General features: G+C 68.8%; 50 protein-coding genes and 1 tRNA gene (1 of these 51 only partly in view). 32 read left to right on the top strand and 19 right to left on the bottom strand.

Translation table 11 applies throughout. The annotated features are described in order from the left end of the window. The first annotated feature begins 230 nt into the window (after positions 1 to 230). From FX134_RS04980 to FX134_RS04935, 10 genes are all read left to right on the top strand, one after another. The gene (locus FX134_RS04980; protein WP_080798500.1) at positions 231 to 1,100 is read left to right on the top strand and encodes a fumarate hydratase; all 870 of its coding nucleotides are present in this window, start codon (positions 231 to 233) and stop codon (positions 1,098 to 1,100) included. Then, positions 1,097 to 1,744, top strand: coding sequence for a FumA C-terminus/TtdB family hydratase beta subunit (locus FX134_RS04975; RefSeq protein ID WP_080798495.1), 648 nt, complete (start codon positions 1,097 to 1,099; stop codon positions 1,742 to 1,744). Before FX134_RS04980 ends, FX134_RS04975 begins: the two co-directional genes overlap by 4 nt. A 40-nt stretch (positions 1,745 to 1,784) precedes the next feature. Next, on the top strand, positions 1,785 to 2,516 hold the full coding sequence (gene tmk / locus FX134_RS04970) for a dTMP kinase (RefSeq protein WP_232050844.1): 732 nt from the start codon (positions 1,785 to 1,787) through the stop codon (positions 2,514 to 2,516). 4 nt (positions 2,517 to 2,520) lie between these two features. Further along, on the top strand, positions 2,521 to 3,690 hold the full coding sequence (locus FX134_RS04965) for a DNA polymerase III subunit (RefSeq protein ID WP_080798487.1): 1,170 nt from the start codon (positions 2,521 to 2,523) through the stop codon (positions 3,688 to 3,690). A gap of 22 nt (positions 3,691 to 3,712) precedes the next feature. After that, positions 3,713 to 5,239 carry a PSP1 domain-containing protein gene (locus tag FX134_RS04960; protein ID WP_080798485.1) on the top strand — a complete coding sequence of 509 codons (1,527 nt, stop codon included), beginning with the start codon at positions 3,713 to 3,715 and terminating at the stop codon, positions 5,237 to 5,239. A 4-nt stretch (positions 5,240 to 5,243) separates the two neighbouring features. Continuing rightward, a complete protein-coding gene (locus FX134_RS04955; protein ID WP_080798481.1) occupies positions 5,244 to 6,701 on the top strand; it encodes a nicotinate phosphoribosyltransferase in 1,458 nt (485 codons plus the stop codon). A 70-nt stretch (positions 6,702 to 6,771) separates the two neighbouring features. Continuing rightward, positions 6,772 to 7,674 (top strand): DegV family protein, encoded by a 903-nt coding sequence (locus tag FX134_RS04950; RefSeq protein ID WP_080798478.1) that lies wholly within the window; start codon positions 6,772 to 6,774, stop codon positions 7,672 to 7,674. A gap of 62 nt (positions 7,675 to 7,736) precedes the next feature. Beyond that, positions 7,737 to 8,666, top strand: coding sequence for a DegV family protein (locus FX134_RS04945; protein WP_080798475.1), 930 nt, complete (start codon positions 7,737 to 7,739; stop codon positions 8,664 to 8,666). A gap of 27 nt (positions 8,667 to 8,693) precedes the next feature. Then, complete coding sequence (locus tag FX134_RS04940; protein ID WP_080798471.1) at positions 8,694 to 9,659, top strand: NAD(P)-binding domain-containing protein; 966 nt, start codon at positions 8,694 to 8,696, stop codon at positions 9,657 to 9,659. Continuing rightward, entirely contained in the window at positions 9,656 to 10,729 is a 1,074-nt protein-coding gene (locus tag FX134_RS04935; protein WP_080798468.1) for a radical SAM protein, read from the top strand. Before FX134_RS04940 ends, FX134_RS04935 begins: the two co-directional genes overlap by 4 nt. Before the next feature lie 447 nt (positions 10,730 to 11,176). Here FX134_RS04935 and FX134_RS04930 read toward each other — a convergent pair whose 3' ends face one another. Both FX134_RS04930 and FX134_RS04925 read right to left on the bottom strand, forming a co-directional pair. Further along, a complete protein-coding gene (locus FX134_RS04930; RefSeq protein WP_087881533.1) occupies positions 11,177 to 11,971 on the bottom strand; it encodes a TIGR03915 family putative DNA repair protein in 795 nt (264 codons plus the stop codon). Continuing rightward, positions 11,968 to 13,419: a putative DNA modification/repair radical SAM protein gene (locus FX134_RS04925; protein WP_080798465.1), complete on the bottom strand. Its 1,452-nt coding sequence runs from the start codon at positions 13,417 to 13,419 to the stop codon at positions 11,968 to 11,970. The genes FX134_RS04930 and FX134_RS04925 overlap by 4 nt, the downstream gene beginning before the upstream one ends. 311 nt (positions 13,420 to 13,730) lie before the next feature. On the opposite strand from FX134_RS04925, the gene FX134_RS04920 reads away from it, so the two are divergent. After that, positions 13,731 to 14,150 (top strand): hypothetical protein, encoded by a 420-nt coding sequence (locus tag FX134_RS04920; protein WP_080798462.1) that lies wholly within the window; start codon positions 13,731 to 13,733, stop codon positions 14,148 to 14,150. 296 nt (positions 14,151 to 14,446) lie between these two features. On the opposite strand, the gene FX134_RS04915 is transcribed toward FX134_RS04920, so the two are convergent. Continuing rightward, a complete protein-coding gene (locus FX134_RS04915) occupies positions 14,447 to 15,673 on the bottom strand; it encodes a putative ABC transporter permease (RefSeq protein ID WP_080798459.1) in 1,227 nt (408 codons plus the stop codon). A gap of 312 nt (positions 15,674 to 15,985) precedes the next feature. Continuing rightward, positions 15,986 to 16,249, bottom strand: a complete 264-nt coding sequence (locus FX134_RS04910; RefSeq protein ID WP_080798455.1) for a hypothetical protein — start codon at positions 16,247 to 16,249, stop codon at positions 15,986 to 15,988. Between the two features lie 195 nt (positions 16,250 to 16,444). Here FX134_RS04910 and FX134_RS04905 point away from each other — a divergent pair. Beyond that, positions 16,445 to 16,519: transfer RNA gene (locus FX134_RS04905), tRNA-Thr, on the top strand. 64 nt (positions 16,520 to 16,583) lie between these two features. Beyond that, positions 16,584 to 16,970, top strand: a complete 387-nt coding sequence (gene crcB, locus FX134_RS04900; protein ID WP_080798452.1) for a fluoride efflux transporter CrcB — start codon at positions 16,584 to 16,586, stop codon at positions 16,968 to 16,970. On the opposite strand, the gene FX134_RS04895 is transcribed toward crcB, so the two are convergent. Continuing rightward, on the bottom strand, positions 16,933 to 17,277 hold the full coding sequence (locus FX134_RS04895) for a hypothetical protein (RefSeq protein ID WP_080798449.1): 345 nt from the start codon (positions 17,275 to 17,277) through the stop codon (positions 16,933 to 16,935). The two genes, crcB and FX134_RS04895, sit on opposite strands and share 38 nt — an antisense overlap. 304 nt (positions 17,278 to 17,581) lie before the next feature. Here FX134_RS04895 and FX134_RS04890 point away from each other — a divergent pair, with 304 nt between their 5' ends. The 13 genes from FX134_RS04890 (at position 17,582) to FX134_RS04830 (ending at position 32,969) form a co-directional block, all read left to right on the top strand. Beyond that, positions 17,582 to 18,790: an IS110 family RNA-guided transposase gene (locus FX134_RS04890; RefSeq protein WP_080798446.1), complete on the top strand. Its 1,209-nt coding sequence runs from the start codon at positions 17,582 to 17,584 to the stop codon at positions 18,788 to 18,790. 357 nt (positions 18,791 to 19,147) lie between these two features. Continuing rightward, positions 19,148 to 19,846 (top strand): lantibiotic protection ABC transporter ATP-binding protein, encoded by a 699-nt coding sequence (locus tag FX134_RS04885; protein ID WP_080798443.1) that lies wholly within the window; start codon positions 19,148 to 19,150, stop codon positions 19,844 to 19,846. Next, the gene (locus tag FX134_RS04880; protein ID WP_087881532.1) at positions 19,846 to 20,619 is read left to right on the top strand and encodes an ABC-2 family transporter permease; all 774 of its coding nucleotides are present in this window, start codon (positions 19,846 to 19,848) and stop codon (positions 20,617 to 20,619) included. The genes FX134_RS04885 and FX134_RS04880 overlap by 1 nt, the downstream gene beginning before the upstream one ends. Further along, positions 20,592 to 21,446 carry an ABC-2 family transporter permease gene (locus FX134_RS04875; protein ID WP_232050843.1) on the top strand — a complete coding sequence of 285 codons (855 nt, stop codon included), beginning with the start codon at positions 20,592 to 20,594 and terminating at the stop codon, positions 21,444 to 21,446. Before FX134_RS04880 ends, FX134_RS04875 begins: the two co-directional genes overlap by 28 nt. 129 nt (positions 21,447 to 21,575) lie before the next feature. Next, positions 21,576 to 22,238: a response regulator transcription factor gene (locus FX134_RS04870; RefSeq protein ID WP_080798436.1), complete on the top strand. Its 663-nt coding sequence runs from the start codon at positions 21,576 to 21,578 to the stop codon at positions 22,236 to 22,238. Continuing rightward, positions 22,226 to 23,653, top strand: a complete 1,428-nt coding sequence (locus FX134_RS04865; RefSeq protein WP_080798433.1) for a HAMP domain-containing sensor histidine kinase — start codon at positions 22,226 to 22,228, stop codon at positions 23,651 to 23,653. The genes FX134_RS04870 and FX134_RS04865 overlap by 13 nt, the downstream gene beginning before the upstream one ends. A gap of 98 nt (positions 23,654 to 23,751) precedes the next feature. Beyond that, a complete protein-coding gene (locus FX134_RS04860; protein ID WP_080798430.1) occupies positions 23,752 to 24,867 on the top strand; it encodes a helix-turn-helix domain-containing protein in 1,116 nt (371 codons plus the stop codon). Further along, entirely contained in the window at positions 24,864 to 25,526 is a 663-nt protein-coding gene (locus FX134_RS04855) for an ABC transporter ATP-binding protein (protein ID WP_080798427.1), read from the top strand. The genes FX134_RS04860 and FX134_RS04855 overlap by 4 nt, the downstream gene beginning before the upstream one ends. Continuing rightward, entirely contained in the window at positions 25,519 to 27,027 is a 1,509-nt protein-coding gene (locus tag FX134_RS04850) for a hypothetical protein (RefSeq protein ID WP_080798419.1), read from the top strand. The genes FX134_RS04855 and FX134_RS04850 overlap by 8 nt, the downstream gene beginning before the upstream one ends. 289 nt (positions 27,028 to 27,316) lie before the next feature. Continuing rightward, positions 27,317 to 29,794: an excinuclease ABC subunit UvrA gene (locus tag FX134_RS04845; protein ID WP_080798417.1), complete on the top strand. Its 2,478-nt coding sequence runs from the start codon at positions 27,317 to 27,319 to the stop codon at positions 29,792 to 29,794. A gap of 394 nt (positions 29,795 to 30,188) precedes the next feature. Then, positions 30,189 to 31,526 (top strand): Y-family DNA polymerase, encoded by a 1,338-nt coding sequence (locus FX134_RS04840; RefSeq protein WP_080803752.1) that lies wholly within the window; start codon positions 30,189 to 30,191, stop codon positions 31,524 to 31,526. 61 nt (positions 31,527 to 31,587) lie between these two features. Continuing rightward, positions 31,588 to 31,875: an outer dense fiber protein 1 gene (locus FX134_RS04835; protein WP_080798414.1), complete on the top strand. Its 288-nt coding sequence runs from the start codon at positions 31,588 to 31,590 to the stop codon at positions 31,873 to 31,875. Between the two features lie 419 nt (positions 31,876 to 32,294). Next, positions 32,295 to 32,969: a pentapeptide repeat-containing protein gene (locus FX134_RS04830; protein ID WP_080798411.1), complete on the top strand. Its 675-nt coding sequence runs from the start codon at positions 32,295 to 32,297 to the stop codon at positions 32,967 to 32,969. A 176-nt stretch (positions 32,970 to 33,145) separates the two neighbouring features. Here FX134_RS04830 and FX134_RS04825 read toward each other — a convergent pair whose 3' ends face one another. Both FX134_RS04825 and ahcY read right to left on the bottom strand, forming a co-directional pair. Then, a complete protein-coding gene (locus FX134_RS04825) occupies positions 33,146 to 33,346 on the bottom strand; it encodes a hypothetical protein (RefSeq protein WP_143412137.1) in 201 nt (66 codons plus the stop codon). Positions 33,347 to 33,450: 104 nt separating this feature from the next. Then, the gene (ahcY, locus tag FX134_RS04820) at positions 33,451 to 34,716 is read right to left on the bottom strand and encodes an adenosylhomocysteinase (RefSeq protein WP_080798405.1); all 1,266 of its coding nucleotides are present in this window, start codon (positions 34,714 to 34,716) and stop codon (positions 33,451 to 33,453) included. Between the two features lie 470 nt (positions 34,717 to 35,186). Between ahcY and FX134_RS04815 the strand changes: the two genes are divergently transcribed. Next, on the top strand, positions 35,187 to 36,515 hold the full coding sequence (locus FX134_RS04815) for a glycosyltransferase family 2 protein (RefSeq protein ID WP_080798402.1): 1,329 nt from the start codon (positions 35,187 to 35,189) through the stop codon (positions 36,513 to 36,515). 100 nt (positions 36,516 to 36,615) lie between these two features. Here FX134_RS04815 and FX134_RS04810 read toward each other — a convergent pair whose 3' ends face one another. Together FX134_RS04810 and FX134_RS04805 are read right to left on the bottom strand one after the other, a co-directional pair. Next, a complete protein-coding gene (locus FX134_RS04810; protein ID WP_080798399.1) occupies positions 36,616 to 37,605 on the bottom strand; it encodes a type IV toxin-antitoxin system AbiEi family antitoxin domain-containing protein in 990 nt (329 codons plus the stop codon). Between the two features lie 111 nt (positions 37,606 to 37,716). Continuing rightward, complete coding sequence (locus tag FX134_RS04805) at positions 37,717 to 38,523, bottom strand: ComF family protein (protein ID WP_232050842.1); 807 nt, start codon at positions 38,521 to 38,523, stop codon at positions 37,717 to 37,719. Between the two features lie 589 nt (positions 38,524 to 39,112). On the opposite strand from FX134_RS04805, the gene FX134_RS04800 reads away from it, so the two are divergent. The 3 genes from FX134_RS04800 to larC all read left to right on the top strand — a co-directional run bounded on the left by FX134_RS04800 (position 39,113) and on the right by larC (position 41,661). Then, positions 39,113 to 40,102 carry a substrate-binding periplasmic protein gene (locus FX134_RS04800; RefSeq protein WP_080798395.1) on the top strand — a complete coding sequence of 330 codons (990 nt, stop codon included), beginning with the start codon at positions 39,113 to 39,115 and terminating at the stop codon, positions 40,100 to 40,102. A 132-nt stretch (positions 40,103 to 40,234) separates the two neighbouring features. Then, on the top strand, positions 40,235 to 41,110 hold the full coding sequence (gene larB / locus FX134_RS04795; RefSeq protein WP_080798392.1) for a nickel pincer cofactor biosynthesis protein LarB: 876 nt from the start codon (positions 40,235 to 40,237) through the stop codon (positions 41,108 to 41,110). Continuing rightward, positions 41,107 to 41,661 carry a nickel pincer cofactor biosynthesis protein LarC gene (larC, locus tag FX134_RS04790; RefSeq protein WP_080798389.1) on the top strand — a complete coding sequence of 185 codons (555 nt, stop codon included), beginning with the start codon at positions 41,107 to 41,109 and terminating at the stop codon, positions 41,659 to 41,661. The genes larB and larC overlap by 4 nt, the downstream gene beginning before the upstream one ends. 169 nt (positions 41,662 to 41,830) lie before the next feature. Here larC and FX134_RS04785 read toward each other — a convergent pair whose 3' ends face one another. Both FX134_RS04785 and FX134_RS04780 read right to left on the bottom strand, forming a co-directional pair. Further along, positions 41,831 to 42,760 (bottom strand): SufB/SufD family protein, encoded by a 930-nt coding sequence (locus FX134_RS04785; protein WP_080798385.1) that lies wholly within the window; start codon positions 42,758 to 42,760, stop codon positions 41,831 to 41,833. 69 nt (positions 42,761 to 42,829) lie between these two features. Continuing rightward, positions 42,830 to 43,606, bottom strand: coding sequence for an ABC transporter ATP-binding protein (locus FX134_RS04780; RefSeq protein ID WP_080798379.1), 777 nt, complete (start codon positions 43,604 to 43,606; stop codon positions 42,830 to 42,832). Between the two features lie 359 nt (positions 43,607 to 43,965). On the opposite strand from FX134_RS04780, the gene FX134_RS04775 reads away from it, so the two are divergent. Together FX134_RS04775 and FX134_RS04770 are read left to right on the top strand one after the other, a co-directional pair. Next, positions 43,966 to 44,250: a prevent-host-death family protein gene (locus FX134_RS04775; RefSeq protein ID WP_080798376.1), complete on the top strand. Its 285-nt coding sequence runs from the start codon at positions 43,966 to 43,968 to the stop codon at positions 44,248 to 44,250. Beyond that, entirely contained in the window at positions 44,240 to 44,560 is a 321-nt protein-coding gene (locus FX134_RS04770) for a type II toxin-antitoxin system RelE family toxin (protein WP_080798372.1), read from the top strand. Before FX134_RS04775 ends, FX134_RS04770 begins: the two co-directional genes overlap by 11 nt. Before the next feature lie 54 nt (positions 44,561 to 44,614). Here the strand turns inward: FX134_RS04770 and FX134_RS04765 are convergent, their stop codons facing one another. The 8 genes from FX134_RS04765 to FX134_RS04730 form a co-directional block, all read right to left on the bottom strand. Further along, entirely contained in the window at positions 44,615 to 47,623 is a 3,009-nt protein-coding gene (locus FX134_RS04765; RefSeq protein WP_080798369.1) for an insulinase family protein, read from the bottom strand. A 550-nt stretch (positions 47,624 to 48,173) separates the two neighbouring features. Continuing rightward, a complete protein-coding gene (locus FX134_RS04760) occupies positions 48,174 to 49,217 on the bottom strand; it encodes an ABC transporter ATP-binding protein (RefSeq protein WP_080798364.1) in 1,044 nt (347 codons plus the stop codon). Further along, the gene (locus tag FX134_RS04755) at positions 49,214 to 50,341 is read right to left on the bottom strand and encodes an ABC transporter ATP-binding protein (protein WP_080798362.1); all 1,128 of its coding nucleotides are present in this window, start codon (positions 50,339 to 50,341) and stop codon (positions 49,214 to 49,216) included. The genes FX134_RS04760 and FX134_RS04755 overlap by 4 nt, the downstream gene beginning before the upstream one ends. A 4-nt stretch (positions 50,342 to 50,345) precedes the next feature. Beyond that, positions 50,346 to 51,284, bottom strand: coding sequence for a nickel transporter permease (gene nikC, locus FX134_RS04750; RefSeq protein WP_172623390.1), 939 nt, complete (start codon positions 51,282 to 51,284; stop codon positions 50,346 to 50,348). Between the two features lie 5 nt (positions 51,285 to 51,289). After that, positions 51,290 to 52,309 (bottom strand): ABC transporter permease, encoded by a 1,020-nt coding sequence (locus FX134_RS04745; protein WP_080798357.1) that lies wholly within the window; start codon positions 52,307 to 52,309, stop codon positions 51,290 to 51,292. A 146-nt stretch (positions 52,310 to 52,455) separates the two neighbouring features. Beyond that, positions 52,456 to 54,084, bottom strand: a complete 1,629-nt coding sequence (locus tag FX134_RS04740) for an ABC transporter substrate-binding protein (RefSeq protein ID WP_080798354.1) — start codon at positions 54,082 to 54,084, stop codon at positions 52,456 to 52,458. 268 nt (positions 54,085 to 54,352) lie between these two features. After that, positions 54,353 to 56,182, bottom strand: a complete 1,830-nt coding sequence (locus FX134_RS04735; protein ID WP_080798350.1) for a LuxR C-terminal-related transcriptional regulator — start codon at positions 56,180 to 56,182, stop codon at positions 54,353 to 54,355. Between the two features lie 17 nt (positions 56,183 to 56,199). Then, a protein-coding gene (locus tag FX134_RS04730; RefSeq protein WP_080798346.1) for a hypothetical protein crosses the window boundary here: on the bottom strand, positions 56,200 to 56,400 show its final stretch. Its footprint extends 453 nt past the window's final position; only the last 201 of its 654 coding nucleotides appear in the window; its start codon lies beyond the right edge, outside the window; the stop codon is at positions 56,200 to 56,202.

The following is a 56,400-nucleotide window of genomic DNA, read 5'->3' as shown; positions in this document are numbered from 1 at the left end:
CAAGATCGACGCCTGTGCGAGGTGTTTGCTGCGACTAACTCGGTGGGGTGGCGGCCGGAGCTTTTGCGACCTGGGGAAACGCTGCGGGACGTTTCTCGTAAGCGAGTGAGCCGCGGCTAACAGCTCGCACAGGCGCAAATCTCGTGCATTCCGTGCAAGCCGGGGCTCTCGCGGCCTCGGCGCGGCATCCCGGGCGGCGGATCGGGCGGGTTGCGGTATAATCCTCCCTTATGGAAACCATCGTCACGAAATCACAGGTCGCAGACGCCGTCTACGCGGCCATCCCGAGGCTGGCGTGCGAGTTGCCGGCCGACATAGAGGCGGGCCTCGCTGCGGCGCTCGCGCGCGAGGACAGCCCGCGCGGACGCGCCGTGCTCGAGCAGCTGGTGGAGAACGCGGCCGTCGCGCGCGAGGACCGCGTGCCCCTGTGCCAGGACACCGGCACCGTGTGGGTCAGCTTGGAGATCGGCCCCGGCGTGCTCGTGGCCGGCGACGTGTTCGCGGAGGTAAACGCCGCGGTGGCCCGCGCCTACGACGAGGCGCGCCTGCGCATGTCGGTGGTGCGCGACGCCATTCTGGACCGCGCGAACACGAACGACAACACGCCCGCGTTCTGCGACCTCCACCCCGTCGACGAGCTGGGCGCAGCACGGCTCCACGTCATGTTGAAGGGCGGCGGCTCGGATAACGCGAGCCGTGTGGCCATGCTCGTGCCGGGCGCCGGCAAGCAGGGTATCGTGGACGAGCTTATGCGCTGCGTGCGCGAGAAGGGCGCGAACGCCTGCCCGCCGCTCGTGGTGGGCGTCGGCATCGGAGGCACGTTCGACAAGGTGGCGGGCCTCGCGAAGCGCGCGCTCATGCGTCCGGTGGACCAGCCGGCGGCCGACCCGCGCGTGCGCGCGCTCGAGGAGGAGCTGCTCGCGGCCGTGAACGCCACGGGCGTGGGCCCCGGCGGCCTCGGCGGCGCCACGACGGCGCTCGCCGTGCGCGTGGCCACGGCGCCCTGCCACATCGCCGCGCTGCCGCTCGCCATCAACATGGGATGCTCCGCCATGCGCCGCTGCACCATCGATCTCGCGGCGGAAAGGGGCGCGCGATGACGGAAAGCGTCGACGGCCTGACGGCCCGCGCGGGATCCTTCGACTGCGCTCCCTCCGGTCGCTCCGCTCAGGATGACAAAGGGGGCGCTCCCTCCGGTCGCTCCGCTCAGGATGACAGGCGCCGCCTTGCGCTGCCGCTCGACCGCGCGCAGCTCGCCGACCTGCGGGCCGGCGACGCGTGCCTGCTCACGGGGCCGCTCTACACGCTGCGCGACGCGGGACACGTGCGGCTCATGGCCGAGCTCGAGCAAGCCGGCGGCGCGCTGCCCTACGGCCTCGACGGCCAGGCCATCTTCTACGCGGGCCCCACGCCCGCGGCGGCCGGCCGCCCGTTCGGCGCGGTCGGGCCCACCACGGCCAGCCGCATGGACTTCGCCGCCCCGGCGCTGCACCGCGCGGGCATCGTCGCCACGGTGGGCAAGGGCCGCCGCAGCCAGGCGGTGCGCGATGCCTGCCGCGAGACGGGTTCCGTTTATTTCGTGGCATGCGGCGGCGCTGCGGCGTATCTGGCGAAGTGCGTGGCATCATCGGAGACGGTGGCGTACGCCGACCTCGGCACCGAGGCGCTGCGCCGCATCGAGGTCGTGGACTTCCCGGTGTTCGTGGGCGTGGACGCGCTCGGCGACGACGTGTACGACCTCTGACGCGATGCGTTCCCCAGCGAGAAGGATCGAAGAGACTCACGTGGCACAGCAGTTGGCAAACACATCCGATGCCGCACCTGGCATCTTCATCACGTTCGAAGGCGGCGAGGGCGCCGGCAAGACGACGCACATCCGCTTCCTGTCCGAGGCGCTGCGCGCGCATGGCCGCGAGGTGGTGAGCCTGCGCGAGCCCGGCGGCACCGAGATCGGCGAGCAGCTGCGCGCCGTCGTGCTCGACCCGCGCAACACCGCCATGTCCGACGAGGCCGAGCTGCTCATCTACGAGGCGGCGCGCGCCCAGATCGTCTCGGAGGTGGTGTCCCCCGCGCTCGAACGCGGCGCGGTGGTGCTGTGCGACCGCTTCACGGACTCCACGGTGGCCTACCAGGGCTGCGGGCGCGGCCTGTCGCGCGCGTTCATCGACCGCGCGAACGAGTTCGCCTGCCAGGGCGTGCGGCCCGACCGCACCATCCTGCTCATGACCGGCGGCGACGCGAGCACGGGGCTCGCCCGCGCCACGCATCGCGGCGCCGACCGCCTCGAGCGCGAGGGCGAGGAGTTCCATGCGCGCGTGAACGACGCCTTCCTGTCCATCGCCCGCGACGAGCCCTCCCGCGTGCGCGTCGTCGTCTCGGACGACCGCAAGTCGCGCACGGCGGCGGCGGTGTTCGCCGAGCTCGCGGACCTCTTCCCGTGGATGGCCGGCCTCGCCCAGGCCGACCCCGCCTTCTTCGAGCGCCTCGACGTGAAGCGCTCCCAGGTGGAGGCGTAAGCCCGTGGCCGATGCGTTCGAGAACATCCTCGGCCAGCCGAAGGTGCGCGAGTTCCTGCGCGCCACGGTGGCGCAGGACAAGGTGAGCCACGCCTACCTGTTCACCGGCCCGGCCGGGTCGAACAAGACGCTCGCCGCCTACGCGTTCGCCCAGGCCGTCATGTGCCCGAAGGGGGCGAAGGGCCCGCGCGGCGGCAACTGCGGCGCGTGCGACGCCTGCCGGCGCATCATGCGCAGGAAGCACCCCGACGTGCGCTACTTCGCGCCGGAGGGGGCGGGCGGCTATCTGGTGGAGCAGATCCGCGACATCGTGGCCGACACCGCCTTCGCGCCCATCCAGGCGAAGAAGAAGGTGTACATCCTCGACCGCGTGGACCTCTTGGGCACCCAGGCGGCCAACGCCTTCCTCAAGACACTCGAGGAGCCGCCGGCCGACGTGGTGCTCATCCTGCTCGGCCGCACGCGCGAGAGCGTGCTGCCCACCATCGTCTCGCGCTGCCAGGTGGTGCCGTTTCGCTCCATACCGGCCAGCGAGGCGGCGGGCATCATCGCGCAGAACTCGGGCGCGTCGCTCGAGCAGGCGCGCATGGCGCTCGCGGCGTGCGACGGCTCGCTCACGCGCGCGGTGGAGTTCCTCAAGTCCAACGAGCGCCGCGCGTTCCGCACCCGCGTGCTCGAGGTGCTGGGCTGCCTGCGCACGGCCGACGACTGGGATCTCGTGGGCTATGCCGGCGAGCTCGCGGTGCTGGCCAAGGCGCCGCTCGACGTGGTGCGCGCCGAGCAGGAGCAGGAGCTCGCGGAGAACGCGGACTTCCTGGCGAAGTCGGCCATCCGCCAGATCGAGGCGCGCAACAAGCGCCAGCTCACCGCCAAGACGTTCGAGTCGCTGCGCCAGCTCACGGCCATCGTGCGCTCGTGGCTGCGCGACGTGATGGCCGTGTGCGCCGAGACGCCCGAGCTGGTGATCAACGTGGATGCGCGCGGGAAGGTGGACGAGGCCGCCGCTGCCGCCGACGAGGCGCGCGCCGCCGCCGCGCTCTCCGCCGTGCGCCGCTGCGACGAGGCGATCTCGTATAATGTATCCCCGGAGACGTGCCTTGACGCGCTTCTGTTCGAAGTGCGCGACCTGCTGTACGAAACGACGAGCCCCGCGCGCGTGCGCGGGTCGAGATAGATGAGATAGGAGGGGGTGTCCGATGGTTCGGATAGCGCCCGTGAACCTGCATTACAATCCCAAGACCCTCTGGTTCGACGCCGGGGATCTCGACATCGAGCCGGGCGACGGCCTCGTGCTGTCAACGGCCCGCGGCACCGAGTTCGGCCGTGCGGCCGGCGCGGTGTTCGAGGCCGACGAGAGCCGGGTGCGGAAGCTCAAGACCCCGCTCAAGCCCGTGAAGCGCGTCGCGACCGACGAGGACGAGGCCCAGGCGGCCGAGATGGAGCGCAAGGGCGCCGAGGCGCTGCCCGTGTTCAAGGAGATGGCGGCCGAGGCGGGCTCCGACATGCACCCGGTGTCGGTGGAGTACCTGCTCGACGGCGACAAGGCCGTGTTCTACTTCGAGGCCGAGGAGCGCGTGGACTTCCGCGACCTCGTGCGCAAGCTGGCCTCGCGGTTCCATGTGCGCATCGACATGCGCCAGATCGGCGTGCGCGACGAGGCGCGCATGGTGGGCGGCCTCGGGCATTGCGGCCAGGAGCTGTGCTGCAAGCGCCTGGGAGGGGAGTTCTGCCCGGTGTCCATCCGCATGGCCAAGGAGCAGGACCTCTCGCTCAACCCGCAGAAGATCTCGGGCGTGTGCGGGCGGCTCATGTGCTGCCTGCGCTACGAGTTCGACGCGTACAAGGACTTCAAGAGCCGCGCGCCCAAGCAGAACTCGCAGGTGGAGACGCCGGCGGGCACGGCGAAGGTGGTGGATTTGGACGTGCCGCGCGAGATCGTGTCGCTCAAGGTGGAGGGCGAGAAGCCGGTGCGCGTTCCGCTGGCGGACTTCGACCCGCCCGAGGAGGGCTCCAACCGCCCCAAGCGCGTGGGCGAGGAGGCCTGGGAGGCCGCCAACGAGCAGGCCGTGATCGGCGTGGCGGGCGAGAGCTCCATCTTCGCCACCTCGCAGCTGACCGGCTCGGACAAGCTGGCCGACCCCACGGCCGTGCGCCGCACGGGCCGCGGCGGCCAGAAGGCGCGCGGCGCCAACGGGGGCGGCGGCAACGGCGGCGCGGGCCGCAACGGGCGCGGCGGCGGGTCGGGCTCCGGCAAGCAGGCCGACGCGCAGGCCTCGAGCGGGCGCAAGCCGCGCCGACGCCGCTCCACGAAGGTGGGGGGCGAGGGCGCTCCCGCCGAGGGCGGCGAAGCGCCGCAGAAGCGCAGGCAGAAGCAGTCCCAGGACGCGGGATCCGGCCAGAAGAACGGCCAGGGCGCGCAGAAGAAGCGCCAGGGCGGCGGCTCGGGCGGCAAGAAGCAGGGCGCGCGCGGCGGCGACGGGCAGAAGCGCCAGGGCGCGGCTCCCAAGCAGAAGCAGGGCGGGCCGCGGCCCGGCCAGAAGTCGTCGGGCCTGCGCCAAGGCCAGGGCCAGGGCCAGGAGGGCGCGCAGCCCCGCGCCGAGCGCGAGCGCGCGGGCTCGGGCTCGGGAGACGGCGGCGGGCATCGCCGGGCGCGGCGGCGCAGCCACAAGGCGGGCGGCGCGGGCGAGGGCGGCGCCGCGAACGGCGCGAACGAAGGAGCGTGATCGCATGAAGCTCGACTACGAGCTGCTCACCGACCTGTACCAGCTCACGATGGCGCAGGGCTACTGGGAGACGGGCCAGCGCGAGACGCAGGCCTGTTTCCACATGTACTTCCGCGACTACCCGTTCAAGGGCGGCTACGCCATCGCCTGCGGCATGGCCCAGCTCGCCGAGCTCGTGGAGTCGTTCGCGTTCTCGGAGGACGACCTGTCCTACCTGGCCTCCCTCGACGCGCCGGGCGGCGGCCCTCTGTTCAAGCCCGCCTTCCTCGACTACCTGCGCGATTTCCGCCTCGACGTGGACATCGACGCGGTGGCCGAGGGCACGGTGGTGTTCCCCCACGAGCCGCTCGTGCGGGTGGTGGGCCCCATCATGGACTGCCAGCTCATCGAGACGGCGCTTCTGAACTGCGTGAACTTCGAGACGCTCATCGCCACGAAGGCCGCCCGCGTGTGCCTGGCCGCCCAATCGCCGGTGGCCGAGTTCGGGCTGCGCCGGGCCCAGGGCGCGGCCGGCGGCCTGTGGGCGAGCCGCGCGGCCATCGTGGGGGGCTGCACCTCCACGTCCAACGTGCTGGCGGGCAAGCTCTACGGCATCCCCGTGTCGGGCACGCACGCGCACTCGTGGGTGATGTCGTTCCCCGACGAGCTCACGGCGTTTCGCGCCTACGCCGAGGCGTTCCCGAAGAACTGCGTGCTGCTCGTGGACACCTACGACGTGAACGAGGGCATCAGAAACGCCATCACCGTGGGCCTCGAGATGCGCGAGCGCGGCGAGCGCCTCTCCGGCATCCGCATCGACTCGGGCGACCTGTCGTGGCTGGCCAAGATGGCGCGGAGCATGCTCGACGAGGCGGGGCTCTCCGACTGCGGCATCGTGCTCTCCAACGACCTGGACGAGTTCACCATCCAGTCCATCCGCGACGAGGGCGCCAAGGTGGACTCGTGGGGCGTGGGCACGAAGCTGGCCTGCGCCTACGACCAGCCCACCTTAGGCGGCGTGTACAAGCTCTCCGCCACGCGCGCGCCGGGGGAGCAGGAGTGGACCGACCGGCTCAAGATATCCGAGTCGGCCGCCAAGCTCACCACGCCGGGCGTGCTCGACGTGCGCCGCTACTTCTACTGCGGCAACGGGCGGCTGGCCGGCGACATGGTGTTCGACGTGAACGCGGGCGCAGGCTCGCGCGAGGTCATCGTGGACCCCTCCGACGACCTGCGGCAGAAGAACCTCGCGGGCCTGTGCTCCGAGACGCTGCTCAAGCCGCTCGCGCGCGGGGGCACCACGGTGCTCGAGCCCGAGCTGCGCGACGCGCTGGCCGCCCGGGAGCGGGCGCGGGCCGGCTTGGAGACGCTCGACGAGAGCCAGAAGCGCATGTTCAACGCGCACACCTACCCGGTGGGCCTCGAGTACGGGCTGTTCGAGCGCCGCCGCGACCTGGTGCTGCGGCTGCGGGGCATCGAGTAGGGTCATGCAGGGGCCGCGCTGCGGCCGAAGAGGACGGGCGCGAGCGCCCGAGGAGATGAGGAAGGACGTCATGGTCAGGATAATCACCGATTCGGTGGCATCCATCCCCGCGGACGAGGCGCGGGAGGCGGGCATCGACATCGTCACGCTGTTCGTGAACCGCGACGGCGTGGAGCACGCCGATGCCGAGATGGACCTCGACGCGTTCTACGCCGACATCTACGACATGGTCGACGACATCCCCACCTCGAGCCAGCCGTCCCAGCTCACGCTCGAGCAGGCGTTCGAGGAGGCGGCGAAGGCCGGCGACGAGGTGCTCGGCATCTTCATCTCCACCGGGCTCTCGGGCACCTTCGACGGGGCCGTGCGCGCCGCGCGGGCCGTGAAGGCGCGCAACATCGGCTTCTCGTACGTCATCGTGGACTCAAGCTCGTGCGGCTACGACGAGGCGTGGCCCGTGTTCGACGCCGTGGAGGCGCGCGACGCCGGCGAGGGCCTCGAGGGCTGCGCCGCCGCCGCGCTTTCGGGCATCGAGCGCACGCGCTTCCTGTTCACGCCCGAGACGCTCACGTTCCTGCAGAAGGGCGGGCGCATCGGAAACGCCGCCGCGCTTCTGGGCAACCTCATCCAGCTCTCGCCCGTGCTCACCGTCACCGACGGCGCGGCCACCACGCTCGCAAAGGTGCGCACGCGCAAGAAGGCCCTCGACAGGATCGTCGCCACGTTCAAGGCCGACATCGAGGAGCATGGCCTCAAGCGCGTGGTGGTGCACTACATAGGCGACAAGGCGCCGGCCGTCGCCTGGGCCCGCGACGTGATCGAGCCCTTGATCGGGCGCTCGGTGAAGGTGCTGCCGGTGAGCCCCGTCATCGGGCTGCACGTGGGGCCGGCCGTCGGCATCGCCTACGAGTGCGCGAGCGCCGTGGCGGGCAAGCTGACCGGCCCGGTGCGCTCGCGCGCCTGCACGTCCTGACCATGCCGCCCCACGGCGGCGCGCACGACCGAAGCAACCCCGTCCAAGGAGAGAGAACAGCCATGCCGCATCCTTGCAACCTCATCATCGACTCGTGCTGCGACCTTCCCTTCGAGGTGGTCGACCGCGAGGGCGTCGAGCTCGTCGAGTTCCCCTACATCATGAGCGACGGGGAGCATGCCGACGACCTGTACCAGGCCTCGTCGGCGCACGACTTCTACCAGGCCATGCGCACGGGCGAGGAGCCCACCACCGCGCAGGTGCCCATGCACGTGTACCGCGACGTGTTCGAGCGCGCCATCAAGAGCGGCGTGCCCACGGTGGCCCTGAGCTTCTCGAGCGGGCTGTCCGGCAGCTTCGACGCGGCCGCGCTCGTGCACGAGCAGCTCCTGGCCGAGCATCCGGACGCCGAGCTCTACCTGGTGGACACGCGCCTGGCCTCCGTGGCCGAGGCGCTGCTGGTGTACGAGGCCATCCGCCAGCGCGACAACGGCATGACGGCGCGGGAGCTGGCGCTGTGGGCCGAGGAGGCGCGCTTCTTCGTGGACGCCGAGTTCATGGTGGACGACCTCGAGGCGCTGCGGCGCGGCGGGCGCATCCCCAGCTCGGTGGCCTACGCCGGTTCCAAGCTGGACGTGAAGCCCCTGCTCACCATCGGGATCGACGGCAAGCTCACGCTGGCGGGCGTCGCGCGCGGCCGCAAGAAGGGCATCCGGCAGCTGGCCGAGTACTATCACAAGCGCGCGGCGAAGGAGGGCCCCGGCAAGCACGTGGTCATCGGCAACGCCGACTGCGAGAAGGACGCCGACCGCCTGAAGGAGGCGCTCGCCAAGATCGACGACGGCATCCTGTTTCTGGAGAGCAGCATCGGGCCGGTGATCGGCAGCCATGTGGGGCCGGGCATGATAGCGGTGGTGTTCTGGGGCAATGACAAGCGCGAGGAGCTGTCGGTGGCCGACCGCATCGCGAAGCGCGTCAAGGGCGCGGAATAAGACGGGCACGACGGAGAGGGAGCTGGCATGGCAAAGGCGTTCGCATACGTGGGCAACGAGACGGTGGGCTCGATGGTGGAGGAGCGGCTGGGGGCGCTCGGCTACGTGCGCACCGGTGACGTGGGCAGCGCCTCGGCGGTGCTGAGCTACTGCACGTCGCAGACCGCGCTCGAGGACGCGTACTTCGACGAGGACGGCCTGGTGCAGGCGGCGCGCAAAGGCACGCTGCTCATCGATCTGTCGCCGTCCACCCCCAGCTTCGCGCGGGAGCTGAACGCCGTGGCCGTGGTGAGCGACCTCGTGTCGGTGGAGGCGCCCCTCGTGGTGGTGGACATCGCCCGCGCCGACGCCTTCGACCGCGGCAACCTCGTGTGCCTCGCGGCCGGCGACGAGGATGCCCTCGAGAGCGCCCGGCCGGTGCTGGAGGCCCTCGCGGGAGAGGTGCAGGATACGGGCGGGTCCGGATCGGCCCAGCTCGCGCGCGCGGCGTACACGCTGCAGGCCACGGCGCAGGTGGCGTCGGCCGTCGAGGCGGACGCGCTGTACCGCGCGGTGCGGCGCTCAGCGTCGGCCTTCGGGCAGGATGTTGAGCGGGTGGGCGCGGCCACGCCCACGGCGGAGCGCGTGCTCGACGCCGTGAAGGGCGGCCGCTTCGACGGCGACTACACGGTGGAGATGTTCATGGCCGAACTCTCCGCCGCGCTCACGGCGGCCGACGACGTGGACCTCATCCTGCCGCAGGCCGAGGCGTGCCTGCATCTGCTCGAGCTTCTGGCCGTCATCGGCGGCTCGGACAAGGCGCCCTCCGCGCTCGCCCTCGTGTACGGCGAGGAGGCCGTCTGCGCCGAGCAGGGGCTCGACTGGACGCGCGCCGAGGAGGCCTACGGCGAGGCGGACGAGGGGTTCGACGACTACGACTTCGACGAACACGACGGCCACGACCACGGCGGCTATTCCGACTACCCGGGCTACGGCGCCTACTCGGTCAATTGAGAAACCGTCATCCTGAGCGGAGCGCGCAGCAGACGTCCTTTTGTCATCCTGAGCGGAGCGCGCAGCAGACGTCCTTTTGTCATCCTGAGCGGAGCGCGCAGCAGACGTCCTTTTGTCATCCTGAGCGAGCGAAGCGAGTCGAAGGATCCCGCGCGGCGTCAGCGAACGGCCTCCCGGCCGTCTGCGACCTCTGCCCGCGCGCCTGCGGGGCCGACCGCGCGGCGGGGGAGCGCGGCGCGTGCGGCGCCGACGGGCGGCTCGTCGTGGCGCGCGCGGCGCTGCATTTCTGGGAGGAGCCACCCATCAGCGGCTCGCGCGGCAGCGGCACCGTGTTCTTCGCCTTCTGCCCGCTGCGCTGCGTCTACTGCCAGAACGCGGTGATCGCCGCAGGCGAGGCGGGCGCTGAGGTGTCCGTGGAGCGGCTGGCCGAGATGTTCTTGGAGCTTCAGGCGCAGGGCGCGCTCAACGTGAACCTCGTGACGCCGACGCACTACGCGCCCGAGGCGCGCGCGGCCGTGGCGCTGGCGCGGCGTCAGGGGCTCGCGCTGCCGGTAGTGTGGAACACGTCGGGCTACGAGTCGGTAGAGGCGGTGCGCGCGAACGCGGGCACGGTGGACGTGTACCTCACCGATTTCAAGTACGCCGACGCGGGCCTGGCCGCGCGCTACTCGCATGCGCCCGACTATCCCGAGGTGGCGCTCGCCGCGCTTGCGGCCATGGTCGAGGAGGCGGGGGAGCCCGCGTTCGACGAGGTGGACGGCGAGCCGCGCCTCGTGCGCGGCGTCGTGGTGCGCCACCTCATGCTGCCCGGCGCGCTCGAGGACTCCAAGCGCGTCGTGCGCCTCGTGCACGAGCGCTTCGGCGGCGCGGTGCTGCTGTCGCTCATGAACCAGTACACGCCCGTGCGCGCCTTCCCCGACTCTCCCGAGCTCGAGCGCCGCGTTTCGTACGAGGACTACGGGCGCCTCCTCGACTACGCCGACGAGTTGGGCATCGAGGACTACTTCTGGCAAGAGGGCGGCGCCGCCGAGGAAAGCTTCATCCCGCCCTTCGACCTCACCGGGGTGTAGAGGGCGCGCGACGTCGTCCTGAGCGGAGCGGCCGGCGCGCTCCCCTTTGTCATCCTGAGCGAGCGAAGCGAGTCGAAGGATCCCGTGCGGCGACAGCTGTAGCGCTTCCTGCTACCGCCAAACGGGGCCCAACGAGCACGCCTCGCTCGCTCAGGATGACACTGTGCACGCAAAAGCAGGCTGTCGGACGCGAAAAACCTCGACGTGAAAGGGTAAACGGGGTGAAAAGGCTCGTTGGAGCTTCCTGGCGCGGCGGCCTCACCACGTTTTCCCAGGTCGCGGGAAATCGGTTCTCGAGCGGCTCGTCAAAATTCTTTCACGTCGAGGATTTTCGTGCTCGAGCGGCTGGATTCGCGTGCAATACGGTGTCTGCGCGGCGATCTTCGGCCGAAACACACGCCACAGCGTCCTGAAGCGTGTGTTTCGGCCGAAGATCGCCGGGCGCGCTCAGCGGGCGAGGTCAGTGCCGGGGATGCGCTCCTGCATCTCGACGATGTTCTTCCAGAGGCGCTTGGGCATGAACTGGCGGCGCAGCTCCGGGTTGTAGCGGGCCTCCACGGCCACGGTGTCGTAGAAGCGCTTCCAGGCCGCCTGCATGAGCCTCTCCTCGCTCGCGCGGTCGGGCAGGACGACCTCGGAGGACGGCACGAGGTACCAGCCGTCGCCGTCGTAGACGCCCGCGATGGCGTGGACCTCGTCGTAGATGATGAAGGGCTGGGTGTTGAAGCGGCCGCTGAACCAGTCCATGACGAGCGGCACCACCGCCGCGCTCGGGTTGCACTGCGCGAACCACACGCCGTTCTCCATATGCTCGAAGCGTAGGAACTGGAGCATGCGGTGGCGCTCGTTCATCACCGAGCGCGCGAGGCGCTGCACGGGCCCGACGGCCGGGTGGGCGAGGTCGCCGAGCACGTTGCGCTTGGCCGCCATGGCGTGGCGCACGAAGCGGTACACGGCCGTGCCCGCCTTCGGGTCGTCCGCGAGCGAGGCGCGCAGCGCGGCCTCGAAGGAGGCCCGCCCGCAGGTGCGCCGGATGCCGCGCTCGACGCGCCGGGCCAGCTCGTCGTCGGCGTCGATGTAGCGCACGATCTGGCCGAGCCGGGGCTGCAAGCAGGCCTCGCGCACGACGTCGAGCGGGTCCTCATGCAGCTCGTAGGCCTTGAACACGGCGGTGAAGAGGCCCTCGGGCGTGCCGTCGTAGCAGTACGCCGCGTCGGCCAGGGGCTCCTCCGGCGAGATCACGCCGGGACCTCGGTCGGCGTCTCGAGCGCGCGCTGCCAGCCGAACGCCCCGTCCGCCTGCGGGGCCGCCGCTTCCGCTTCCCCGAGCCGCGCCGCGCGCTCGCGCCCGCCGGCGATGCGCGCCTTCTCGGGCGTCTCCACGCTTTCGAACAGGCTCATCTGGCCCGGGATGGCCTTGTCGGCGCGCCGCCCGTGCGACCCGCCCTTGATGGGGGCGGCCAGCTGCGCGCGCAGCCCCTCGCGCGTGAAGTCGGCGCCGCGCCCCGCGTACGTGCCCGCGCACGTGATGAAGAAGCGCGCCCGCTTGTAGGCGATGCCGAGCTTGCGCAGCTCAGGCTCGCGCAGGCACGTGGTGCGCCGCGCGCGCACGATGAGGTTGGCCCCGCGCACGCCGATGCCGGGCACGCGCAGCAGCGCCTCGAGCGGCGCGGTGTTCACCTCCACGGGGAAGAAGTCCAGGTTGTTGACAGCCCAGTTGGCCTTCGGGTCGAGGTCGGGGTCGAGGAAGGGGTGCTCCTCGTCGATGATCTCGGTCACGTCGAAGCGGTAGAAGCGCAGCAGCCAGTCGGCCTGGTAGAGCCGATGCTCGCGGTTGAGCTGGATGGCGTCGGCGCTCGGCAGGCGCGCGTCGTCGTTCACGGGCGTGTAGGCGCTGAAGAACACGCGCTTGAGCGACAGCGTGCGGTAGAGCGCCGCGGACAGGTTGAGTATCTGGAAGTCGCTCTCGGGCGTGGCCCCCACGATCATCTGGGTGGACTGGCCGGCCGGCACGAAGGCGCGCTCCTTGCGCTTGGGCGCGACCTGCTTCATGTACGTGGTGTTCTTGCGCACGAGCGCGCGGGTGTCCTTGTCCACCGCGATGTTGTCGCGGATCTGGCGCATGGGGGCGATGATGCGCTGCTTGTCCTTCTCGGGCGCGAGCAGCGCGAGGCTCTTCTGCGAAGGCAGCTCCATGTTCACGCTCATGCGGTCGGCCAGATGCCCCAGCCTGTCGATCAGCTCCGGCGAGGTGCCGGGCACGGCCTTCGCGTGGATGTAGCCGCGAAATCCGTGCTCCTCGCGCAGGATGGCGAGCGTCTGGATCATGAGCTCGGTGGTGTAGTCGGGGTTTCTGATGACGCCCGAGCTGAGGAAGAGCCCCTCGATGTAGTTGCGCCGGTAGAACGCGATGGTGAGGTCGGCCAGCTCGCGCGGCTTGAACGCGGCGCGCGGCACCTCGTTGGAGGCGCGGTTCACGCAGTAGGCGCAGTCGTAGACGCACACGTTGGTCATGAGCACCTTGAGAAGCGTGATGCAGCGTCCGTCGGCCGAGAAGCTGTGGCAGCAGCCGGCGGCCATCGTGTTGCCGAGCTTGCCCTTCCGCGCGTCGCGGTCGATGCCCGACGAGGTGCAGGCCACGTCGTACTTCGCCGCGTCGGCGAGAACCTCCAGCTTGTCGATCAGCTCCATACGCGCGCCCGTTCCCCAGATCAAATGTTCGCGAGAATATCCGTTCGCCTATCATACGCGCACGGGTGTTCGCCGTCAAGGCCGTGCGCGGGGGAATCGCGGAAAGCCCGCCGCCCGTCTGCTCCGGCGTGTTTCAAACGACGTTTGAAACAGCGCGGCAAGCCGACTGATAATCGAGGTCAGGGATATACTTTCGCCAGCGCGAAGGGCTCGCGCAACGCGCAACGCGCGTTTCAGCGGCGGGAAGCGTGTCGCGTCACAGGATAGGGGGACGCGCCAGGCCTCGCGCCATCGGCAGAAAGGGGAGGACCGTGTCCGGTTCCCAGAAAACGCTGAAGATCATCTCCATCATCCTGATCGCGTGGGCTATCCTCGTCATCCTTATGGGCGCGTTCGTGGCGGCGGGGTCGGCCGTCCCGGGCATGTCGAGCGAGAGCATCGACGTGGGCGGCACCGTCATAGACATGGCCACCGCCGCCATGGCCCTGGGCATCGGCACCGTCGTGGGCGGCGTCATCAACCTGATCATCGGCCTGCTGGGCCTGCGCGGCGCCAAGAACCCGCGCAAGATCGGCCTGTTCTTCGTGCTGTGCATCATCGGACTCGTGCTGGGCGTCGTGGGGCTCGTGATGGGCGTCATGCAGGGCACGTTCCAGTGGCAGTCGCTGGTGAGCCTTGTCATCGTGGCCGTGTGCACCTACCTGGCGGCCGAGATCAAGAAGCAGGCGTAAGACGAACTGTCCCAAAAGGGGCCTGACCCCTTTTGGGACATCAGGCCCCTTCTAAGTCGGTCGCGCAGCCACCGTCAATATATGAGCGGGAGCATCATGGACAAAATCAACCCTCGGGACTGATTTTTCGTTCGGTGCTCTTGGCTCAGCTTCTCGCCACCTGGAGTTTCTCCGCGGCAAGGCGAGATCGGTGCGAAAAAATCAGTCCCGAAGGCCGATTTTGTCCACGTGGGTTGCGCGCCGGGATCCGGCGATGGCAGGGACGTGCAGCGGCGGGGAGCCCCGCGTTCTCCCCGCTAGCTCGTGCGGGTGGCGTTGGCGGGGTCGATGGACATGCTCTGGAAGCGCTCCTCCATGTACTGGTTGTCGAAGTGGCGGTCGAAGAACTCCTCCACGGCCGTCTCGGAGGGCTTGCCCGCCATGCGCTGGTACCAGCAGTCGAGCGACAGCAGCGTCATGGCGCCGTCGAGGATCATGAGGGCCGCGCACACCGTGGTCACGCCGTAGCGCCAGTTCCACGGGATGAGGTTCACCAGCTTCAGCATCCACGGCAAAAGGAGCTTGATCCACACCACGCCCAGAAGCCCCCACATGGCCATGAACATGCCGTTGGTGCGCCCGTCGATGGACAGGAACGTGCCCGTGTAATCCCAGGCCACGATGCCGAACGCGAACTGCATGAACCAGCTGGTGGCGTACTCGAACGCCCCGCCGATGACGGCGCTCACCAGAAAGATGAGGACGACGTTCTTCTTGTGGAAGCGGTTGAGCGCCACGGTCATGAGCACCGCGCCGAACCCGTAGATGGGCGAGAACGGCCCGAACAGCATGCCGGCGCGGTCCTGGTAGTGGCCGGGCTCCACCCACACGAAGTGGTACACCGTCTCGATGATGAGGCCCAGCACGCAGCACACCACGAAGATCCAGAAGATGTTGAAGAAGTTGAGCGCGATGTAGCCGCGGCCCGTCTCGTCGCGGCCGAGCGTGCCGTCCTCGGCCTGCTCGCGCGCCTCCATGTCGCGGAGCTTGCGCTGCAGCTCGCGCTCCTCGGACAGCGACGGGTCCACGTAGCTCTGCAGCGCGATGAGCACCACGAGCACGACGGCGTAGGGGATGAGGTCGGGCGTGAGTCCGCCGAGCATCATGTCGCAGAGCGCCACGAGGATGACGAGCACGATCATGACGTCGGCGAGCAGCGCCGCGCGCCGGCGCTTGTCGCGCAGCAGGCGCACGCCGAGGACGGCGAACAGGGCGGCCAGCGCGGTCATGAGCGCCGATTGCGCCACGAAGATGACGATGGTGGCCGTGGACAGGTCGCCGGTGAGGTTGCCCGAGCGGATGACGAGCACCATGCCCACCACGACGAGCGCGAGCACGACGGCGACGGCCGCGCCGCTCACCATGCACAGCACGCCGAAGACCTTGAGGGGGATGGGGATCTTGCGCTTGATCGGGGACTCCCGCTCCAACGGGGAGTCGGCGGAATCGTCGGCTTCAGGACGGGCGGGGTCGTGCTTGCTCATGCGAAGTCTCTCCTCGTGCGTGTCGGCAACCGTGTCAGACGCCAGTATATCGCTTCGAAGGGGAGCGGCGGCGTCGACGGCCCCAATTCATCGGTAGCGCGCAGAATCGGACGGCTGCGCAAGGGACCACTTGTGACGGTTTTGCGCCAGGGAAGGGCGCTGCCCCGGCGCATCGTCCCAGGTCGTAGAAATTCCGCCGCGAAAAAACTGTTCGGAGGGGACGAAAAAGCCGCCGAACCCCGTTGAAACCCGCGCAAAACCGTCACAACTTGCATCCTCCGGCGAGATTTTGCGCAGGACGGCGCGCTGCGCTCAGGATTGCATCTTATCGTCGGGCACGACCTCTTCCACGAACCAGCGGGGGTTCTCGAAGAACAGGTACTTCTCGCGGCCGTTCACGGTCACGAGGTAGCGGATGCCGGTGCCGCCCACGCGCGCCGACGCGCGGCGGATGGAGTCGATCACGCGGTCGATCTCGAACGTGCGCCCGTCGCGCCAGACGATGGAGAGCGGCGTGACGCGCCCGTCCACGTCGACGCGGGCGTTCACCTCCACATATGTCTTGCGGTAAGCCATGGCCCAAAGAAAACCACGCCGCAGGGCCTCGCGCAACCCTGCGGCGCAGGATGTGGCCGGACCGCTACGGCCTCGTTGCCGCTTCGGCCTCGTCGGAGCCGAAGGCGCTGTGAGCTGGGCGTGGACGCGGGGTTTCCGCGCTTCACGAACGGGCCGCGTTGTCGTACAATACGCTGGCGCGTTCTTTTCGCGCATGCCAGCGTGGCGCAACGGTAGCGCAGCAGTTTTGTAAACTGCGGGTTGCAGGTTCGAATCCTGTCGCTGGCTCCATCGATCACCGGGCCGGACGCCCCCTGGGGCTTCCGGCCTTTCTACAGGCGAGGGGGGCTTGGGTATGGCGGCGCTTTTGCTGGTGGGCGCGGGCGGGTTCATCGGCGCCGTGGCGCGCTACCTCCTGGGCCTCGTGCCCTACGGGGGCGACTTCCCCCTCATGACCTTCGTCGTGAACTTCGTGGGCGCGGTGGCCATCGGCGCCGTCGTCGAGGCGGCCAATGGGGAGGGCGCGATCCCACCCGAGGCGGCGCTCTTCCTGAAGACGGGCGTGTGCGGGGGCTTCACCACGTTCTCCACGTTCTCGCTCGAGACGCTCACGCTCTTCGAGGAGGGTCGGCACGCCATGGCCGCGCTCTACGCCGGCGGCAGCCTGGCGGCGTGCGTGCTCGGCGTGGCCGCGGGGCGGCTGCTCATGCGCGGCGCGCTGTCGGGTCTGCGCGCGAGCTGAGCACGGCGCGCTTGAAGCCGGCGGCGTCGTCGGGGCTCACGCACAGCCAGCGCACGGAGCGCTTCCCGCCGGTGATCGTGGCGGTCTCCACCGGGCGTGCGAACTCGATCCAGCAGGGCTGAGCGCCCATCGCGGCCATGTTCAGACGCTCGGCCTTAGGGACGCCCGCGTCGCACTCGGCGGCGCCCGCGCTTGCCACGGCGGTAAGCGGGATGCGCTCGCAGAAGTACGATCCCCAGCGCACGACGAGCTCGCGCTCGCCCACGAGCAGGGGATTCAGCACGCTCGCGCGCGCGTCGCCCGCCATGAACGCGACCGCGTAGACGGAGCGCGTCAGCGCGGAGTCGAAGGATTCTACGGGGATTTTTCTCTATAATCCTGCCCCGGGAGGGCGAAGGGCCCTCCCGGCCGGCTCTCCCGGATCCGGACATGGCTCAGATCGAAGGTGCTTCTCTTGCTAGGGCTTCGGGATCATGCCACCGGATCCGCGGGCTTGCGCTTATCGCTGATAGGTTGTTGCTGCCGCACGCGCGGCGTTCGTAGAATCCTGCTGGAGCGGAGCCTAGGAGCCTTCAAGCCGGCTCGGTTCTCGCTTTCAGGAGGTGGTGCGCATGGATGCCCGGGATATGGACTACGAGGTCTTCTGCGGCATCGACGTGGGCAAGTCGGGGCACTTCGCGGTGAGCTTCAGGCGCGATTCCCTCGAGCCCGAGATGAGGAGGGCGATCGCTGCGGACGAGGCTGATATCAGGCGCGCGCTCGCCGACGCGTCGGGCGGCTCGCGCATGCTCGTGGTGGTCGACCAGCCCGGCGGCTTCGGGGAGCTTCCCGTGGCGGTGGCGCGCGACATGGGCTTCGACGCCGCCTTCATATCGCCCAAGGACTTCCACGACCTCGCCGTGCTCTACTCGGAGGGGAAGAGCGATGCGGCCGACGCGCTCGTGATAGCCGACGCGCCGCGCAGGCACCCGAGGCTCGTCCGCCTCGTCGCCGAGCGCGAGGAGGCCCTTTCGGGGCTTCGAGTCCTCCCCCGCGCCCGCGCCGACGCGGTGCGCGAGCGCACCCGCGCCTACAACCGCCTCCACGACTGCCTGGAGAGGGTGTGCCCGCCGCTCGAGGAGCTCTTCGCGGGCGACGCCCTCCACACCTCGCTCGCTCGCGCCGTCATCGCGCGCTACGGGGGCCCCGCGGGCCTGCGCCGGGCGGGCGAGAAGCGGGCGGCGCAGTGGGCGTCGAAGCTCAAGGGCCAGGCGAACCGGGGCCCCGAGAAGATCCGCGAGGCGTTCGAGGCTATCGGGCGGATGGGGGTGGCGCTTCCCGCGGCGGGCGCCGTCGAGGCGCAGGCGAAGAGGCTCGCCGCGCGCCTCGACCAGCTCGAGGAGGAGGTCGCGGCCGCCGAGCGGGAGATAGCGCGCATCGCGGACTCGCTGCCCGAGATCGCCCTGCTCCAGAGCATGCCGGGGATCGGGCCCGTCTACGCGAGCGTCATCGTCGCCGAGATCGGCGGCATCGGGCGGTTCGCGGACGGGAACCGCCTGGCCTCCTACGCGGGCATCGCCCCCGTCAAGGACCAGTCGGGCAAGAGGGACTCCTCGAAGAAGTCCAAGAAGGGCAACCGCAGGCTCAAGGCCGCCTTCCTGGGCTCGGCGGACGCGGCGCTCGACTGCGACGGGGCGTCCAGGGCCTACTACGACAGGAAGCGCGCCGAGGGCAAGCTGCATAGGCAGGCGCTGCGCGCCCTGGCGCGCCGTCGCGCGGACGTCATCTACGCCATCCTGTCGAGCGGGCGCCCCTACAGGCAGCCCGCGCCCGCGGCCTAGAGAAAGCGTCGGGGTTTTCGCCGAACCCGCGCCGCGCATACCGGGCCGCCGCCCCCTCATTGTAGCAGGGGGCCGGGTCCTCGCGCCCTCGATCCGCTACCTGAAAACGCGATACGGGCAAAGTTTTTGAAAGAAAAAATCCCCATAGGTTGATCCCGTGCGGCGCTAGCTGAAAGCTCCCGGTTGGCACCGTAGAATCCTTCGACTCGCTTCGCTCGCTCAGGATGACAAGGGGAGTGCGCAGCGCGCTCCGCTCAGACGCGCGAAATCCAGCGGAGGGAAACCGGTTCGCCGGCCTTTAACGAATCTTTAGAAACCGGGCGCATCCTGTTCTCGAGGCAAGAGAAAGGAGCCGGCATGGCTTATGTGTTGGAGACGGACGCGCTCACGAAGCGGTTCAAGGGGCAGACGGCGGTGGACGGGTGCTCGCTGCACGTGCCCGAGGGCGCGGTGTACGGGCTTCTGGGTCCGAACGGGGCGGGGAAGTCGACGCTGCTCAAGATGGTGTGCGGCATGCTGCGGCCCACGTCGGGCGGCATCTCGTTCGCGGGGCGGCCGTGGACGCGCGACGATCTGAACGACATCGGCGCGCTCATCGAGACGCCGCCTTTGTACGACAACCTTACCGCGCGCGAGAACCTGCGCGTGCGCACGACGCTCCTCGGCGTGCCTGAGGAACGCATCGACGAGGCGCTGTCCATCGTGGATCTCGCCGGCACGGGGAGCAAGCGGGCGGGGCGGTTCTCGCTCGGTATGAAGCAGCGGCTGGGCATAGCGCTCGCGCTCGTGGGGCATCCGCGGCTGCTCATCCTGGACGAGCCGACGAACGGCCTGGATCCGGTGGGCATCCAGGAGCTGCGCGCGCTCATCCGGTCGTTTCCCGCGCGCGGCATCACCGTGGTGCTGTCGAGCCACATCCTCGGCGAGGTGGAGCACGTGGCCGACCTCGTGGGCATCATCGTGGAGGGGCGCCTGGCCTACGAGGCGCCCATCGAGCGGGGAGCCGACCTGGAGCGGCTGTTCATGGACGTGTGCCTGGGGAAGGCGGTGGCCTGATGGGCGCGCGGGCGGGGTCGTTCGCGAGGGCCTTTCGGGCGGAGGCGCTGAAAGGCAGGCGCGGGGGCGCGCGCAAGGTGGCGCTCGTCGCGCCGCTGCCGTTCTGCGCGCTGGGCGTGCTGTCGTCGGGGGTGATCCCGGGCATGGGCGCCGTCGGCGGCATCGCGACGAACATGTGGAACTACTGGCTCGCGATCATGATGCCGGTGGCCGTGGCGCTTATCTGCGCGTCCGTGGCGAACCTCGACGCGCGACAGAAGCTGCGCCCGGTGCTCGGGCTGCCGCTGCCGCCGGCGCGCACCTGGTGGGCCAAGGTGGCGTGCGCGCTCGCGCTCTCGCTGGGAGCGAACCTGGTGGTGCTCGCGTGCTCGACCGCGCTCACCGCGCTCGGGGCCGAGGGGCCGGGCTTCTTCGTGGGGCTGGCCGCAGCGCTCGTCGCTACGGCGTGCAGCGCGTGGATGGTGCCCGCCGCGCTTGCGCTGACGCTGCGCCTGGGCACGCTCGCGGGTATCGCGATCCCGGCGTTGACGCAGGTGGGCGTTGCTGTCGCGCTGTGGACGTCGGGGGCGTGGTTCCTGTTTCCGCCGGCATCGACGCTCTGCGCGACCGCGCCGTTTCTGGGCGTGGCGCCCTCGGGAGTGCCGCTCGAGGCGGGGGACCCGCTGGGGATCTTCGGCTGGGAGGCCGCGCTGGGCATCGCCGTCGCCGTTGCAGCGTTCGCCCTGCTCGCGTGTGCGGGGGCGGCGTGGTTCTCGAAGCGCGAGGCCGCATGATGGCGGGCGCGAAGGCGCGCGTGACGTTCGCGCACGCGCTGCGCTCGGAGGCCGTGCGGCTGCGACGCTCGCCGCTTCTGTGGCTGCATGCGGTGCTGGCGACGGCGCTCGGCGCTCTGGCGGGCGCGTACTTCGCCGCCACGCCGTGGGACTCGCTTCTGGGAACCGACGCGTTCTTCCAGCTGCTCGGCGCGGGCGCGCCGCTTCTGGCGGGCATCTCGTGCGGGCTGGCGGCCGAATCCGAGCAGCGGGCGGGCGACGGGGCGAATCTGCTGGGCGCGTCGTCGCGTCGCGCGGCGCTCGCGGCGAAGGCGGCCGTCCTGCTGGGGCTGGGCCTTGCGGCGGCGGCCTGGGCGGCGGCGCTGTTCTGCGGCGAGCTCGCGCTGGCGGGGCGGTCGGTTCCGGGGCCCGCGGCGATCGCGGCGGCCGTGGCGGGCATCGCGGCGGGGAGCGCGTGCGCGTACGCGGTCTTCCTGCCCGTGGCCATGAAATTGGGGCGCAACGCCTCCATCGGCCTGGGGGCGCTCGGGCTCGTCGCGGCCATGGCGTCGATGGGCGGCTTGGCGAACGGGCTGGTGACCGGCACGCTCTCCGGTGCGCTCGGCGTAGAGGCCGTCGCGTTCATACCGTTCGCATGGCCCTCGCGCCTGGCGTCGCTGCCGCTCGAGGCGTCCATCGCCGCGGGCGCGGGAGCGGACGCGCAGGCCCAGGCGCTCGCGGGGGCGTGGCTCGCGGTGGCGGCGGCGTGCGCCATAGTCACGGCCGTCGTGGCGGCTGCGGGGCTGGCCTGCGCGAACCGCTTCGAGGGCCGCCGCGGCGGGGAATGAGGGGCTGCGAGGGCTTTCCCGCCCCGCGCTGTCGCCCGAAACGTACGGTTTTTCGGGCGAAACCGTACGTTTCGGGCGACAGTCCGTCATCGTGCTACACTCGTCGGCGAAGGAAAGGAGGGCGCGCGGATGGCGAGGATACTGGCAGTGGACGACGAGCCGGCCATCAGGAGCCTGCTCGAGCGCGCGCTGGCCGCGGACGGGCATGACGTGCGCTGCGCGGCGGACGCGGACGGGGCGCTCGCCGCGCATCCCGAGCGCTACGACCTGGTGCTGCTCGACGTGATGATGCCCGGCATGGACGGCTTCGAGCTGTGCCGCCGCATCCGCGCGCTCACGGACGCGCCCATCGTGTTCCTCACGGCGAAGGCCGCGGAGGAGGACGCCGTGTTCGGCCTGGGCGTGGGCGCGGACGATTACGTGCGCAAGCCCTTCGGCACGGCCGAGCTGCGGGCGAAGGTGGCGGCGCACCTGCGGCGCGAACGGCGCGAGCGGGTGCATGCGCTCGCGTTCGGCGACGTGCGGCTGGACCTCGCGGCGCGGGAGCTGTACGTGGGCGAGAGCCTCGTGCCGCTCACGAGGACCGAGTTCGACGTGTGCGAGTTCTTGGCGCGCCATCCCGGCCAGGTGTTCTCGCGCGACCAGATCGTGGAAGGCGTGCTGGGGTGGGATGCGCAGAGCGATGCGGCCACCATCTCGGTCCACGTGAGCAACGCGCGCGCGAAGCTGAAGGCGGCGGGCGCGGAGCCCGTGCAGACCGTGTGGGGAGTGGGGTACCGATGGACGACGTGAGCGGAGGCGAATCCCGGCGCCCCCGCAAGCGCGGGCTGCCGCTCAGCCTGGTCATCCTGCGGTACTTCGCCTACGTGCTCGCGGCGGCCGTCGCGCTGGCGTTGGGCACGTACTTCACACTCGGCCTGCTCATCGACTCGGGCGCCATGTACCCGGCGAACTACGGCGACACGGCGCTTGCGGAGACGTCGGCGCGCCTGGCGCAGCTCGGCTCGGACGACCTGGAGGCCGTCGACGCCGCCGTGCCGTCGAGCTTCCGCTGGGCCGTGTTCTCGGCGGGCGGCGATTACGTGGCCGGCGACGCGCCCGAGGCCGCGCGGGAGGATCTGCGCGCGGCCGCCTTCGACGGGCTCGCCGTGGCTTACGGGGGCCTCGACACGACGCGCTACGCTCGGGTGGAGCTGGCCGACGGGTCGGCGTGCGTGCTCATGTACGACTACCTGCCCCAGTTCGCGTCCAAGGAGCTGCGCGACGCGCTGCCGAACCCGCAGAACCTGCTGCTGGGGGCGTTCGCCGCGCTGTCGCTGCTGGTGCTGGCGGGAATCGCCGTGCGGGCGGCGCGGGTGATCTCGCGCAAGATGGCGCCGCTGGCCGATGCCGCACGGCGCATCGAGGAGCGCGACCTGGACTTCTCGGTGGGGACGTCGGGCGTGAGCGAGATCGACGACGTGCTGGGCGCGATGGAGGACATGCGCGCCTCGCTCAAGGATTCGCTTGAGGCGCAGTGGCGGGCCGAGCAGGCGCAGCGCGAGCAGATCGCCGCGCTTGCGCACGACTTGAAGACGCCGCTCACCGTGGTGCGCGGCAACGTCGATTTGCTGCTGGAAGGCGGGTTGGAGGGCGGGCAGCGCGCGTGCGCAGCCGATGCCGCCGAGGGCGCGCGCCAGATGGGGACATACCTGGCCGCGCTCATCGACGTGTCGCGGGGCAGCGCGCTCGGGTTCGAGCCGGCGGAACGCCCGCTGGCACCGCTGCTCGCGCGGCTGCGCGGGCAGGTGGAGGCACTGGCAGCGGCGCGCGGCGTGCGGGTGACATGGGACGAGGGCGCGGGGCTGCCCGAGTCGCTGCGGATGGATGAGGTCCTGGTGGAGCGCGCCCTGATGAACGTGGCGGCCAACGCCGTGGAGCACGCGCCGGCGGGCTCGGCGGTGGAGGTGCGCGTGCGGGTGGAGGACGGCATGCTCGCGACGAGCGTGGCCGACGCGGGGCCCGGCTTCTCGCCTGAGGCCCTGCGGCGCGGCTGCGAGCGTTTCTACCAGGGTGATCCCGCTCGCGCCGCGCGGGATCACAGTGGCCTCGGCCTGCACGTGGCCGCCGACGCGGCCGCGCGCCACGGCGGCTCGGTGGAGCTTGCGAACCGCGACGCCTCCGAGGGCGGCGGCGCCCGCGTGACGCTGCGGCTCCCGCGCGGTTGACCGAGGTCCCTCGAAGTCAACTGATGATCGCTTGCGTCAACCGGTCGTGTTCGCCCATACTGGGAACATGAGGCGAGCGCGGACGGAAGGAGCGGCGCATGGACGGCATCAACCTGGGGGCGACCATCGCGCGCGAGCGGCGCGCCGCCGACGTGACGCAGGGCGAGCTGGCGGCGCACCTCGGCGTGACGAAGGCGGCCGTGTCGAAGTGGGAGCTGGGCCAGAGCATGCCCGACGTGGCCCTGCTGCCGCGCATCGCGGCGTATTTCGGCCTCACGCTCGACGAGCTGTTCGACTACCGCCCGCAGCTGAGCGCGGAGGAGGTGCGCGACGCCTACCTGCGCCTGGCCATGCTCATCGACGAGGATCCGGACGCCGCCCTCGAGGAGGTTGAGCGGCTGATCGCCGACTACTACTCCTGCTGGCCGCTGCTGCACCAGATGGGCACGCTCCTCATGCAGCGCGCCGCGTTCGACCCGGAGCGCGGGGAGCGCCTGCTTTCGCGCTCCGTCGAACTGCTGGCGCGCGTCGAGGAGAACTCCGACGACGTGGCGCTGGTGGGCGCCGCCCGCATGATGCGCGCCTCCGCGATGAACCTTCAAGGCGATCTGGACGGCTGCGTCGCCCTGCTCGAGAGCTTGAAGCCCGACAGGGTGCAGGGCGTCGACCTGGCCTTGGCGGCGCTGTACGAGCAGCGGGGCGAACGCGAGGCCAGCCTGAGGCTGTACCAGGCGTCGATGGGCTGGGGCGTGATGAGCGCCATGAGCAGCGTGAGCGCCCAGCTTTTGCTCTACGCCGACGACGACGCGCATCGCGAGGCGCTCGTGCGGGCCGGCGAGGGCCTGCTCGTCGGCTTCGACCTGGAGGACGAGAACCCCATGGCGGCGCTCACGTTCTTGGCGAACGCGTCGGCCGCGTGCCTGGTCGGCGGAGACGGGGAGCGCGCGGAGGCCTACCTCGGGCGCTTCGTGCGCCTGCTCGAGCGCCTCGACGACCGCGCGCTGCTGTACGGCGCGGGCGAGAGCGTGCTGTACGACCTGGTTCCCGAGCTGGCCGCGCCCTCCGGCGACGAGGGCGAGGCGGCGGCCGCGTACCTGGGCGCGCTCGACATGAGGCGGCAGTGCGCGCAGCTGGTGATGGCGCGGCCGGAATGGGCGGAGCGTGCCGACGACGCGCGGTTCCAACCGCTGCTGGCCAGGTTGGAGGCGCTGTGAGCGAGGTCGTGCTGCGGGCGGAGGGGCTCGGCTGCCGCTACGGGAGGGCGGAGGTGTTCGCCGGCGCGTCGTTCTCGCTGGGCGCGGGCGAGGCCGCGTTCCTCGTCGGGCCCAACGGCGCGGGGAAGTCGACGCTTCTGCGCTGCCTGGCCGGATGGGACGCGCCCGCCGAGGGGCGGGTGGAGCTCTGCGGCGAGCGCTTCGACGGGTCGAACCGCGCGTTGCGGGCGCTCGTGGCGTTCGTGCCCGACGTGCCCGCGTTCTACGACGACCTCACGGCGGGCGAGCACGTGCGCTTCGTGCGCCAGGCGAACCGGCTGTCGGCGAAGGGCGATCCGTCCGAGCGGCTCATGGAGCGGTTCGGCCTTGCAGGGCAAGCCGACAAGCTGCCGTCGTCGTACTCGCGCGGCATGCGCCAGAAGCTCGCGCTCGTGCTGGCGCTCGCCCGCGCGCCGCGCGTTCTTCTGCTCGACGAGCCGTACGGGCCGCTCGACCCGGAGGCCGCCCGGGTGCTGAGCGCGCTTCTGGAGGAGGCGCGGGCGGCCGGGTGCGCCGTTCTGGCCAGCTGCCATCATGACGTGCCCGACCTGCGGCCCGATCTGGTGCTGCGCCTCGAGGGCGGCCGGCTCGACGTGCGCGCGGGAGACGGCGATGCATGACGTCGGCCTGCTGCTGTGGCTGCGCGTGCGGCACGCGCGCTGGACGGCGAACCGGCTTCTGCACCTGGTGGGCGCAGGCATCGAGGAGGGCGGCGCGCTGGATCGGGTCTACCAGCTGTACGCGGTCGGCCTCTTCGCCGTGTGGTTCGCGCTCATGGCCGCCGCGCTCGTCGACGCGGTGGCCGCTGTGTTCGCGGGCGCCGGCGTCGCCGCTTGCGCGCTCGCGGTGCGGGCGGCGCTGATCGCAGCCGTGCTTCTCTTCGCGCGCATCGGCATCGGCGGCGCACGGACGTCGCCGCTCAAGCTGTCGCATCCCGACATCGCACATGTGGCCGCGAGCCCGGTGGGCGCGCGGGCGCTTACGGGCGTGGCGGCCGGAGCTCAGGTGCTCGGCGGCGTGCTCGCGGGCGGAGCCGTCGGGTTCCTGCTGGGCGTCGGCCTGGAGAGCGCCGGCGTCGCGGCCGCAGCCGTCCCGGCGGCGGCGCTCGCCTGCGCGGCGCTCGCGGGCGCGGCGGTCGCGGCCGGCTGGGCCGTGGGCGTCGTGCGGCTCGCGAGCCCGCGCTGGAGCAGGGGCAAGACGGCGGCGGCCATGATCCTGCTCGTCGTGCTCGCCGCCGTTTGGATCGCGTTCGCGGTATGTGCGGACTCCTCGCTGCTGCTCGTCCCGGCCGCAGCCGCGGCACTCGGCGCTGGCGCGGCGCTTGCCCTCGCCGCGGCTGCCGCTATGTTCGCCCTCATGGCGCCGCGCATCGACATGACCCGTGTCATCGAGGAGAGCGCGCTGTTCGCCGACCTGTGCGGGCTCGACCCGCTGTCGCCCCTTTCCTGGGAGCAGGTGGCCGAGCACCAGCGCCGCCGCAAACTGGCCGACCGCGCCGTGCGCTTCTCGCTGCCGCCTGCGGAGGGGCGGCGCACCCTCGTTGCCCGTGCGGCGCTGTCGCACCTGCGGCAGTGGGACGGCATCCCCGCGCTGCTCGTGCAGGGCGCGCTCGTCGTGCCGCTGGGGGTGCTCGCCGTCTTGGGGGCGGGCGGGCCGGTGCTCTTCCTGTTCTGGCTGCAGGCCCTCATGATGATGAAGCAGGGCGTGCGCGAAGCCTCGCGGCCGTTTCGCGACGACGTGCGCGTGCGCCTCGTACGCGACCGTCTGCCGTTCGGCACGCTCGAGCTCCTCGTTTGGGACGCGCTGCCCGCGTTCGTCCTCACCACGGCGCTCGCCTGCGGCGTCTCGCTGATCGCGGCCCCTGCGGGCGCCTCCCTGCCGGCCGCCGTCGCGCTCGCCGTGCTTCTGAATGCCGGTTCGCTTCTGAGCTGCGGATTCGATGCGGTACGCCTGTTCCCGAACGGCCCGCGCCTGTGCTACGAGCAGGGGGCGCTCGTGCTTGCGGCCGCGTCCTTCGCGTTGTGGCTGTTCGCGCCGCTGCCCGTCGTCGTGGCCGGCATCGCCCTCGCGACCGCTGCCATCGCCGCCGCCGTGCACTTCGGTGCAGAGTGCGCGCGCTAGCCGCTCAACGGCTCTGGCCCTTTGCATGGAATGTGCGCCTGTGCGAGCTGTTTCCCGAGGCTAACTTGCAAAATCGGAAAGAGGTTCTTCATAATGCCAGGTCGCGTGAGGTAGAGCTTTGCCCATCGCAAGTTTCCCGTGGCAAACACCTCGCACAGGCGCAAATTCCATGCAAGTGCCTCCGGAGCTCTGCTCAGACAATCGTCGTGAGATCGCCATCCGTCCGCCGCCCCTGCGGCGCGGTACAATGGCCCTTCGCCGTGAAACCGTTGGGAGGAAGGGGCGACCTATGGCCGACATCGTGATCGAGGACGCGCGCGAGGGGAACCTGCGCGGCGTCTCGCTGGCCATCCCCAAGGGGAAGCTCGTCGCGTTCACGGGGGTGTCGGGCTCGGGCAAGTCGACGCTCGCGGTGGACGTGCTGTTCAACGAGTGCCAGCGCCAGTACCTCGAGGCCATGGGGCTCGAGGGCATCCGCAAGCCGCGCGTCGGGCGCGTGCGGGGCGCCTCGCCGGCCGTGCTCGTCTCGCAGTCCTCCGGCAACCGCAACCCGCGCTCCACGGTGGGCACGGTCACCGACGTGTACACCGACCTGCGGATGGTGTTCGAGAAGCTGCACGAGCGCGCCTGCCCGGAGTGCGGCGCGCGCATCTGCTCGGCCGACTGCGAGGAGGAGACGGAACGGCGCGGCGACGACTTCCTCGTGTTCATGCGCTGCTCCGCCTGCGGGCATCGGATGCCCAAGCTCACGCGCACGCAGTTCTCGTTCAACACGAAGGAGGGCGCGTGCCCGGCGTGCGAGGGCCTGGGCAGGACGCTCGACGTGAACCTGGTGGCCGTGCTCGACGAGAGCCGCACGCTCGAGGACGGCGCCGTGGACTTCTGGAAGGGCCGCTACCGGGACTACCTGGTGGAATCGTTTCGCCAGGCGTGCCGGCGCTACGGCCTGGATGACCCTGCGGGCGCGCCCGTCGCGCGCTTCGACGCGCTGCAGCGCGAGATCCTGCTGAACGGCACGGCCAGCCTGGCCCTCGCCGCAGCATGTCCGGGCGTCGAGGAGCCGAAGACCGCCGCCGCGGGCAGGTTCGAAGGCGTCGTGCCGCTTCTGCGCCGCCGTTGGGCGGAACGCGAAGGGGGCGGGCGCGACTTCGAGCGCTACTTCTCGCAGGCAGTGTGCGCCGTGTGCGGCGGCGAGCGCCTGGGCGAGCTGGCGCGCACGGCGACGGTGGCGGGCACGCGGCTGCCCGAGCTGGCCGCCTCCTCGCTCGAGGGCATCCGCGACTGGGTGCGCGCGCTCGATGGGTCCCTTCCCGCCGCGCACCGCGCCGACGTGGAGGACTACCTGCGCGACGTGCTCACGAAGCTCGACCGGCTGGCGCGGGTGGGGCTCTCGTATCTGACGCTCGACCGCCAGACGGTCACGCTCTCCGGCGGCGAGCTGCAGCGGATGCGCCTGGCCAGCGTGCTGGACTCGGAGCTCTCCGGCGTCGTCTACATCCTCGACGAGCCCACCCAGGGCCTCCATCCCAAGGACACCCGCGGCCTCGTGGCCGTGCTCGAGAAGCTGCGCGACGCGGGCAACACCGTGCTCGTCATCGAGCACGACCCCGACGTCGTGCGCGCGGCCGACTTCGTAGTGGACCTGGGCCCCGGCTCGGGCGCGCACGGCGGTCGCATCGTCGCGGCCGGCACGCTCGACGAGGTCATGGCCGAGCCCGCGTCGGCCACGGGGCGCTGGCTCGCCCGGCCGCCCGCGCGCAAGGAGGCGTTCCGCCCGGCCGGCGAGACGGCCGTGGAGGTGCGCGGCGCGCGCCTGTTCAACCTCAAGGGCATCGACGTGGACATCCCCGCCCGCTGCCTCACCGCGGTCACGGGGCCGTCCGGCTCCGGCAAGTCCACCCTCGTGTTCAGGCTCGTCGCGCGCGGCGACGGCGACTTCGAGGGCGGCACGGTGCGCGGCGCGGGTCGGTTCGACCGGGTGGTGGACGTGGGGCAGGAGCCGCTCGTGAAGATGAAGCGCTCGAACGTGGCCACCTATTCCGGGGCCGCTGCCGACATCCGCGCGCTGTTCGCGGGCTCCGAGGATGCGTTGGCGGCGGGGCTCGCGGCGCGGAGCTTCTCGTTCAACGCGCCGGGCGGGCGCTGCGAGCGGTGCGAGGGGCTGGGCACGGTGACCAGCAACATGCTGTTCTTCACCGACGTCGAGGCGACGTGCCCGGCCTGCGGCGGCCGCCGGTTCTCCGACGAGGTGCTGGCCGTGCGCTTCGCGGGCAAATCCATCGACGACGTGCTGCGCATGTCGGTGGAGGAGACCCGGGCCTTCTTTGCCGACGCGGACAGCGCGCACGCGAAGGGCGCGGCGGCCCGGCGGCTCGCGCGCACGCTCGGCCTCCTCGAGGACGTGGGGCTCGGCTACCTTCTGCTGGGCCAGACGCTCACCACGCTCTCCGGTGGCGAGAGCCAGCGCCTCAAGCTGGCGCGCGAGCTGGCGGACGGCAAGGGGCGCGCGAGCCTCTACCTGCTCGACGAGCCCACGCGCGGGCTGCACCCGCAGGACGTGGAGCACCTCCTGGCGCTTCTCGACCGCCTGGTGGACGCGGGCGGCGCCGTGGTGGCGGTGGAGCACAACCCGCAGGTCATCGACCATGCCGACTGGGTGATCGACCTCGGCCCCGGCGGCGGCGATGCGGGCGGGGAAGTGGTGTTCGCCGGCACCCCCGCCGCCCTGCGCGCCTCAGGCGTCGGCACCACGGCGGCGTGGCTGTAGGGCGGGGCTACGGGCGCGCGCCCGCGCGGTCGAAGCGTCCCAGCAGCGTCTCCATCACGACGGCGGCGACGATGGCGGCGAGCGTCGCCAGCACGCGCAGCTTTTCCATGGCATCCTCCTCGCTCTCGTGTTCGACGCCTTCCAGTCTACGCGGGCGTCCTGACGCGACGCTTGCGGGCTCCTTGCGGCCGCCTTACCTTCTCGTAAGGCGGCCGCCTCGCTTGTGCGCACCCACCTGGCCCTGTAGGGCTGGCCGCTCATATATGACCTGATCAAACGCCGAATATTGTTCCTAAAACTCCACGGTCTGTTCGCTTGCGGAGGGTCTCCACATGTGCGAACATGCGTTCTCTGCGAGACGACGAGAAGGCGATGCGGGAGGAGGGCGATGGCGATGGCTGCGGGGGAACTGCGGGAGCACGAGACGTTCGGGGGCTGCGTGATCGGTTCGCCGGAGGGGGTCGACCACGGCCGCGTGATCCTCCATTCGGACATGAACGCGTTCTACGCGAGCGTCGAGCAGGCCGAGCGCCCCGAGCTGCGGGGCGTGCCGCTCGTGGTGGGCGGGCGCGAGGAGACGCGCCACGGCATCGTGCTGGCCAAGAGCGCCGAGGCCAAGGCCGCCGGCGTGAAGACGGGCGAGGCGCTGTGGGAGGCCCGCGCGAAGTGCCCCGGCCTGGTGACGGTGCCGCCGCGCTACGACGTGTACCAGCGCTACTCCGCCCTGGCGCGGCGCATCTACTACCAGTACACCGACCTCGTGGAGCCGTTCGGCCTCGACGAGTGCTGGCTCGACCTCACCGGCTCGCTGCCGCTTCTGGGCGGCGACGCGCTGCGCACGGCGGCCGAGATCAGCGGACGCGTCAAGGCGGAGCTGGGCTGCACGGTGTCCATCGGCGTGTCGTGGAACAAGATCTTCGCGAAGTTCGGCAGCGATGTGCGCAAGCCCGACGCCGTCACGGCCGTCACGCCGGAGAACTACCGCGAGCTCGTGTGGCGCGCGCCGGTGGGCGAGCTTCTGTACGTGGGCCGGGCGACCCGCGCCAAGCTGCACTCGTCGGGCATCGATACGATCGGCGAGCTCGCGTGCGCCTCGCCCGAGCTTCTACGTCGCCGCCTGGGGAAGGTGGGCCTCGTGCTGCGCGCGTTCGCCCGCGGGGAGGACGCGACGCCCGTGAAGGCCTACGACCCGGCGAGGAACGAGGTCGACCGCACGGTGAAAAGCTTCGGTAACGGTTTGACCTGCTCGCACGACATCGTGAGCCCCGGCGACGCGAAGGCGCTCATCTACCTTCTGGCGGAGTCGGTGGCGCAGCGGCTGCGCGAGGCGCGCTTCCGGGCGTCCACCGTGTCGGTGGGCGTGCGCGACGCCCGCGACCTTTCGAGCTACGGTCGCCAGACGACGCTTCACCGCGCGACGAACACGACCGGGACGATCGCGCGCACGGCCTGGGAGCTGCTCGCGGCGAACGAGCCGCTCGACGAGGGCCATCCGCTGCGCGGGCTGCACGTGCGCGCGTCGAGCCTCGAGCCCATGGACGCGCCCCAGCAGCTCGAGCTGCCCTTCGACGCGCGCCGGCGCATGCTGGAGGACCTGGACGAGACGATCGACGAGCTGCGCCGCCGCTTCGGCAACGCCTGCGTCCGCCGCGGCGCCGAGCTCGTGGACGAGAGCCTGACAGACCTCGACATCAAGCGCGACAACGTCGTGCACCCGGTAGGCTATTTCTAGAGCTTGTCATCCTTCGACTCGCTGCGCTCGCTCAGGATGACAAAGGGAAAGGGGGCGGGTCATGGTGCGGGGGATCGCGGGGAGGAGGAAGCGCTACGTGGAGGTGGAGGCGACGTTTCTGGAGGACGGGCGCATCGTGCCGCGCGCGGTGCTGTGGCGCGACGGGCGGCGGTTCCCGGTGCGCGCCGTGCTCGGGGTGCGCATGTGCGCGTCGCTCAAGGTGGGCGGCGAGGGCGTGCGCTACGACGTGCTCGTGGGGCACGCGCACACGTTCCTGTTCCACGAGGGCCCGCGCTGGTTCGTGGAGGAGATCGTGCCCGAAGGGCTTGCCGGTGCGCGGGTCGGGTAGAATGGCGTGCGAAAGGAGGCGCCGTGGACGTCGAGATCGTGGAGGAGCCGGCCGGTTCGCCGCCCGAGGTGAACGTGCCAAAAGCCCGGGGATAATGGCACGCCTGTTGTCATCCTGGATGTTGTCCGGCCGCGGAGGAAAGGCTGTGGACAAAATCGGGCTTCGGGACTGATTTCTTGTTCGCAACCACCGGGTCTGCTTCTTGCCACCAGGGGTTTCTTCGTTCTTCGGCAGCAATGATGCGAAAAAATCAGTCCCGAAGGCCGATTTTGTCCATGATGCTGTAAGTCATTGTTTAATGTGGCGTGCCGGCGACTTCTTCTCTCGGATGGCGGGGTGCGGCGTTGCGCGCCGATGCTATCATGAGAAGGTCGTTTTCCGCGCCGCCGCCGGCGGCCTCGCGAAGAGGAGCCCGTGCCATGCCCCAGCCGTCGAGCGCGCCCCAGCTCGCTAACCCTTCCATTCCCGCCGAGCTCGTCGAGGTCGAAAGCCTCAAGGGTTGGATCGAGCGCGCCTGCGGGGGAGACCCGCGCGTCGCGCACGTGCGCATCGCGGGCGACGCGGCCGAGCGGGCCGACTTCGCGCTGCTCGAGCTGTCCGAGTCGCGGGTGGAGGGCTGCTCGTTTGTGGGCTGCGACTTCGAGCGCGCGCTGTTCACGGATGTGTCGTTCTCGGGCTGCGACTTCTCGAACAGCTCGTTTGCGGAGGCCAACTTCACGCGCTGCACGTTCTCGTCGTGCAAGTTCACCGGCGCGGACTTCACGGAGGCCGTGCTCAGCCGCGACGAGGCGCGCGACTCCACGTTCGCCTACGCCTCGCTGGCGAAGGCGCGCCTCACCGACGTGCGCATGGCGGCGACGGACTTCTCCGGGGCCGACCTGGCCGAGCTGCGCCAGAAGCGCACGGCCTTCGACGACGTGCGCTTCCTGGGCACGAGCTTCTTCCGCGCGACGCTCGCCGGCATCGACTTCTCAACGTGCCAGCTGGAGGGCATCGTGCTCTCCGACGCCATGGGCGAGCTGCGCGGCTGCGCGATGGACCTTTTCCAAGCCGCCGGCATCGCCCGCCGCCTCGGCGTGACCGTCAAAGACTGACGCGAGGGGATACGCTGGCGACCCTCCGCTCGGGATGACATGAGGGGCATGCGCTGGCGCGCTCCACGCAGGACGGCGGCTTCCGTTGAGCAGATTTGCGAGCCTATTGAGCAAATTTGCTCAATAGGCAAGAAACGGCCGAGGGCGTTGACAACCCGACTCCGAATCGCAAGCCGTCACTCCCGCGTGCTCGGGGGAGCGGCCGGCCCGGCGGGCGGCGTCCAGGGCTCCTCGAGCTCCTTGATGCGGGCGCGGGCGTCCATGATGCCGTCGCGCACGGCGCGCCTCACGATGAGGTAGCCGACGAACAGCACGAACAGGAAGATGAGCAGGTACAGAGCCATGGCGCAGAAGACCGAGATCAGAGTGCCGAGCATGCGGGCCACCGCCTTTCCTTGGAAGGTGGCGCCATCATAGCAAAAAAAGCCCCGCTCGCGGCAGGCGAGCGGGGCCCGGACGGGCGAGCGGCCGAAGCGGGGGCCTACACCTCGGCGAAGTTCCAGGAGTTCATGTACTTGATCTGCTCCTCGGTGAGCGTGTCGATCCGTATGTCGAGCGTCTCCAGCTTCACGCGGGCCACGCCGTCGTCGATCTCTGCCGGCACGTCGTACACCTTGTTCTCCAGCTCGCCGGCGTGCAGGTACAGGTACTCGGCGGCCAGCGCCTGGTTCGCGAAGCTCATGTCCATGACAGACGCCGGGTGCCCCTCGGCGCACGAGAGGTTCACGAGGCGCCCCTGCGCGAGCACGATCACCGTGCGGCCGTCCGGCAGCGTGTACTCCTCGACGAGCGGCTTGAGCTCCTGCTTCTTCACGGCGTGCTCCTCGAGCCACACGAGGTTGATCTCGGAGTCGAAGTGACCGGAGTTGCACACGATGGCGCCGTCCTTCATGTTCTCAAACGCCGGCGCGTCCACCACCTTGCAGTTGCCGGTGACGGTCACCCACACGTCGGCGAAGCGCGCCGCCTCGGCCGCGGGCATCACCTCGTAGCCCTCCATGTGCGCCTCGAGCGCCTTCAAGGGGTCCACCTCGCACACGATCACGCGCATGCCCATGCCGCGGGCGCGCAGGGCCAGGCCGCTGCCGCAGTAGCCGTAGCCCGAGATGACGATGGTGCGCCCGCACAGAAGGCGGTTCGTGGCGCGCACGATGCCGTCGAGCGTGGACTGGCCGGTGCCGTAGTGGTTGTCGAAGCAGTGCTTGGTGTTGGCGTCGTTGATGTTGAACACGGGGTAGGCGAGCGCGCCCTCGGCGGCCATCGCGGCCAGGCGCACCACGCCGGTGGTGGTCTCCTCGGTTCCGCCGACCACGTTTTCCAGCTTGTCGCGGTGCGTCGTGTGCAACGCGGTGTCCAAATCGGCGCCGTCGTCCATGATGATCTGCGGGTTCGTGGCGATGACGGCCTCGATGTGGCGGTTGTAGGTGTCGGCGTCCTCGCCGGCGACGGCAAACACGTCCACGCCGAAGTCGCGCACGAGCGAGGCGGCCGTGTCGTCCTGGGTGGACAGCGGGTTGCTCGCGCACAGCGTCACCTGCGCGCCGGAGGCGACGAGCGCCCGCATGAGGTTGGCCGTCTCGGTGGTCACGTGCATGCACGCGCCGATGCGCACGCCCGCGAGGGGGCGCTCCCGCTCGAAGCGCTCGCGGATGCGGGCGAGCACGGGCATGTCGCGGTCGGCCCACATGATGCGGGCAAGGCCGGCGTCGGCCAGGGCGATGTCTTTGATGTCGTGGTTCTCGGGCATGCTGCCTCCAAAAAGCGCGTAGATATGATGGTTCCGGATAGCTTCCCAGAGTATCACAGGGCGGCGCGCACCCGCAGAGCCCCGCGCTCCGTTTCATAAAACGGACGGACGAGGCCGCGCGCAGACGACGCTCCCGGCCGCTCGCCGAGCGCTCCCCGCCGTCCGCCCGCGCACCCTTAACACGGCGTTTATGAAGTTCGTATGCAGAAGCTTTGTGATTCCCGGTGATTTCCGATGCGGAAAACGGAAGAAACGGTAACGAACGCGCTCCCTGTTGACCAACATGGGTGGTGAGCAGCTATAATCTGCCAAGCTCGAACGCAAGGCCCGCCGCAACGCGCGGCGCGCATGCGCTCGGCGCACCCTCGACGAGAACATGATACGGACCAGGGGGGCGGAAAGCGGCCCCCGGACACGGGTGCGCGCATGGAACGGCCGCGGAAGAAGGGCGGCCCGGCAAAGGAGCGAAGGTGCTAGACCAGTTTTTCTCGCAGATCTCGTTCATAGACGTGTTCAACTTCTGCGTGTTCATCACGTTCACGATCTGCTACACCTACCAGCTGTATTACGTGTTCGTGGTGCTCACGCGCAAGCCGAAGACGCTCGAGGCGAAGAGGAACCACAAGTTCGCCGTCGTGGTGTCGGCGCGCAACGAGAGCGCCGTCATCGGCGACCTCATCCACTCCATCAAGGTGCAGAACTACCCGCAGGAGCTCATCGACGTGTTCGTCATCGCCGACAACTGCACGGACAACACGGCCCAGGTGGCGCGCGAGGCCGGCGCCGTCGTGTTCCCGCGCCACAACGACAAAGAGGTGGGGAAGGGCTACGCGCTCGACTACGGCTTCCAGTGCATCCGCTCGCAGTACGCCGACGCCGGCTACGAGGCCTACTTCGTGTTCGACGCCGACAACGTGCTCGACGTGAACTACTTCCGCGAGATGAACAAGACCTACGACAACGGCGCGAAGGCCTCCACCAGCTACCGCAACTCCAAGAACTACGACTCCAACTGGATCAGCGCCGGCTACGCGGTGTGGTTCCTGCGCGAGGCGAAGTTCCTCAACCAGGCGCGCCTCACGCTGAACACGAGCTGCGCGGTGTCGGGCACGGGCTTCTTCATCGCCGCCGACATCATCGAGCGCCACGGCGGCTGGAAGTGGCACCTGCTCACCGAGGACATCGAGTTCTCCACGAACAGCATCCTGGAGGGCGTGCGCATCAGCTACACGCCCACGGCCATCCTCTACGACGAGCAGCCCATCACGTTCCGCGACTCGTGGAACCAGCGCTTCCGCTGGGCCAAGGGCTTCTACCAGGTGTTCTGGCACTACGGCGCGCGCCTGGCGAAGGGCGTGGTCACCAACCCCAAGGGCTCGCGCTTCGCGTGCTACGACATGCTGATGACCATCGCGCCGGGCATGCTGCTCACCATCGTGAGCGTGCTGTTCAACGGCATCATCATCGCGCTCGCGCTCACCGGCATGATGTCCACGGGCGTGATGATCGCCTCCTCCGTGTCGTCCATCTTCTTCTGCCTGTTCAACTACCTGGTGTTCATGTTCATGTTCGGCGTGCTCACCACGTTCGTCGAGTGGGACTCCATCCGCTCCACCACGGCGAAGAAGGTGCGCTACATGTTCACCTTCCCCATCTTCATGCTCACCTACATCCCCATCGCGCTCGTGGCCCTCGTGCGCAAGTGCAACTGGAAGCCCATCAGGCACAGCATCTCGGTGGACGTCGCCGAGCTCTCCGACGCCGCCAGCGCCAAGCAGCAGCGCGAGCGCATCCTGTAGAAGCGCCCCTACGACGGCGGGCCCCAGGCGGGTCCGCCGTTTTTGCGCGCGCGGCAGCGATCTTCGCTCCTAAAACACGCCTCACGCGCTGAGGCGTGTTTTAGGAGCGAAGATCTGGTTTAGGCCCTCTCTTTCTCCGGGGAATCCCGTAATTGTCGAGCAGCGTTTCGAAGCGTTTCGCATCCATCACATCCTTGTAGGAGAACCGCACGATGGGCATGCCGTACAGCGTGAGCTGCGACTCCCGGTGCTGCTCGTCCGCGAGCACGCGAAGGGGCGCGCGGCCGCCCCGCATCGCGGCGTCCTCGTACTTCTGCATCCCGTCGAATTCCCCGATGACCATGCTGCCATCCAAGCGGGTCCACAAGAAGTCGACGCGGAAGGTGCGCCCCGGGCTCATAGGCTGCCGGAAAGGCACTTGGAGTTCGGGGAGCGCGAATCCCAGCTCGATCATCGCGGCTCGCGCGATGGACTCGCCCGCGCTTTCGCTGCGGGCATCGGCGCAATGCATCGTCTTAATGGCGTGGCGGAACCCTGCAAGGCCGCTGCCGATCTGCATGAAACGCGACGCGAACGTGCTCGACCCCATCCCGGTAAGCCGCAGGGCGCCATCTGCCGTTGCGAGCGCTTGCTTGAAATCCGAAGTGCGCATGCAATCGAACACGGTGCGCGTCAGGGAGGTGACGCGAAGGCCTCCCGCTTCGATCGCCCGGTCGTTTTCCACTATATGCCAGCGAATCGCCCCGCACGTCGCGTTTCGATTCCTTTGCGATGTGATCACGTGCACGTTGTCCAGTCGATCGAGCGTGACCGGCAGACCGTATGCGAGCGCGGCGGATTCGTGGCAGAACACCCAATCGGGGTGAAGCTCCTGCAGCGATCTCATCTTGTGAAGCGCCCGTTCGCGCCTTGGCAGCGCGTTCCAGTACGAGGCGCGCGCGTAAGCCCCTCGCACCGGGCGCACGGCCTTGCCGCGCTCCACTTGCCGCCGCATGCTTTCGCGGATGCGCGTGTCGGACGGCACCACGCATGTCCCCCTGCTTTCGGCCTGCGAGAAGAGAAGCGCCATCTCCCCGTCGTTGGTTTTCATCGTAGCATCACCGCCCTTTCTGCCGGTTTCGAAGCTCGTAGGGAGCATTTTCGCTCCTAAAACACGCCTCACGCGCTGAGGCGTGTTTTAGGAGCGAAGATCTCCTTGCCCTCACCAGACGCGGGCGAACGTCAGGCCGTATACCCGCCGCGCGCCCGCCGCGCGCACGGCCTGGGTGGCGGCGAAGAGCGTCGAGCCCGTGGTGTACACGTCGTCCACGATGATCGCCGCCTCGGGCGCGTCCGCTCCCGGCAGCGCGAGGAAGCGGCCCTCCATGTTGGCGATGCGGCCGCGCCGGGCGAGCGCGCGCTGGTCGCGGCTGCGCGGGCGCGCGAGCAGGGGAGCGACGTCCAGCCCCAGGCGCTCGGCCGTCGCGCGCGCCAGGTCCGCCCCGTGATCGAACCCGCGCCGCCGAAGCGCCGCCGACGTGGCCGGCACCGGCACGACCGCCGGCCGCCCTTCGAGCCACGCCGGCACCGCGACGAGCGCCATGAGCCCGGCCATCTCCTCGACGAGCCGACGCTCGCTCGAATCCTTCCACGTGCGCACCACGCGCGCCGCGTCGTCGCCGTACACCACCGCGCTCGCGCAGCCGTCGAAGGGCGGCTCGTCCAGGCCCGACGCGCCCAGCACGACGGGGTTGCACTCGCTGCACTGCACGCGCCCGAACGGCGCGCCGCAGCGGGGGCAGGCGCGCCACCAGTCGAGGTGGGGAAGCATCATGCGGCAGCGGGCGCAGAGCACCTCCCCGGGCTCGTCGCACACGGCGCAGCGCGTGGGCCACAGCGTCTCGGCCACGGCCTCGGCGGCGGCGCGCCCGTAGAGCCCGGCTTCGCGCCGCACGCGTCCGAGCACCGGACGGGCGGGCGCGGGGGATCGGGTTGCTCTTTCGAGGACGGCGGCCATGGAAGGGAGCATAGCACGGCGCTTCCAGCGCATCCCAAGCCGCGTTCCAGCGCATCGCCGCCCCGATCCAGCGCGAATCCAGCGCGCGCCCGACGCGCTTCCATCCAAAATCCAGCGCGGATCAAGCGCATTTCCAGCGTAGATCAAGCAGAAATCAAGCGCGAACGTAGCGCCCCTGCTGAAATCCCTCGTCGAGCGCGTGAGCGCACGCTGCTCGCCGGCGGGGAGGCGGCCGCGTAAGACGCTCGACTTGTGGGGGCCCGGCGGCGTTCGCGCAGATTCCGCGCGTGCGCTTCCGGGCCTTTTCATGTTCTGATACACTTGACGGTGCTTCTTTCGAGTCTGTAGTTGCGGGTGAGAACCCTAGTCCACGGCAGATGCGGTCGAAAGGACCCACGTAAGCCGCGCGTCCGCGCGCGACGATCATGGCGTATCCTAGAGGTAAGCCGCACCGCCCGTATACATGAAGCGGTATACCGCCGCGACGGGCGAGAGGGCACGGGCGCAAGCTCCGCCCCGGTGCGCGAGTGTGGGGGCAAAGACTAGGTCAGTCGGAAGAAGCGCACGAGAGAGAAACGCGGCTTAGGGAGGCCCATCGGATATGAAGCGTATGAAGAGGCTCGCGACCTGCGGTTTGGCGGTTGTGTGCGCGGCGGCTCTGCTCGCTGTGCTGGCAGGATGCTCGTCGAAGGAGGGCTATGTTCCGCCCGAGAAGGAGCCCACGCTCTCCTCGCCGACCATCGGCAAGGACGGCACGCTGCGCGTCGGCGTGAACGCGGACAGCGCGCCTTTGGCCGGGCAGCCCAACAGCTCCTCCAAGATCATCGGCATCGACGTGGACATCGCCGCCGCGCTGGCGGACAGCTTCGGGTTGAAGCTCGAGATCGTGGACGTGGGCGCCGATCCCGCGGCCGCGCTCACGGAGGAGCGCGTCGACATCGTGCTCGGCATCGACAAGTCCGACACCGAGGCGACGTTCTGGAAATCCGAGGCCTACCTGCCCACGGGCGTGGCCCTGTTCGCGGCTACGGCGGACGCTGCAGTGCCGACGAACGCCACGGCCCCCGCGATCGCCGCGCAGGTGTCCTCGAAGAGCGCCTGGGCCGTGACCAACGAGTTCGACCAGGGCGCCATCACCACCACCGACGACCTGAAGGGCGCGTTCGCCGCGCTTGAGTCCGGTCAGGTGCAGTACGTGGCGGCCGACGCCGTCATCGGCGCCTACGCCGCACACAACGCCGGCGACGAGGTGCACGTCGTGGCGCTCATGCAGCAGCCGAGCGGCTACTGCGCCGGCGTACTCGACAGCAAGGCCGACCTCAAGCAGGCGGTGTCCGACGCGCTCGCCACGCTCACCGGCAACGGCATCATCTCGGTCATCGAGACGAAGTGGCTCGGCATCGCGCTCGACCTGTCGACGGTGCCGCTCACCGAGGGCGCGACGGCGAACAAGGCCGCTGCTACCGCCGAGCCGCCTGCGACGCCTGCGGCGGAGGGCGACGCCGCTGCGGAAGGCGAAGGCAAGACGCCTGCCGAGAGCGAGCTCGAGGCCGGCGGCAACGCGGTGCAGCCGGAAGACGTCGCCGTGTAAGGACCTTGCAAGAGGGAGTCGAGGGGCCGGGGCGCGCGTTCGCGTTCCGGCCTTTTTCTTCTTGACTTGGAGCGCGCTCCAAGTGGTTCAATGGTCGGGCACGGCGAATCGGAGACGACGGAGAGGGCGAACATGGAGCAACGAGAGCTGCGCGAGCTGCTCGAGCGGGTGGCTGCGGGCGAGGAGCCAGTGGAGGAGGCCGAGCGGGCCCTGCGCGTGGCGCCGTTCACGGAGCTCGGCTACGCCACGGTGGACCATCATCGCGGCGTGAGGCAGGGCGTGTCGGAGGTGTTGTACGGCGCGGGCAAGACGGCCGAGCAGATCGCCGGCATCTGCCGCGCGCTCGTGGAGGGCGGGCAGGAGCGCGTCCTCGTCACGCGCCTCGACGCCGACAAAGCCGCCGAGGTGGAGCGCCTGCTCGCGGCCCCCTGTCATCCTGAGCGGAGCGGTGAAGCCTGCACCCCCTGTCATCCTGAGCGGAGCGGCGAAGCCGCGGAGTCGAAGGATCCCGTGCGGCGCCAGCCGTTCCCCCTCCCGTTCTCATATCGCGAGCTGCCGCGCCTCGGCATCCTGGGGGAGGCTCCCGCGCCCGACGGCAACGGCTCCGTGGTGATCGCGGCGGCCGGCACGAGCGACCTTCCCGTGGCCGAGGAGGCCGCCGTGACCGCCGAGATGCTCGGCAACGACGTCGTGCGCCTCTACGACGTGGGCGTGGCCGGCATCCACCGGCTGCTCGCGCACGCGGACGACATCGCGGCCGCGAGCGTGGTGGTGGCCGTGGCCGGCATGGAGGGCGCGCTTGCCAGCGTGGTGGGCGGGCTCGCATCGTGCCCGGTCATCGCCGTACCCACGAGCGTCGGCTACGGCGCGAGCTTCGGCGGCGTGGCGGCGCTGCTGGCCATGCTCAACTCCTGCGCCTCGGGCGTGTCCGTCGTGAACATCGACAACGGCTTCGGTGCGGGCTACCAGGCGCACCTCATCAACCATGTGAAAGCGAGGACGGCATGACGGTTCTGCACTGGGATCTGAGGGAGTCGGCCACGCGGGCGGCGCTGCTCGAGCAGACGCTCGCGGCGCTCCCGGCTGAAGCGCGCGAGCGCGTGGAGGCGGCGGCTGCGGCGGCGGGCGTGCCCGAGGGGCATCATCACGACCTGGGCGAGGTGCTCGCCACCATCGACGCTCTCGCGGCGAGCAGCCGCGTGAAGGACGACCTGCGCGGCGTCTACCGCATCCTCGCCGAGGCTGAGGCGGCGGCGCACGGCTGCGCGGTGGAGGAGACGCACTTCCACGAGGTGGGAAACGGCGCCGGCATCGCGAATGCGTTGCGCCTCTGCCTGGCCGTGGAGGCCGCCGATCCCGACGAGATCGTCGCCACGCGCGTGCAGACGGGTTGCGGAACCGTGCAGTGCGCCCACGGCGAGCTTCCCATCCCCGCGCCCGCGACGGCCGCTATCATCGCGCGCGGCATCCCCGTCTGCGAACATACGCTTCCCGGCGAGCGCTGCACCCCCACGAGCGCCGCCCTCATCCTCCACTTCGCCAACCGCTTCGAGGCGTAGCCTCTCGCGACACGAAATGCCCGGATTTTCACAAGTTGTGACGGTTCTGCGCGGCAAAACAAGGAGTTTTGAGGGCGAACGGCCGCTTTCGACAACCAGGGGCTTCGCTCCGCTCAGGATGACAAACGAAAAACGCCCGCGCATCCAGGGGATGGGCGGGCGTTCGGAGCTAGTTGAGGAAGTCTTCCAGGATCTCCTGCTCGGCTTCCTCCTCGGTGAGGCCGAGCGTCATGAGCTTCACGATCTGGTCGCCGGCTATCTTGCCGATGGCGGCCTCGTGCACCAGCAGCGCGTCCTCGCTGGCGGCCTCGATGCCGGGGATGGCCGTCACCTTCGCCGTGCCCATGATGATGGCGTCGCACTGCACGTGCCCGCGGCACGCCGCCTCGCCGATGACGAGCGGGTTGAACACCTGCTTCGAGTTGTCCTGCGCCACCGAGCGCGAGATCACCTGCACGCTTGAGTCGTCGCCCTTGAGCTCGATCTTCATGTTCGACGTGGCCACCTGGTCGTCGTGCGTGAGTAGCTTCTCGGTGAGCACCAGCTTCGCGTTCGCGCCGAGCTCCGCGTTCGTGTCGCGCACGGTGGACGACACGCCGCGCAGCTGCGTGAGCTCCATCTCGCAGCTCGAGTTCTCCTCCATCACCACGTTGGTCACGGGGTTGAGGATGCGCTCGCCGGTGCCAGTGCCCTCGCCGTAGTGCTTCTCCACGTACTTCACGTGGGAGTTCTTGCCGCAGTAGAACGTGTGGATGCCGTCGTGCTCGGAGGCCTGGTGGCTCTCGTTGTGGATGCCGCAGCCGGCCACGATGGTCACGTCGCAGTCGTCCTCGATGTAGAACGTGTTGTACACGACGTCCTTGAGGCCCGCCTGCGTCACGATGACGGGGATGTACACCGTCTCGCCGCGCGTGCCGGCTTTGATGCGGATGTCGATGCCGGGGTGGTCGGTCTTGGTGGATATCTCGATGTTCGCGGACGAGTGGCGCTCGACGAGCTGGCCGTCCTTGCGGATGTTGAACGCGCCTTTCGGCATGCCGTGGATGTTCGCTATCTCGGCGAGCAGGCTCTCGTCGATGGGGGACAGGTCGACAGCCATGGGTGGCCTCCTTCTTCGGATGTGCGGGCGGCGGAATGTTTCACGTGAAACATCCGTTCGCAGCGCGGGTTAGCAGGTGGTGGGGATCTCGGTGAGGTGCAGCTCGGGCGGCTCGGTGAACGTGCAGCCGGGGATGCCCTTCGCCACGAAGCCGAGCTTGGGCATGAGCTCCTCGGGCGTGCCCGTCTCGGCCACGCGGCCCTCGCGCAGCAGCACGATCTCGTCGGCCAGCTGGATGATGCGCTCCTGGTGCGAGATGATCACGATGGAGCGGCCGTCGCGCGCCTCGTGGATGTCGCGGAACGTCTCGGTCAGGCGGTCGAAGCTCCACAGGTCGATGCCGGCCTCGGGCTCGTCGTAGATGGCGAGCTTCGGGTCGCGCGCGAGGATGGTGGCGATCTCGATGCGCTTCACCTCACCGCCGGAGAGGTTCTTGTCCACCTCGCGGGTGAGGTAGTTCGCCGAGCACAGGCCCACGCGCGCCAGGTACTCGTTGCACGACAGCATCGGCAGCTTCTTGCCGGCGGCGATGTCGAGGAGCTTCTTCACCTTCATGCCCTTGAAGCGGGCGGGCTGCTGGAAGCCGTAGCCGATGCCCTTGTTCGCGCGCTCGGAGATGGTAAGCTCGGTGATGTCCTCGCCGTCGAACAGGATCTGGCCGCTCGTGGGGCGCTCGACGCCCATGATGAGCTTGGCGAGCGTGGACTTGCCGCCGCCGTTCGGGCCTGTGATCACGGTGAAGCGGTCGTCGGGGATGGTGAGCGTGAGGTCGTCGATGATGCGCTTCGTCTCCTTCGAGCCCTCGGCGATGGGCACCTCGAAGGTGAGGTTCTTGAGTTCGAGCATGATGTGCGGTCTCCGTATCCTTCTCGTCTATTTGATACTCTATTACTATCATTTATGCCGCGCTTCGTCAAGCGCGGCCGCATGCGCGTCGGGCGGCGTGTTCGTCCCGGCTGCGGACGGCAGAGGCGGCCCCCGAAACCCCCTGCGCATGCGCTCGGTTCCAACCGCTTATTCTAGCTCAAACCCGCGCCCCTGCGCCCCCGAATCGCCGCATTTGTGCGCCCGCCCCGAGCGCCGGTGCCCGTACAAATGTTTCACGTGAAACGTCGGCGCGCCTTTCATGCGATTCCCCGCTGGAAATCACACTTTGAGCATAGTATACTGTGAGAATTATCAGCGTACGCGCAAAGGAGCCCAGCATGGCAGCACCGATTATCCGTTCGTCCACCGACATCCGACGCGACTACAACGCCATCGAATCGCTCGCCAAGGAGACCGGCAAGCCTATCTACCTTACGAAGAACGGTCGCGCGTCCCTCGTGGTCATGGACGCGGCCGCGTTCGATTACGACCAGTACGTGGGCCTGCTCATCGACGAGGCCGTCGAGCACAACAAGAGGCACCCGCAAACGTACAACCTCGAGGAAGCGAAAGCGGAGCTCGACCGCCTCGTCGAAGAGGAGCTGAAGAACCATGGACTATGAGGTTGAATTCGAGCACAGCGCCCTTCTCGATCTGAAGCAGTCGACGTTCTATGAGGTGCAGTTCACGTTCTCGGTTGAACGTTCGAAAGAAAGAATGCACGAGGTCATGGAGCGAACGGTTCAGGCTCTTTCTGCACTCCCCGCGCGCAACTCCGAGAAAGCGTATGGATTCACCGAGACGCTGCGCCGGAAGCTCGTGGTGGGGAAGTACGCGGCGTTCTACTGGATCGATGAGGAGTCGAGCGTCGTGCACGTCGAGCGCATCCTTCATTCGAAAGCCGATTTCAGCCGCATCCACTTCGGGAATTGAAACGGCCCCCGGTGCGTAGGGCGCCGGGGGCCGTCGGACGCGAGGGGCCGTCCGTTACTCGGCTAGCAGGTCCACTACGTCGAGGTCGGTCGCGGCACCCTCGATGATGTCGCGGTTGCCGAACACGCAGACGGCCTGCGCCTGCACGGCGTCGGCCACCGGGGCCGCGAGCGCGCGCACGGCGGCCGCGTCGGCCTCCACGATCTCCTGGCGCGTCCGCAGGCGGCTCTCGGGCGTGCGCCCGCCGAAGAAGTCGCCGTCCTGGCGGCGCACGAGCATCCGCGCCTTAAGCGGCGTGTCGAAGCCCGCCGCCGTGCTCACCACGTAGCCGTCCATCGCGTCGGGGTCGGGGTCGAACGCGGCCAGCCATGCCGAGGCGCCGGCGAAGCGCGCCAGCGTCTCGTCGAGGTGCGGGTCGCGGTACGAGTAGAAGCGCAGGGTGCCCGTGCGCGCCGCCTGGAAGCCCGCCCCGTACGCGCCGCCCTTCACGCGCACCTCGTTCCACAGGTAGTCGTAGGAGAGCGCCTTGGCGGCCACCTGCCACGCCCCCGTGTAGGGCGCGCCGAACGCGCGGCGGTCGAAGCCCTGCGCGGCGTAGCACACGTCGGTGGGCACGACGAAGGCCTCGTTGCGCACGACAGGCGCGGGCACGACGAGCCGCGCCTCGCCGCCGCCCTCGCCCTCGCGGCCCAAGACGCCGCCGGCCTCCCAGAAGCGCGCGTAGTCCTCGTCCGAGCCGGTGAAGCTCACCACGGCGCCGTCGTCGCAGAACAGGCGCCGCGCCAGGTCCTCGAGCTTTGCGGACAGCTCGTCCGCGCGCTCGTCGAAGCAAGCCAGCAGGCCCTTCAGGAACCGGTAGAATCCGACGCCGCCCAGCTGCTCGCGCACCACGCCGGCCGGCAGGTAGTACGACGACAGGCGGGCCATGGCGCTCGTGTGGCCCGCCGAGGCGAAGCCCTGCTCCATGGCGATGCGGCGCTGCTGCAGCACGTCTCTGATCTTGCCCGTGTCGGAGAAGTCCGTCTCCAGCATCACCTCGCGCGGCAGCCCGGCCAGCCAGTCGATGTTCTCCGAGAGCGCGCTCGCGCTGGCTACGAGCTTCGGCGCCAGGGCCTCCGGGTCGTCGGCGTCCTCGTAGATCTCGGCGAAGAACGAGAGGTTGCCCAGCTTGCCGTTCATGAGCGTGTCCAGCTCCGAGGCGCTGCGGCGCGCGGTGCCCAGCTTGCCCAGCACGAGCCCGAGCACGGCGACGTAGGGCAGCTCCTCGAACGGGATGCGCGCCAGATCGAAGTAGCGGTACGCGTAGGCGATGCCGCGCGTGGGCGCGTCGTGGCGCAGGCACGGCACGGGGGCGTCCGGCACCAGGCCGTATGCGGGCTCCTCGGGCGCCGCGCCGATGTCGGCCACGGAAAGGCGCGGCAGGGTGGCCAGCGCCTCGGGCGAGTCGGGCTCTGTCTGCAAGCGGCGCAGCTCGGCCTCCTCGTCGGCCACGCGGGCGAAGTCGTCCGGGTCCATGGCCGCCTCGGCCGCCGCCAGGCGCTCCTCCTCGAAGGCCTCCTCGTCGCCGTCCACGGGCCGCACCTCCACCTGGGCGCAGTGGCTGTTTTCCAAGAACAGCTCGCGCGCCAGGTCGTCGAAGTAGCCCTCGTCCAGCACCCCGCGCAGAAACGCGAAGTCATCCTCGTACTTCAGGTAGGATGTGGCCAGATCGTCGTCGTAGAGCCAGCCCGACAGCGCCGTCATGGAAAGCACCACGCCGTCGGCCGTGCCGAAGTCGTGCTCGCGCATGACGAACTCGGCCTTCGACAGCGACGCCTCCAGAAGCGCCGGGTCGATGCCCTGCTCCAGAAGGTCGCGCACGGCGTCCTCGAACGCGGGGCGGAAGCGCTCCATCGCGCCCTCGGCCAGGCCGCGCAGCTGCACCACGGCGAACGGCTGCAGCACCGACGTCTCCAGGTAGGCCTCCACGTCGTCGGCCAGCCGCGCGTCCAAGAGCGCGCGCTTGAGCGGGGCTTCGTTCGAGCCCATGAGCGCGTCCACCAGGATGTCGGCCGCCACGGCGCGCCGGCGGTCGGCCACGGGGCCCACCACGAAGGCCAGGCCCGCGCACGCGTTCTCCGGCGCGGTGACCATGGTGCGCACCACGTCGAGGTTCTTCACCGGCGCCTGCGCTTCCAGCGTGCGGGGCTCAAGCGGCGCCTCGCCGTTGTGCGCCCGCGCCTGGTCGCGCGCAGCCTCCTCGTCGGCCACGGGGGAGAGGTAGGCCTCGTCGAGGAACGCCAGCATGCGGTCGATATCCAGGTTGCCGTACAGCGTGAGGTAGCTGTTGTTCAGGCGGTAGTGGCGCGCGTGCTCGTCCAGGAACTGCTCGTAGGTGAGGTCGGGGATGGCGCGCGGCGTACCGCCCGACTCGAAGCGGTAGGCCGTGTCGGGGAAGAGCGCCGCCGCCAGCGCGTCGTAGAGCACCGAATTCGGGTCGGACAGCGCGCCCTTCATCTCGTTGTACACCACGCCGTTGAGCGTAAGGCGCGCGCTGCCGTCCGCCGCCTCGGTGGCGGCCACCATGTCGCCCGCGATGGAATCGCCCGCATCGGCCTCCACGTCGGCCGCCAGCTCGTAGTGCCAGCCCTCCTGCTCGAAGATGGCGCGCTTGCGATAGATCGCCGGGTGCAGCACCGCGTCCAGGTACACGTCCGTGAGGTTCATGAGGTCCTGGTCGTTGGTGCTGGCCACGGGATACATCGTCTTGTCGGGGAACGTCATGGCGTTCAGGAACGTCTGCATGCTGCTCTTCAGCAAGTCCACGAACGGCTCCTTCACGGGGAACTTGTCGCTTCCGCACAGCACCGAGTGCTCCAGGATGTGGAACACGCCCGTGTCGTCGGCCGGCGGGGTCTTGAACGCGATGGAGAACGCCTTGTTGGCGTCGTCGTTGGCCATATACAGCAGCTGCGCGCCGCTCTTGTCGTGGTCGAGCACGTAGGCGGTGCCGTCGATCTCCGGCAGCTCCTCGCGCGTGCGCACGGTGAACCCGTGCAGCTTCTGTTGGGGCGTGAGATCCATATGCCTTGCCTTTCGTCGGATGCCTGTTTTCGATCGGGGAGGGCGTGCCAGAGTCTGAGATGTGGGTAGAGCGGTTCGCAGAGCAACGCCTCGCGCCTGGCCCTGGGCTTCTTGTTTTTTTGAACCTTGCGGCCCCCCCCATCATCCACCCCTAACCCTTCGTCGGCGGCGTCAGTTGTGTATAAGAGCCAGGGGTAATCGTCTCATCCACAGCGAGATAGCGCGACCGCCGCTTCGGCCCCGCAGGGCGCGCCGCCCTGCGATAGATGCCCGATGCACGATTTTGCAGCCGGATTGGCAATTTGGAACGCATATGCACCCGTTCCTAGGTGCATCGGATTTCGCCATCAGGCGTTTTCCTCAGAAGCTCGGCATCAGAGGTGCCCGGACGGGCGATTTCCAGTGCATATTCGCTCCGTTTTGCCAAAACCCTCGATTTTTTCTGCACCGACCCCAGAGCGATGACATTACCCCCGTCCTGCGTCCCCCTGTCACGCCCTGCGTCATAAAGAAAGGGCCCTCCGTTGCGGGGAGGGCCCTTGGGGGTTGCTTAGATCTTCGCCGTGCCGGGGCCGCCTTCGTCGTAGCGGTGGCAGGCCACGCAGTGGTCGGGCTTCACCTCCACGAGCGGGGGCATCACCTCGTCGCAGCCCTCGACTTTCGCGAAGCAGCGGCCGGCGAAGCGGCAGCCTGCCGGCGGGTCGATGGGCGAGGGCACGTCGCCTTCCAGGATGATGCGCTCGCGCTTCGTGGCCGGGTCGACCGACGGGATGGCCGAGAGCAGCGCCTGCGTGTAGGGCGACAGCGGATCGGCGTAGAGCGACTTCTTCGGCGCGATCTCCATCATCTTGCCCAGATACATGACGCCCACGCGGTCGGACACGTGCTTCACCACGTTCAGGCCGTGCGCGATGAACAGGTACGTGAGCCCGAACTGCTCTTTGAGCTCGTCGAGCAGGTTCAGCACCTGCGCCTGGATGGACACGTCGAGCGCGCTCACCGGCTCGTCGCACACGATGAGCTTCGGGTTCACCGCCAGGGCGCGCGCGATGCCCACGCGCTGGCGCTGGCCGCCGGAGAACTCATGCGGGTAGCGGTTGCGCATGTAGTTGGCCAGGCCCACGCATTCCAGGAGGTCGTTCACGCGGTCCTCCACCTGGTCCTTCGGCAGGATGTTGTTCGTGATGATGGGCTCGGCGATGATGTCGCCCACGCGCATGCGGGGGTTGAGCGACGCGTAGGGATCCTGGAAGATCAGCTGGATGTCCTTGCAGTAGCGCTTGCGTTCGGCCTGCTTCATGGCCGTGAGGTCGTGCCCGTCGAACACGATGGTGCCCGACGTGGGCCGAAGCAGGTTCACCAGCATCTTGCCCACGGTGGTCTTGCCGCAGCCCGACTCGCCCACCAGGCCGAACGCCTCGCCGCGGCGGATCTGGAAGCTCACGTCGTCCACGGCCTGCACGTAGGACGTGGCGCGGCCGAAGAAGTTCGTCTCGGCGGCGAAGCGCTTCGTGAGGTGCTGGACGTCGAGCAGGATATCCTGCTCGGGCGCGTCCGCCTGCGCGGATGCGCCGGCTGCGATGTTCTCGCTCATCGTATCGCCTCCTCGTTCTTCTCGAGCTCCTCTATCTCTGCCTCGCGGATCTCCTCGGCGGCCAGCAGCGCCTCGGCGGTCTCCACCTCGCGCGCGGCCTCCGCGTCGGCGTGCGCCTCGGCCTCGGCGGCCGCGATGGCGGAAGCGCCCTTGACCTCGCCCTCGGCATCCTCGTACAAGAAGCAGCGCACCTTGTGGCCGCCCACGTCCACGATGTCGGGCATCTTCTGGCGGCAGATGTCCATGCACGAGTCGCACCGGTCGGAGAAGTGGCAGCCCGGCGGCATCTCGAGGGGGTTGGGCACCATGCCCTTGATCATGTACAGGCGCTTCGAGTCGTCGTCCTCGAGGCGCGGGATGGACTTCAGCAGGCCCAGCGTGTAGGGATGCATCGGGTGGTCGAAGAGCGTGCGCACTTCGGCCTCCTCCACCACCTGGCCGCAGTACATGACCACCACGCGGTCGGCCGTCTCGCTCACCACGCCCAGATCGTGCGTGATCAAGAGCACCGCCATGCCCGTGTCGTCGCGCAGGCGGCGCAGCAGGTCGAGGATCTGCGCCTGGATGGTCACGTCGAGGGCCGTGGTGGGCTCGTCGGCGATCAAGAGCTTCGGGTTGCAGGCCAGCGCCATGGCGATCATGACGCGCTGGCGCATGCCGCCCGACATCTGGTGCGGGTAGTCGTCGATGCGCGCCTCGGGACTGGGGATGCCCACCTTGCGCAAAAGGTCGATCGCGCGCTCGCGGGCGTCCTTCTTCGACACCTTCTCGTGCGTGCGGATGGCCTCGACTATCTGGTTGCCCACGCGGTACACCGGGTTCAGCGACGTCATGGGCTCCTGGAAGATCATGGCCATGTCGTTGCCGCGCAGCTCGCGGTACTCCCGCTCGGACAGGCCCACGAGGTCGCGGCCCTGGAACTCTATCACGCCGCCGGACACGTGCCCCGGCTCGGCCAAGAGGCCCATCACCGACAGGCTGGTCACCGACTTGCCGGAGCCCGACTCGCCGACGATGGCCAGGATCTCGCCCTCGTCCACCTGGAAGCTCACGCCCTCGACGGCGTGCACGACGCCCTTCTTCAGCGGGAAGTCGGTGCAGAGGTTTCTCACCGATAGCAGCATGGGATCACCTCTTCCTTGCTTTGGGATCGAGGCCGTCGCGGATGCCGTCGCCCAGCAGGTTGAACGCGAGCACGGTGAGCGTGATGGCCAGGCCGGGGAAGATCATGAGCCACGGCGCGCGGAACAGCTCGTTGCGCCCGCGGCCCAGCATGTCGCCCCACTCCGCGTCGGGCGGCTGGACGCCCAGGCCCAGGAAGCCGAGCGCGGCGGCGTCGAGGATGGCCGTGGAGATGCCGAGCGTCGCGCGCACGATGATGGACGGCAGGACGTTGGGCAGCACGTGCCGGAACACGATCTTGGCGTTGGAGTCGCCGATGACGCGTGCGGCGGCCACGTAGTCGTTCTCCTTGATGGAGAGTATCTCCGAGCGCACGATGCGCGCGTACTCGGGGATGGACACGAGTCCGATGGCCACGACCGCCTTCTCGATGCCGGGCCCGAGGGCCGCCATGATGGCGATGGCCAGAAGGATGGACGGGATGGCCAGCATCATGTCCATGACGCGCATGATGACGGTGTCGGTCTTGCCGCCCTTGTAGCCGGCGATGGAGCCCAGAAGCACGCCCACGGTGAGCGAGATGGCCACGGCGGCCAGGCCCACGGTCAGCGTGATCTGCGTGCCCACGAGCACGCGGCTGAAGATGTCGCGGCCTTGGATGTCGGTGCCGAACCAGTGCGCCGCGCTCGGCCCCACCAGCGACTCGCCCAGGTTCTGCGCGTACGGGTCGTACGGCAGCACCTGCGGGAACAGCTTCGTCACGATGGCGATGGCCGCCAGGATGAGGATGAAGATCGCGCTCACGAGCGACGCCTTGTTGGACACGATGCCCGCCACCACGTCGCGCCACACGCTGACGCGCTTCTCCTTGGCGGCCGGCTGGCCGTTCAGCACGACTCCGTCGGCGCCGGCCGGCTCTGCGGCCAGCTGCTTTCTCTTCGCCATGCGGATCACCCCTCTTCCTTCGCGCCGTACTTGATGCGGGGATCGAGGTAGGCGTACACGATGTCGACGACCAGGTTCATGATGACGAAGATGACCGCCACCAGAAGCACGATGCCCTGCACCACGGGGAAGTCGCTCTTCAGCACGCAGTCCACGGCGAACTTGCCGATGCCCGGCCACGCGAACACCGTCTCGGTGAGGAGCGCGCCGCCGAGGAGGCTGCCGAACTGAAGCCCGATGACCGTGGAGATGGGCAGCATGGCGTTGCGCAGCGCGTGCTTGACGTTCACGGTGCCCTTCTTCAGGCCCTTCGCGCGCGCCGTGCGGATGTAGTCGGCGTTCAGGGTCTCGAGCATGCTCGAGCGCGTCATGCGCGTGATGATGGCCATGGAGTACAGCGACAGCGCCACGGTGGGCAGGATGAGGTGCACGAGCACGTCGCCGAGCGCCGCCCAGTTGCCCTGCATGATGGTGTCGATGATGAAGAAGCCCGTCCCTCCGGTGGGTTGCAGAAGCGGCGTGACGCGGCCGCTCGAGGGCAGCACGTGCAGGATGCCCGCGAACAGCAGGATGAGCAGGATGCCCGACCAGAAGATGGGCATCGACACGCCCACGAGGGCCACCACCATGCTCACGTTGTCGGCCAGCTTGTTCTTCTTCACCGCCGCCAAGACGCCCAGCGCGACGCCCAGAAGCGACGCCACGATGATGGCGCAGATGGCGAGCTCGGCCGTGGCGGGGAAGCGCGCGGCGATCTCGGAGGTGACCGGCTGGTGGGTGTAGTACGAGGTGCCGAGGTCGCCCTGCACGGCGCCCACGACGAAGTTGACGTACTGCAGCCAGATGGGATCGTCCAGCCCGTTGTCCGCCCGCCAGACGGCCATCGCCTCAGGAGTGGCGTGCTCGCCCAGAACCACCGGAGCCGGGTCCGGGGCCAACACGCGCGTGATCATGAAGATGATGACGGTCACGCCCAGCAAGACGGGAATCACCATGAGGATTCGTTTGAGGATGTATTTGAGCAATGGCTGCTCCTTTCTTGCGGAAAAGATGCATGACAGTGTAGCGCATGCATTGCCGATTAGCGGCTAGAAAACGTCGCTGGGCGGCGATAGAACCCAAAACGGGGCCGCTCGTGGCGAGCGGCCCCGTCGAATAGCGCGGATCTGCCCTAGGCTTCCTTGGACACGCCCTTGAAGAAGGCGACGCCCGTCGGATGGTAGTAGAAGTTCTGCACCTTCGGGTTGATGCCGAGCAGGTTCTTGGAGTGCGAGATGAGCACCCACGGCTGCTTCTCGGCCACCATCTCTTCGCACTGGAGGTAGATGGCGTCGCGCGCGTCCCCGTCGGGGGTCTCGAGGCCCTGGGCGATGAGCTTCTTGTACTCCTCGTCCTGGAAGTGCGCCACGTTCATGGACCAGTTGGTGTCGGCCAAGAGGTTCATGAAGTTGTCCGGGTCGCCGTTGTCGCCCGTCCAGCCGTAGAAGCAGATGTCATAGGGATCGGTCTGCACCTTGGTCTTGTACGTGGTCCAGTCGTACTGCGTGATGGACACGTCCACGCCCACCTCGGACAGGTAGCCCTGGATCATGTTGGCCAGGTCGGTGCCGCCCTTCTGGTTGTAGGGGCGGGCGGTGGTGTAGGTGATGCACTGCAGCGACGTGACGCCCTTGTCGGCGAGCGTCTTCTTGGCGGCCTCGGGGTCGAAGGTGGTCTGCTTGACGTCCTTGGTGTAGGGGGCCATCCAGGTGGGCATGACCGAGTTCGCCACGGTGGCGTAGTCGCCGTAGATGGACTTCACCATCTCCTCGACGTTGATGGCCTGGGCGATGGCCTTGCGGACCTCCTGGTCCTTGCAGATGTCGGACTCGGTGTTGAACGCCATGTAGTTGATGGTCATGCCGTCCTCGGAGAACAGCTCGAAGCCGTTGCTCGTGATCTGGTCGGCCGACGCGGGATCGACGCTCGAGATGATGTCGCACTCGTTGTTCATGAGCGAGGTGAGGCGCGTGTTGCCCTCGGCGATGATCTTGAACACGAGGTTCTTGAGCTTGGGAGCGTCGCCCCAGTACTGGTCGTTGGCCACGAGGGTGACCGAGGCGCCCTTCGTCCAGTCGACGAACTTGAAGGGGCCGGTGCCGCTGGGCTCGGCGATGGGCTGGCCGGGCGTGGCCGCGTCGGCCGCCGTCGGCGACACGATGGGGGAGGCGAGCGCCATGGCCAGGTTCTTCACGAACGGGGCGGACGCCGCGCGCATCGTGATGCGCACCGTGGTGGGATCGACGGCCTCCACTTTCTCCACGCCGTTGCCGGCGGCTTCCTCGCCGAACACGAACGACGCGTAGGGCATGTCGGAGTTGCGGTTGGGCTCGAGCTGGCGCTCGATGGACTTCTTCACGGCCTCGGCGTTGAAGTCGGCGCCGTCGTGGAACTTCACGCCCTCGCGCAGCTTGATCGTGTAGGTGAGGCCGTCGTCCGAGATCTCGGGCAGGTCGGTGGCCAGGCAGGGCGCCACCTTGGCGTCCTTGGCGCCGTACTGGTACAGGCCCTCGTAGATGTTGCAGGCCACGACCGCCGACTCGCCGTCGTCGAAGTACGCCGGGTCGAGCGCGCGCGGATCCGCCGTCAGGCTGTACGTGATGGTGTCGGTCGCGCCGCCCGCCGCGCCGCCGCCGGTCGAGCCGCCCTCGCCGCCACCGCCGCCGCAGCCGGCAAGGCTCACGAGTCCGAAGCTTGCGGCCGAGACGCCGAGCAGCTCGACGAACGTGCGCCTGCTGAACGCGTTCTTCTTTTCTTCCATATGGTTCTCCTTCCCTCGCGCCCCGTCCATTCGGGGCCGTCCGCGGGCCTGCGCCCGCTTGCGCTCCGCGTCGAGCGCGGAAGCGTATCCGCATACTTTAGTGCAATAAAGCCCGCCGTGGGGCCGGAACTGCCCATGAAACGTGGATTTAATTTGCCGAGCGTGCAGAATGGCCCTCCGAAAGGCTCGTTTTCAACGGTCTGGAAACGCCCGCGAACGGCGCTGCCCGGGGTCCGGGCGGGCGGGAGCGATTATCCCGTCCCGTGGGTCAGCCGGCAGGTTCCTTGGCCGGCTCGTCGAGCTTTGCCATGCTGCTCCGGGTTTTCTTAACGAGGGCCGAGAGATCGTCGTGCGAGTGCAGATCCATCTTCGCGTATATACTCGCCGTGTGGGAATGCACTGTGGCTGCGGAGATGAACAGCTTTTCCTCCATCTCTTTGTGACGATATCCGCGTGCCATCAAACTGAACACTTCGGACTCCCGAACCGTCAAGCCGTAGGATTTGGCGAGATGGGTGATAATCGCGTCAAGCGAGCGCTTGCGAGAGGCGTCGGTGCCGGACTCGCCCCCGTCGAGCTCGTTCTGCACGACTCCCGTTCTGTCGAATGGAGCATTGAACTTCTCGAGCATCTCTTGCTTGCTGTGGATACCCAGCTTTTTGTATATGCTTTGCACGTGGGATTTCACGGTGTTTTCGGAGATGTTGAAGCTTCCGGCTATGGATATCGTGCTGCGCCCTCGCAGCAGCTCGTCGAGGATATCCTGCTCGCGAGCCGTGAGCTTCGCCTGCTTTACCAAAGTGTCGTGCAGCTTCCGATGCTTTGCTTCAAGGCTGTTCTGCAGCTCGGTCTTGAGCCTACGGCCCGAAGCAACGCCTGTTTCCGGATCAAGGTAGCGCTGCCCCTCGGAGATCGCAGCGAGCAATCCGAAGATGAGCACGTACCCGACCGCCGTCATCAGGCTTGCATATTGCGAGGAGTCGAGGTGGAGAAAATCGACTAAGATGCCCACGATCAGTCCCGTGTCGATGAAGCCGGTCATGAAAATCATCCCGAAGCACACCGACTCGAACGGATAGGTGCGCCGGGCGTATGATATCTCGCAGAATACGCTCAGCTCGAATATGGCGACGAGGGCGAAGCAGGCCATGTTGACGTAATTGCTGTAGTACGCGGGTATGCCCAGAGAGCCGAGGAACGGCATCATGGCGAACGCGAACGACATGAGCAGCGTGCCTACCCAGAAGAAGCGTTTGTAAGAAACGTTGAAGATGCCGATGGCCACGAAGCATATGAACGCGCCTATAGCTCTCGCAACGTGGTAGGGGTAGTTGAAGTCCACTCCTGAGATCGATTCGATCTGCTCGTAGGCGAAGTGGTAGTTCATGAAGTTGAACGCTATCTCGCCGATGGTTAATCCGAGGAGCAACAGCACGCTTATGCCGAAGAACTCCTTCTTCAGCACGTTGTGCACCCTCGCATGCTCGTAACGGGTCGAGCGCGTGCGGGAGAACACCTCGCCGTCGACGCAGCTGCGTTTCGCGTAGCCGTACAACAAGATGGAGATCAGGGGAAACGCTGAGACGGCGACAGCGGCGGCTAAGGGCTTCATGGCGAACAGGACGATGCCGTCGAACGCGATTCCGATTGCTATGGCCAGCGAGGCGTTGATGGTTGCCGATTGGGCGCCGCGTTCCGTCCAGACCGCGCCCCACAGTGCCATGACGACGGCAAGGACCGCTCCATTCGTGGCGCCGAAAACCAGAGCGAGTGGCAGCGATTCCCAAATGGCGGCTGCGATGGATAGCAGGGACGAAGCGAGGCCGATCGCGCCGAATCCTGCTAGCTGCGTCGTCGTCTTGTTGTGGAGCAGTGCGGATGCGGAGGGTGCGAAACGGGCTAGGAGAAACAGGGTTGCGCCGCATGTGGCCATGCCGACGACAAACGACGGCACCGTGAAAGGCTGCGATGCTCGGCTCCAGTTGAAGAAGATGCCCGAGTAGAAGGCGAGATCCCACCAGGCCCACATAAGCGCCGACCCGACGATGGAACTCGCCGACGTCGCCCCGTAAAACAGATTGCCCTGTTCTTTTATCATACGCGTTTTCCTTGACGCTACCCCTGTTGACGAACATCCCCTGTTCGCGCATCGACGGTTACGATCGCATTCGCTATGTCGTTCGGATGCTCGACGCTGCTGTTGAATGCGTTCAGAGCGTCTTCATCCGTGAAGTAAAAATACCACGTCATTGTTTCGGGTGCATCTTCGGTTTTCTCTATTTCGGGCTCGTAGGCCAAAAAAGACACACGGTAGGG

Origin of the sequence: Arabiibacter massiliensis (assembly GCF_902386925.1) — a bacterium.
In the GTDB taxonomy this organism is placed as follows: domain Bacteria; phylum Actinomycetota; class Coriobacteriia; order Coriobacteriales; family Eggerthellaceae; genus Arabiibacter; species Arabiibacter massiliensis.
The sequence above is the reverse complement of the archived record's forward strand: the minus strand, read 5'-3'. Positions and strand labels throughout refer to the sequence as shown.

Excerpts from the sequence above, each read along its gene's own strand:
- FX134_RS04785 (WP_080798385.1), bottom strand. The coding sequence starts at position 42,760 with ATGGCTGTCGACCTGTCCCCCATCGACGAGAGCCTGCTCGCCGAGATA.
- FX134_RS04945 (WP_080798475.1), top strand. The coding sequence starts at position 7,737 with ATGCCGCATCCTTGCAACCTCATCATCGACTCGTGCTGCGACCTTCCC.
- FX134_RS04740 (WP_080798354.1), bottom strand. The coding sequence starts at position 54,084 with ATGGAAGAAAAGAAGAACGCGTTCAGCAGGCGCACGTTCGTCGAGCTG.
- FX134_RS04960 (WP_080798485.1), top strand. The coding sequence starts at position 3,713 with ATGGTTCGGATAGCGCCCGTGAACCTGCATTACAATCCCAAGACCCTC.
- FX134_RS04895 (WP_080798449.1), bottom strand. The coding sequence starts at position 17,277 with ATGGCGGGCGACGCGCGCGCGAGCGTGCTGAATCCCCTGCTCGTGGGC.
- FX134_RS04870 (WP_080798436.1), top strand. The coding sequence starts at position 21,576 with ATGGCGAGGATACTGGCAGTGGACGACGAGCCGGCCATCAGGAGCCTG.
- ahcY (WP_080798405.1), bottom strand. The coding sequence starts at position 34,716 with ATGCCCGAGAACCACGACATCAAAGACATCGCCCTGGCCGACGCCGGC.
- FX134_RS04940 (WP_080798471.1), top strand. The coding sequence starts at position 8,694 with ATGGCAAAGGCGTTCGCATACGTGGGCAACGAGACGGTGGGCTCGATG.
- nikC (WP_172623390.1), bottom strand. The coding sequence starts at position 51,284 with ATGGCGAAGAGAAAGCAGCTGGCCGCAGAGCCGGCCGGCGCCGACGGA.
- FX134_RS04880 (WP_087881532.1), top strand. The coding sequence starts at position 19,846 with ATGGGCGCGCGGGCGGGGTCGTTCGCGAGGGCCTTTCGGGCGGAGGCG.
- FX134_RS04780 (WP_080798379.1), bottom strand. The coding sequence starts at position 43,606 with ATGCTCGAACTCAAGAACCTCACCTTCGAGGTGCCCATCGCCGAGGGC.
- FX134_RS04850 (WP_080798419.1), top strand. The coding sequence starts at position 25,519 with ATGCATGACGTCGGCCTGCTGCTGTGGCTGCGCGTGCGGCACGCGCGC.
- FX134_RS04775 (WP_080798376.1), top strand. The coding sequence starts at position 43,966 with ATGGCAGCACCGATTATCCGTTCGTCCACCGACATCCGACGCGACTAC.
- FX134_RS04765 (WP_080798369.1), bottom strand. The coding sequence starts at position 47,623 with ATGGATCTCACGCCCCAACAGAAGCTGCACGGGTTCACCGTGCGCACG.
- FX134_RS04760 (WP_080798364.1), bottom strand. The coding sequence starts at position 49,217 with ATGAGCGAGAACATCGCAGCCGGCGCATCCGCGCAGGCGGACGCGCCC.
- FX134_RS04770 (WP_080798372.1), top strand. The coding sequence starts at position 44,240 with ATGGACTATGAGGTTGAATTCGAGCACAGCGCCCTTCTCGATCTGAAG.
- FX134_RS04955 (WP_080798481.1), top strand. The coding sequence starts at position 5,244 with ATGAAGCTCGACTACGAGCTGCTCACCGACCTGTACCAGCTCACGATG.
- FX134_RS04800 (WP_080798395.1), top strand. The coding sequence starts at position 39,113 with ATGAAGCGTATGAAGAGGCTCGCGACCTGCGGTTTGGCGGTTGTGTGC.
- FX134_RS04980 (WP_080798500.1), top strand. The coding sequence starts at position 231 with ATGGAAACCATCGTCACGAAATCACAGGTCGCAGACGCCGTCTACGCG.
- FX134_RS04830 (WP_080798411.1), top strand. The coding sequence starts at position 32,295 with ATGCCCCAGCCGTCGAGCGCGCCCCAGCTCGCTAACCCTTCCATTCCC.
- larB (WP_080798392.1), top strand. The coding sequence starts at position 40,235 with ATGGAGCAACGAGAGCTGCGCGAGCTGCTCGAGCGGGTGGCTGCGGGC.
- FX134_RS04865 (WP_080798433.1), top strand. The coding sequence starts at position 22,226 with ATGGACGACGTGAGCGGAGGCGAATCCCGGCGCCCCCGCAAGCGCGGG.
- FX134_RS04805 (WP_232050842.1), bottom strand. The coding sequence starts at position 38,523 with ATGCTCCCTTCCATGGCCGCCGTCCTCGAAAGAGCAACCCGATCCCCC.
- FX134_RS04845 (WP_080798417.1), top strand. The coding sequence starts at position 27,317 with ATGGCCGACATCGTGATCGAGGACGCGCGCGAGGGGAACCTGCGCGGC.
- FX134_RS04825 (WP_143412137.1), bottom strand. The coding sequence starts at position 33,346 with ATGCTCGGCACTCTGATCTCGGTCTTCTGCGCCATGGCTCTGTACCTG.
- FX134_RS04755 (WP_080798362.1), bottom strand. The coding sequence starts at position 50,341 with ATGCTGCTATCGGTGAGAAACCTCTGCACCGACTTCCCGCTGAAGAAG.
- FX134_RS04950 (WP_080798478.1), top strand. The coding sequence starts at position 6,772 with ATGGTCAGGATAATCACCGATTCGGTGGCATCCATCCCCGCGGACGAG.
- FX134_RS04915 (WP_080798459.1), bottom strand. The coding sequence starts at position 15,673 with ATGAGCAAGCACGACCCCGCCCGTCCTGAAGCCGACGATTCCGCCGAC.
- crcB (WP_080798452.1), top strand. The coding sequence starts at position 16,584 with ATGGCGGCGCTTTTGCTGGTGGGCGCGGGCGGGTTCATCGGCGCCGTG.
- FX134_RS04860 (WP_080798430.1), top strand. The coding sequence starts at position 23,752 with ATGGACGGCATCAACCTGGGGGCGACCATCGCGCGCGAGCGGCGCGCC.
- FX134_RS04810 (WP_080798399.1), bottom strand. The coding sequence starts at position 37,605 with ATGAAAACCAACGACGGGGAGATGGCGCTTCTCTTCTCGCAGGCCGAA.
- FX134_RS04925 (WP_080798465.1), bottom strand. The coding sequence starts at position 13,419 with ATGGAGCTGATCGACAAGCTGGAGGTTCTCGCCGACGCGGCGAAGTAC.
- FX134_RS04890 (WP_080798446.1), top strand. The coding sequence starts at position 17,582 with ATGGATGCCCGGGATATGGACTACGAGGTCTTCTGCGGCATCGACGTG.
- FX134_RS04975 (WP_080798495.1), top strand. The coding sequence starts at position 1,097 with ATGACGGAAAGCGTCGACGGCCTGACGGCCCGCGCGGGATCCTTCGAC.
- FX134_RS04885 (WP_080798443.1), top strand. The coding sequence starts at position 19,148 with ATGGCTTATGTGTTGGAGACGGACGCGCTCACGAAGCGGTTCAAGGGG.
- FX134_RS04835 (WP_080798414.1), top strand. The coding sequence starts at position 31,588 with ATGGTGCGGGGGATCGCGGGGAGGAGGAAGCGCTACGTGGAGGTGGAG.
- larC (WP_080798389.1), top strand. The coding sequence starts at position 41,107 with ATGACGGTTCTGCACTGGGATCTGAGGGAGTCGGCCACGCGGGCGGCG.
- FX134_RS04840 (WP_080803752.1), top strand. The coding sequence starts at position 30,189 with ATGGCTGCGGGGGAACTGCGGGAGCACGAGACGTTCGGGGGCTGCGTG.
- FX134_RS04735 (WP_080798350.1), bottom strand. The coding sequence starts at position 56,182 with ATGATAAAAGAACAGGGCAATCTGTTTTACGGGGCGACGTCGGCGAGT.
- FX134_RS04910 (WP_080798455.1), bottom strand. The coding sequence starts at position 16,249 with ATGGCTTACCGCAAGACATATGTGGAGGTGAACGCCCGCGTCGACGTG.